The sequence below is a fragment of the Ruegeria sp. YTSC002 genome (assembly GCF_059609845.1).
On record NZ_JBXWML010000002.1, the window covers coordinates 340,863 to 397,351 of the forward strand.

52 protein-coding genes (2 of these 52 cut by a window edge) are annotated in these 56,489 nt (G+C 58.2%); 20 read left to right on the top strand and 32 right to left on the bottom strand.

The genetic code is table 11. The features are described 5' to 3' along the window. The 3 genes in view from AC2FFD_RS06790 to AC2FFD_RS06800 are tightly spaced (at most 6 nt apart) and all read left to right on the top strand, a layout consistent with a single transcriptional unit that may run on beyond the window. Positions 1–383: the final stretch of an ABC transporter substrate-binding protein gene (locus tag AC2FFD_RS06790; protein WP_496872610.1), read on the top strand. The gene continues 583 nt to the left of window position 1, outside the view; 383 of the gene's 966 nt are visible here — the last part of the coding sequence; its start codon lies beyond the left edge, outside the window; it ends in the stop codon at positions 381–383. A gap of 6 nt (positions 384–389) precedes the next feature. Next, entirely contained in the window at positions 390–1,139 is a 750-nt protein-coding gene (locus tag AC2FFD_RS06795; protein ID WP_170346827.1) for an ABC transporter permease, read from the top strand. After that, on the top strand, positions 1,136–1,732 hold the full coding sequence (locus AC2FFD_RS06800; RefSeq protein ID WP_496872613.1) for an ABC transporter ATP-binding protein: 597 nt from the start codon (positions 1,136–1,138) through the stop codon (positions 1,730–1,732). The genes AC2FFD_RS06795 and AC2FFD_RS06800 overlap by 4 nt, the downstream gene beginning before the upstream one ends. Positions 1,733–1,734: 2 nt before the next feature. Here AC2FFD_RS06800 and pqqE read toward each other — a convergent pair whose 3' ends face one another. From pqqE to AC2FFD_RS06850, 10 genes are all read right to left on the bottom strand, one after another. Beyond that, positions 1,735–2,847, bottom strand: coding sequence for a pyrroloquinoline quinone biosynthesis protein PqqE (gene pqqE / locus AC2FFD_RS06805; protein WP_496872615.1), 1,113 nt, complete (start codon positions 2,845–2,847; stop codon positions 1,735–1,737). Continuing rightward, entirely contained in the window at positions 2,847–3,119 is a 273-nt protein-coding gene (gene pqqD / locus AC2FFD_RS06810) for a pyrroloquinoline quinone biosynthesis peptide chaperone PqqD (RefSeq protein WP_170346830.1), read from the bottom strand. Before pqqD ends, pqqE begins: the two co-directional genes overlap by 1 nt. Further along, positions 3,119–3,868: a pyrroloquinoline-quinone synthase PqqC gene (pqqC, locus tag AC2FFD_RS06815; RefSeq protein WP_480685116.1), complete on the bottom strand. Its 750-nt coding sequence runs from the start codon at positions 3,866–3,868 to the stop codon at positions 3,119–3,121. Before pqqC ends, pqqD begins: the two co-directional genes overlap by 1 nt. After that, positions 3,865–4,761: a pyrroloquinoline quinone biosynthesis protein PqqB gene (gene pqqB, locus AC2FFD_RS06820; RefSeq protein ID WP_496872616.1), complete on the bottom strand. Its 897-nt coding sequence runs from the start codon at positions 4,759–4,761 to the stop codon at positions 3,865–3,867. Before pqqB ends, pqqC begins: the two co-directional genes overlap by 4 nt. 23 nt (positions 4,762–4,784) lie before the next feature. After that, positions 4,785–4,886: a pyrroloquinoline quinone precursor peptide PqqA gene (gene pqqA / locus AC2FFD_RS06825; RefSeq protein ID WP_117873022.1), complete on the bottom strand. Its 102-nt coding sequence runs from the start codon at positions 4,884–4,886 to the stop codon at positions 4,785–4,787. Positions 4,887–4,988: 102 nt separating this feature from the next. Beyond that, positions 4,989–5,672 carry a response regulator transcription factor gene (locus tag AC2FFD_RS06830; RefSeq protein ID WP_170346833.1) on the bottom strand — a complete coding sequence of 228 codons (684 nt, stop codon included), beginning with the start codon at positions 5,670–5,672 and terminating at the stop codon, positions 4,989–4,991. 3 nt (positions 5,673–5,675) lie between these two features. Continuing rightward, positions 5,676–7,277: a sensor histidine kinase gene (locus tag AC2FFD_RS06835; RefSeq protein ID WP_496872617.1), complete on the bottom strand. Its 1,602-nt coding sequence runs from the start codon at positions 7,275–7,277 to the stop codon at positions 5,676–5,678. Continuing rightward, the gene (locus tag AC2FFD_RS06840; RefSeq protein WP_425079150.1) at positions 7,274–8,065 is read right to left on the bottom strand and encodes an ABC transporter permease; all 792 of its coding nucleotides are present in this window, start codon (positions 8,063–8,065) and stop codon (positions 7,274–7,276) included. The genes AC2FFD_RS06835 and AC2FFD_RS06840 overlap by 4 nt, the downstream gene beginning before the upstream one ends. After that, complete coding sequence (locus tag AC2FFD_RS06845) at positions 8,062–8,808, bottom strand: ABC transporter ATP-binding protein (RefSeq protein WP_425079149.1); 747 nt, start codon at positions 8,806–8,808, stop codon at positions 8,062–8,064. Before AC2FFD_RS06845 ends, AC2FFD_RS06840 begins: the two co-directional genes overlap by 4 nt. 220 nt (positions 8,809–9,028) lie before the next feature. Then, positions 9,029–9,913, bottom strand: coding sequence for a LysR family transcriptional regulator (locus AC2FFD_RS06850; RefSeq protein ID WP_257601194.1), 885 nt, complete (start codon positions 9,911–9,913; stop codon positions 9,029–9,031). A gap of 108 nt (positions 9,914–10,021) precedes the next feature. On the opposite strand from AC2FFD_RS06850, the gene AC2FFD_RS06855 reads away from it, so the two are divergent. From AC2FFD_RS06855 to AC2FFD_RS06885, 7 genes are all read left to right on the top strand, one after another. Then, entirely contained in the window at positions 10,022–11,287 is a 1,266-nt protein-coding gene (locus AC2FFD_RS06855; RefSeq protein WP_170346838.1) for a 2-methylserine hydroxymethyltransferase, read from the top strand. A gap of 161 nt (positions 11,288–11,448) precedes the next feature. Next, a complete protein-coding gene (locus tag AC2FFD_RS06860) occupies positions 11,449–12,204 on the top strand; it encodes a DeoR/GlpR family DNA-binding transcription regulator (protein WP_496872620.1) in 756 nt (251 codons plus the stop codon). A gap of 123 nt (positions 12,205–12,327) precedes the next feature. Further along, a complete protein-coding gene (locus tag AC2FFD_RS06865; RefSeq protein WP_374041637.1) occupies positions 12,328–12,624 on the top strand; it encodes an FAD-dependent oxidoreductase in 297 nt (98 codons plus the stop codon). Between the two features lie 37 nt (positions 12,625–12,661). Then, positions 12,662–13,501: an EamA family transporter gene (locus AC2FFD_RS06870; RefSeq protein ID WP_496872623.1), complete on the top strand. Its 840-nt coding sequence runs from the start codon at positions 12,662–12,664 to the stop codon at positions 13,499–13,501. A 269-nt stretch (positions 13,502–13,770) separates the two neighbouring features. Continuing rightward, on the top strand, positions 13,771–14,790 hold the full coding sequence (locus tag AC2FFD_RS06875; protein ID WP_425079145.1) for a putative 2-aminoethylphosphonate ABC transporter substrate-binding protein: 1,020 nt from the start codon (positions 13,771–13,773) through the stop codon (positions 14,788–14,790). Between the two features lie 132 nt (positions 14,791–14,922). Next, on the top strand, positions 14,923–16,038 hold the full coding sequence (locus AC2FFD_RS06880) for a putative 2-aminoethylphosphonate ABC transporter ATP-binding protein (protein WP_480685127.1): 1,116 nt from the start codon (positions 14,923–14,925) through the stop codon (positions 16,036–16,038). Continuing rightward, on the top strand, positions 16,035–18,056 hold the full coding sequence (locus AC2FFD_RS06885) for a putative 2-aminoethylphosphonate ABC transporter permease subunit (RefSeq protein WP_480685128.1): 2,022 nt from the start codon (positions 16,035–16,037) through the stop codon (positions 18,054–18,056). Before AC2FFD_RS06880 ends, AC2FFD_RS06885 begins: the two co-directional genes overlap by 4 nt. A gap of 24 nt (positions 18,057–18,080) precedes the next feature. Here AC2FFD_RS06885 and AC2FFD_RS06890 read toward each other — a convergent pair whose 3' ends face one another. Further along, positions 18,081–18,971 carry a LysR substrate-binding domain-containing protein gene (locus AC2FFD_RS06890; RefSeq protein WP_496872627.1) on the bottom strand — a complete coding sequence of 297 codons (891 nt, stop codon included), beginning with the start codon at positions 18,969–18,971 and terminating at the stop codon, positions 18,081–18,083. 120 nt (positions 18,972–19,091) lie between these two features. Between AC2FFD_RS06890 and AC2FFD_RS06895 the strand changes: the two genes are divergently transcribed. The 5 genes from AC2FFD_RS06895 (at position 19,092) to AC2FFD_RS06915 (ending at position 26,373) form a co-directional block, all read left to right on the top strand. Beyond that, positions 19,092–20,279 (top strand): 2-aminoethylphosphonate--pyruvate transaminase, encoded by a 1,188-nt coding sequence (locus AC2FFD_RS06895; protein WP_496872629.1) that lies wholly within the window; start codon positions 19,092–19,094, stop codon positions 20,277–20,279. Between the two features lie 18 nt (positions 20,280–20,297). Continuing rightward, positions 20,298–21,542: a phosphonoacetate hydrolase gene (gene phnA, locus AC2FFD_RS06900; protein WP_496872630.1), complete on the top strand. Its 1,245-nt coding sequence runs from the start codon at positions 20,298–20,300 to the stop codon at positions 21,540–21,542. 18 nt (positions 21,543–21,560) lie between these two features. After that, positions 21,561–23,009 carry a phosphonoacetaldehyde dehydrogenase gene (gene phnY, locus AC2FFD_RS06905; protein ID WP_496872631.1) on the top strand — a complete coding sequence of 483 codons (1,449 nt, stop codon included), beginning with the start codon at positions 21,561–21,563 and terminating at the stop codon, positions 23,007–23,009. Between the two features lie 106 nt (positions 23,010–23,115). Then, entirely contained in the window at positions 23,116–24,468 is a 1,353-nt protein-coding gene (gene pbfA, locus AC2FFD_RS06910; RefSeq protein WP_496872633.1) for a (R)-1-hydroxy-2-aminoethylphosphonate ammonia-lyase, read from the top strand. 240 nt (positions 24,469–24,708) lie between these two features. Beyond that, positions 24,709–26,373 (top strand): Na/Pi cotransporter family protein, encoded by a 1,665-nt coding sequence (locus tag AC2FFD_RS06915; protein ID WP_496872635.1) that lies wholly within the window; start codon positions 24,709–24,711, stop codon positions 26,371–26,373. Between the two features lie 548 nt (positions 26,374–26,921). On the opposite strand, the gene AC2FFD_RS06920 is transcribed toward AC2FFD_RS06915, so the two are convergent. After that, complete coding sequence (locus tag AC2FFD_RS06920) at positions 26,922–27,389, bottom strand: Lrp/AsnC family transcriptional regulator (RefSeq protein WP_425079312.1); 468 nt, start codon at positions 27,387–27,389, stop codon at positions 26,922–26,924. A 127-nt stretch (positions 27,390–27,516) separates the two neighbouring features. On the opposite strand from AC2FFD_RS06920, the gene AC2FFD_RS06925 reads away from it, so the two are divergent. Next, positions 27,517–30,972, top strand: a complete 3,456-nt coding sequence (locus AC2FFD_RS06925) for an indolepyruvate ferredoxin oxidoreductase family protein (RefSeq protein WP_496872636.1) — start codon at positions 27,517–27,519, stop codon at positions 30,970–30,972. Positions 30,973–31,252: 280 nt separating this feature from the next. Here AC2FFD_RS06925 and AC2FFD_RS06930 read toward each other — a convergent pair whose 3' ends face one another. From AC2FFD_RS06930 to AC2FFD_RS07000, 15 genes are all read right to left on the bottom strand, one after another. Next, on the bottom strand, positions 31,253–31,948 hold the full coding sequence (locus tag AC2FFD_RS06930; RefSeq protein WP_496872637.1) for an RraA family protein: 696 nt from the start codon (positions 31,946–31,948) through the stop codon (positions 31,253–31,255). Beyond that, positions 31,945–32,640: an alpha/beta fold hydrolase gene (locus tag AC2FFD_RS06935; RefSeq protein ID WP_496872639.1), complete on the bottom strand. Its 696-nt coding sequence runs from the start codon at positions 32,638–32,640 to the stop codon at positions 31,945–31,947. The genes AC2FFD_RS06930 and AC2FFD_RS06935 overlap by 4 nt, the downstream gene beginning before the upstream one ends. Next, positions 32,637–33,761, bottom strand: a complete 1,125-nt coding sequence (locus AC2FFD_RS06940; protein ID WP_171118384.1) for a cobalamin-independent methionine synthase II family protein — start codon at positions 33,759–33,761, stop codon at positions 32,637–32,639. Before AC2FFD_RS06940 ends, AC2FFD_RS06935 begins: the two co-directional genes overlap by 4 nt. Positions 33,762–33,771: 10 nt before the next feature. Then, positions 33,772–34,374 carry a class I SAM-dependent methyltransferase gene (locus AC2FFD_RS06945; RefSeq protein ID WP_171723896.1) on the bottom strand — a complete coding sequence of 201 codons (603 nt, stop codon included), beginning with the start codon at positions 34,372–34,374 and terminating at the stop codon, positions 33,772–33,774. Continuing rightward, the gene (locus AC2FFD_RS06950; RefSeq protein WP_496872641.1) at positions 34,371–35,336 is read right to left on the bottom strand and encodes a cupin domain-containing protein; all 966 of its coding nucleotides are present in this window, start codon (positions 35,334–35,336) and stop codon (positions 34,371–34,373) included. The genes AC2FFD_RS06945 and AC2FFD_RS06950 overlap by 4 nt, the downstream gene beginning before the upstream one ends. 191 nt (positions 35,337–35,527) lie before the next feature. Next, positions 35,528–36,517 (bottom strand): nuclear transport factor 2 family protein, encoded by a 990-nt coding sequence (locus AC2FFD_RS06955; RefSeq protein ID WP_496872642.1) that lies wholly within the window; start codon positions 36,515–36,517, stop codon positions 35,528–35,530. Beyond that, positions 36,514–37,557 carry a LacI family DNA-binding transcriptional regulator gene (locus tag AC2FFD_RS06960; RefSeq protein WP_216600343.1) on the bottom strand — a complete coding sequence of 348 codons (1,044 nt, stop codon included), beginning with the start codon at positions 37,555–37,557 and terminating at the stop codon, positions 36,514–36,516. Before AC2FFD_RS06960 ends, AC2FFD_RS06955 begins: the two co-directional genes overlap by 4 nt. Next, on the bottom strand, positions 37,557–38,321 hold the full coding sequence (locus AC2FFD_RS06965) for an SDR family NAD(P)-dependent oxidoreductase (protein WP_496872644.1): 765 nt from the start codon (positions 38,319–38,321) through the stop codon (positions 37,557–37,559). Before AC2FFD_RS06965 ends, AC2FFD_RS06960 begins: the two co-directional genes overlap by 1 nt. Then, on the bottom strand, positions 38,321–39,373 hold the full coding sequence (locus AC2FFD_RS06970; protein ID WP_425079132.1) for an ester cyclase: 1,053 nt from the start codon (positions 39,371–39,373) through the stop codon (positions 38,321–38,323). The genes AC2FFD_RS06965 and AC2FFD_RS06970 overlap by 1 nt, the downstream gene beginning before the upstream one ends. After that, complete coding sequence (gene hisD / locus AC2FFD_RS06975; protein ID WP_496872645.1) at positions 39,370–40,701, bottom strand: histidinol dehydrogenase; 1,332 nt, start codon at positions 40,699–40,701, stop codon at positions 39,370–39,372. Before hisD ends, AC2FFD_RS06970 begins: the two co-directional genes overlap by 4 nt. A gap of 11 nt (positions 40,702–40,712) precedes the next feature. Beyond that, a complete protein-coding gene (locus AC2FFD_RS06980; protein WP_496872646.1) occupies positions 40,713–41,243 on the bottom strand; it encodes an ester cyclase in 531 nt (176 codons plus the stop codon). 127 nt (positions 41,244–41,370) lie between these two features. Then, positions 41,371–42,525 (bottom strand): carbohydrate ABC transporter permease, encoded by a 1,155-nt coding sequence (locus tag AC2FFD_RS06985; RefSeq protein ID WP_171170237.1) that lies wholly within the window; start codon positions 42,523–42,525, stop codon positions 41,371–41,373. Position 42,526: 1 nt separating this feature from the next. Further along, positions 42,527–43,549, bottom strand: a complete 1,023-nt coding sequence (locus AC2FFD_RS06990; RefSeq protein ID WP_257601210.1) for a carbohydrate ABC transporter permease — start codon at positions 43,547–43,549, stop codon at positions 42,527–42,529. Between the two features lie 66 nt (positions 43,550–43,615). Further along, positions 43,616–44,827 carry an ABC transporter substrate-binding protein gene (locus tag AC2FFD_RS06995; protein ID WP_425079128.1) on the bottom strand — a complete coding sequence of 404 codons (1,212 nt, stop codon included), beginning with the start codon at positions 44,825–44,827 and terminating at the stop codon, positions 43,616–43,618. A 75-nt stretch (positions 44,828–44,902) separates the two neighbouring features. Next, positions 44,903–45,949 (bottom strand): ABC transporter ATP-binding protein, encoded by a 1,047-nt coding sequence (locus AC2FFD_RS07000; protein WP_170346865.1) that lies wholly within the window; start codon positions 45,947–45,949, stop codon positions 44,903–44,905. A 164-nt stretch (positions 45,950–46,113) separates the two neighbouring features. On the opposite strand from AC2FFD_RS07000, the gene AC2FFD_RS07005 reads away from it, so the two are divergent. Together AC2FFD_RS07005 and AC2FFD_RS07010 are read left to right on the top strand one after the other, a co-directional pair. Further along, on the top strand, positions 46,114–47,115 hold the full coding sequence (locus tag AC2FFD_RS07005; RefSeq protein ID WP_496872749.1) for a nuclear transport factor 2 family protein: 1,002 nt from the start codon (positions 46,114–46,116) through the stop codon (positions 47,113–47,115). Beyond that, positions 47,112–47,984, top strand: a complete 873-nt coding sequence (locus tag AC2FFD_RS07010; RefSeq protein ID WP_496872649.1) for an amidohydrolase family protein — start codon at positions 47,112–47,114, stop codon at positions 47,982–47,984. The genes AC2FFD_RS07005 and AC2FFD_RS07010 overlap by 4 nt, the downstream gene beginning before the upstream one ends. A gap of 97 nt (positions 47,985–48,081) precedes the next feature. On the opposite strand, the gene AC2FFD_RS07015 is transcribed toward AC2FFD_RS07010, so the two are convergent. From AC2FFD_RS07015 to AC2FFD_RS07030, 4 genes are read right to left on the bottom strand one after another with little or no spacing between them, the layout of a single operon-like run. Then, positions 48,082–49,119, bottom strand: coding sequence for an ACP S-malonyltransferase (locus AC2FFD_RS07015; RefSeq protein WP_496872651.1), 1,038 nt, complete (start codon positions 49,117–49,119; stop codon positions 48,082–48,084). Continuing rightward, on the bottom strand, positions 49,116–51,305 hold the full coding sequence (locus AC2FFD_RS07020) for a thiamine pyrophosphate-dependent enzyme (protein ID WP_496872653.1): 2,190 nt from the start codon (positions 51,303–51,305) through the stop codon (positions 49,116–49,118). Before AC2FFD_RS07020 ends, AC2FFD_RS07015 begins: the two co-directional genes overlap by 4 nt. 11 nt (positions 51,306–51,316) lie before the next feature. Further along, on the bottom strand, positions 51,317–52,519 hold the full coding sequence (locus tag AC2FFD_RS07025) for an acyl-CoA dehydrogenase (protein WP_170346870.1): 1,203 nt from the start codon (positions 52,517–52,519) through the stop codon (positions 51,317–51,319). Further along, entirely contained in the window at positions 52,516–53,691 is a 1,176-nt protein-coding gene (locus AC2FFD_RS07030; RefSeq protein WP_496872655.1) for a pyridoxal phosphate-dependent aminotransferase, read from the bottom strand. Before AC2FFD_RS07030 ends, AC2FFD_RS07025 begins: the two co-directional genes overlap by 4 nt. 89 nt (positions 53,692–53,780) lie before the next feature. On the opposite strand from AC2FFD_RS07030, the gene AC2FFD_RS07035 reads away from it, so the two are divergent. Further along, the gene (locus AC2FFD_RS07035) at positions 53,781–54,686 is read left to right on the top strand and encodes a LysR substrate-binding domain-containing protein (RefSeq protein ID WP_496872656.1); all 906 of its coding nucleotides are present in this window, start codon (positions 53,781–53,783) and stop codon (positions 54,684–54,686) included. Between the two features lie 44 nt (positions 54,687–54,730). Here the strand turns inward: AC2FFD_RS07035 and AC2FFD_RS07040 are convergent, their stop codons facing one another. After that, positions 54,731–55,606, bottom strand: coding sequence for a LysR family transcriptional regulator (locus AC2FFD_RS07040; RefSeq protein ID WP_425079121.1), 876 nt, complete (start codon positions 55,604–55,606; stop codon positions 54,731–54,733). 132 nt (positions 55,607–55,738) lie between these two features. Here AC2FFD_RS07040 and AC2FFD_RS07045 point away from each other — a divergent pair, with 132 nt between their 5' ends. Beyond that, positions 55,739–56,489, top strand: partial view of an NAD(P)-dependent oxidoreductase gene (locus AC2FFD_RS07045; RefSeq protein WP_425079120.1) — the 5' portion only. Its footprint extends 215 nt past the window's final position; 751 of the gene's 966 nt are visible here — the first part of the coding sequence; it begins with the start codon at positions 55,739–55,741; its stop codon lies beyond the right edge, outside the window.

Here is a 56,489-nt window from a genome sequence, read left to right on the forward strand (position 1 = left end):
AAGAGCTGATCTCGGTTGAGGAAGCCGGGCAGGCTTTGGGGCTCGACACAAATACACCCCTGCTGGGTTATTACCTTAAAGAGAGTTTTCTGAACGAACACCCCGACCTTGCGCAAAGCCTGTTTGCCGCCAGCCGCGACGCCAAGGACCTGCTGGCCAATTCGCCCGAGGCATGGGAGGCGATCAGACCGCGGATGAGCGTCAAGTCTGATGCACAGTTTGAACAACTCAGGCTCGATTGGATCGCCGGTATTCCCGATCGTCGCCCGGTGGATGCGGTCGCGGCCAACAAGATTCTGGAACTTATGGCCGAATTGGGCGGGGCTGAGCTGGTGGGCGCTGCGACGACAGTGCCACAGGGTCTTTTTGCTGACGTGGAATAGGATCAGATGCAAAACGCGCGCCTCACGCCGCTTTTGTCCATCGCAGGCCTTGTGGCGCTGTGGATTGTTGCGGCGTCGCTGACCGCAGACCCTCAGATTCTGCCGCAACCCTGGGACCTGATCCCCCGGTTTCAGCAAGAACTTGCGTCAGGCGAATTGCTGCGCAGCCTTGGTGCGACACTGTTACGTGTGATCTGGGCCTTCGTGCTGGCGATGACATTGGGAACGATCATTGGCCTGGCCATGGGGCGGTCGGATGCGCTGAACCGCTGGCTTGATCCATGGCTGGTTATCTTCCTGAACCTGCCCGCGTTGGTTCTGATCGTGCTGTGCTATCTCTGGATCGGGCTGACCGAGGCTGCGGCGATCACCGCGGTGACGCTGAACAAAATTCCCAATGTCGCGACGATCCTCCGAGAGGGCGGCCGGGCGCTGAGCCCGGATCTGGATGCGTTGGCACGGGTCTACCGGATGCCGTGGCAAACACGACAGCGCCATGTGATCCTGCCGCAGCTTGCGCCGTTTATCGCTGCTGCTGCACGGTCCGGGCTTTCTTTGATCTGGAAGATCGTGCTCGTGGTCGAGTTTCTTGGGCGCTCATCCGGAGTCGGGTTTCAAATCCACTTGTATTTTCAGCTGTTTGATGTGGCAATGGTGCTGGTCTATGCGTTTTCGTTCATTGCCGTCATGCTGGTTGTCGAATGGCTGGTTCTTCAACCCTTGGAGCGGAACGCTCGACGGTGGAGAACTGCATGATCCGAATTGACATCCGGAAGAAGCGCTTTGAACACCACGCCGTCCTGGGCCCCATTGCATTTGACATCGCCGCCGGGGAAACGGTCGCGCTGACCGGTCCATCGGGCATTGGAAAGACGACGCTGCTGCGATTGGTGGTAGGCATTGACCCGGATTTCGAAGGCCAGATCGTGCGGCCGGATCGACTGGCCATTGTGTTTCAGGAACCCACTTTGCTGCCATGGCGTTCGGCTATCGACAATCTGACCCTGATTCATGGCGACCTGTCGCAGGCTGAGGCCGACGCCGCGCTGACTGACGTGGGTTTGGACGGAAAGGGAAATTTGTTTCCCGGCCAGTTGTCACTGGGTCAGCAGCGCCGGCTTTCTCTGGCGCGCGCCTTTGCCGGGAAGCCCGAGTTTCTGATTATGGACGAGCCCTTTGTATCACTGGATTCCGAAACGGCCGAGACGATGCTGACCCTGACCGAGGACCTCATCGCGCGGCATCGCCCGGCGACCCTGTTCGTGACGCATTCCAAACCCGAAGCACAGCGTCTTTCCGACCGGATCCTGAACCTGGTAGCCGGGCCAGACGGGGCCGTTCTGGGTTAGGGTCATTCCGCAGGCTCTCTCGCGGCACCGGGTGCGGTTCGATATATGAAGGGCGCATCCGCTTTGGCGGCATGTTCGTTTGCCTGGTTTTGCAGGGTCTGATGATGGGGTGATTTGATGCAAACCGGATCGGTGGCGCCTGCGTCTCCGATAACGGCCATGGCCTGACAGCGGCAGCCGCCAAAATCAATGGTTTTGCGTTCGCAGGTTTTGCACGGGTCCGACATCCAATCCGTGCCGCGATAGGCATTGAACGCGCTGCCATGGAACCAGATATCCGCAAGCGGTGTGTCCTGTACCCGGTCAAATGTCAGATGCGGGATGGACTGTGCCGCATGGCAAGGCAGAACCTGACCGTCTGGCGCCACGTTCAGCCCGGTTGTGCCCCAACCGCCCATGCATCGCTTGGGATAGTCATCATGATAGTCCGCCGGGACGTAATCAATGACCAGTTGCCCCTTGAGGTCTTTCCTGGCCTCGGTCACCTGTCGCGTCACCTGTTGCGCCTGTTCCCGCGTCGGCATCAAGGCATCCCTGTTCCGCAAGGCCCAGCCGTGGAACTGTACCGTTGCAACCTCGATCCGTCGTGCTCCCATTTCGCGCGCCAGTTCCAGCGCCCGCGGCAGTTGGTGGGCATTGCGACGGTGCAGCACGAAGTTCAGGGTCAGCGGAAACCCGATCTTCTTGATCCATTCGACCGTTTTCATCTTGCGGTCAAACCCACCCCGATAGCCGCCTACCTTATCCGCCATCGCGGCGTCAGTGCCCTGAAGAGAAAGCTGGATATGGTCCAGGCCGACGTCGTCCAGTTCATGCAGGCGTCGCTCGGATAGGCCGATCGCCGACGTGATCAGGTTGGTATACAACCCGGCCTCACGCGCGGCATTGACCAGCGCAACCAGATCGCGGCGGGATGCGGGCTCTCCACCTGACAGATGCAATTGCAAGACACCAAGCGCCGCCGCCTCCTTGAAAATACGTGCCCATGTTTCAGTATCCATTTCACTGTCGAGTTTGGCCATTTCGACTGGGTTGGAGCAATAAGGGCAGGACAATGGGCATCGATGCGTCAGCTCGGCCAGCATGGCAATTGGGGGAGGGGGTTTTACCTGCATCAGACGACATCCAGAAAACGACGCACCCGAAGGGCATCCAGAAACCCCGAGCTGTCTTCGACAATCTGTTCTTCCGGGGCGTTGTATTTCCTGGACAGGCTTGCGGTGATCTGACCAAAGCTGCGTTGGCCGTCTACTTCGCTCAGAATTGCATGTCCGATCTGATCCAACGTCACCGCCCGTTCAGGTGCCAGCAGTACCCATTGTTCCCGCACGGAATCGTACTGGATGCGGACACCACGTGGAAGCAAGGGGACCTGCTGCGCCAACATCACGATGCCTGCCGCATCCGTAAACCGGTGTCCGGCTTCCACGCCCCCGGCGGAATTCGGGCAGGTTCGACATAGGCGCCCCACAGGGCATCCAGCTGCGACCAGAGGACATCGGTCTTGAATATCAGTGCCTTGGCTGCCGCGTCCTGTTTTTCTGCGGTGTCGGCATGATCCAATACCCATGCCAGACCAAAGGCCACATCCTTGGGGGCTTCTTTCAGGCGGTTGCGGAAATAGGCAAGTGAGCTGTCATCCGCAAAATCGTAATGCCGAAGCAGGCCTTCGATCCTGTTGGCGTGAATCTTGGGAGCAAACAGTTCAGTGAGTGAGGCCGCAACCGCTTCCAGCAACGACTTTTCGCGGACGTATCGCACGTAAGCATCCACCGCAAATCTGGTGGCAGGCAACACGCCGTCACATGAGGCGACATAGTCCGGATCCAGGCCGACCGCTTCGGCCAGCCGCAACCAGCGCCGGATACCACCTTCGTTGTCTTCCGTGCCGTCATGATCTTCGATCCGGGACCGCCAGGCTCGGCGCAGCGCAGGATCTTCTACACGCGACATGAAGGCGGCGTCCTTCATCGGGATGGAATGCTGATAATAGTAGCGGTTGATCACCCAGGCCCGCACTTCGTCAGGCGTGCATTGACCACCGTGCAGGCGATGATGAAACGGATGCAGGTCGTGGTAACGCTCGGCTCCGATCTGACGAAGCCGGGCCTCGAACTCTTCGCGGCTTTGGGTCATAGCGTTATCTCCATGCCATCCTGGCCTATCGTCCAGCCTTTGGCCCGTGCCCGAGCGTTCTCGGCGCTGTCGGGGCGCAGAACCGGATTGGTGTTGTTCATGTGGATGAACACTTTCCGGCCGATTTGCATATCGGCGAAACCTGCGATCGATCCATCGGGGCCGTCCATCGACATATGGCCCATGCGCTTGCCCGTTTTCTGACCCAGCCCGGCCTGCACCATTTCCGTGTCGTGCCAAAGCGTGCCGTCGAAAAACAATAGATCGGCCTCGTCAAGGCGGGCGCGCAACTCGGGCGTCAATGCGGCACAGCCCGGTATGTAATATGCCGTCTTCCCCTGCGCGCTCAGTGCCACCCCGACGGTTTGTTCGCCAACCAATTCGGTTTCGACATGTTCCCCTTCAAGATACAGAGGCACTTTGCCGGGCACCGGGAACAAAGTTGCCTGCAAGCCGGGAACCAGATCGAACGTCTGATTCAACGAGATCGGCGCACGTGTCACGACCGAGGCGTTCAAGGCGTCGAATATCGGGTTCTGCGCAAGAACATCCTGAATGCTTTGGGTTGCAAACAGCGTAAATGGCTGCATCTCGCGCAGCGTCAGCAAGCCAGCCACATGGTCTATGTCGCCATTCGTCACCAGCACCGATTGAATCGGCACCTCTCGTAACCCGGTCGGATACAGGACGTGCGTTTTGCCAAGCTGCGTTCGAATATCCGGGGAAGCGTTCAGGATGGCCCAGTTGTGGCCATCGGGTGACACCGCGAGTGATGATTGCGTCTGCGCCGGAATATGTCCGCTTCGGGCCAGATTGCAGTTTTCACATCCGCAATTCCATTGCGGAAGGCCGCCGCCAGCAGCGGCCCCAAGTATTATTGCGCGCAACGTCATCTTTTGTTGGCGCCTGCGGCTGATCAGATCAGGCCGCCACCGCGCTCATCGTCATGATCGGGGCCGTACATGTTGATTTCCATGCCGCATTCGATTTCGCGAATAACAGGTCTGTTCCAAGCCATATCAGGGTCCTCCTCCTGGGGTGTGCTGATATTCAATGTGGCAGGACTTGCCGGTTGGCGCGACTCTTAATTAATAAGTATGAATTAGACTTTGGTCGGTACTCAGGTGTCATCCGACAACGGGGCGACCCCCTGTATGCAAAACCCCTGGTTGCGTATGGTTTTGATTTCAAACCCAAAATCATCCAATCCCAATTTCTTTCTCAGATATCCGATGTAGACGTCCACCACGTTTTCGTTACTGGACCCGTCCTGTGACCAGAGCGTGTCAAACAGCTCTCCTCGGGATATTGGCGATCCGGCCTTGCTGTTGAGCAGCGTGAGCAGTTCGAATTCACGTTCGGTGAGAGCAATGCTTGTCTCGCGGATTGAAAGTGTTCTGTCCCGCGACGACAGGCGCGCGGGGTCCGGGCGCTGAGAGAGCACGCGTTGTTCCTGTACTTGCAACCGGGCGACAAGCTCATCAAAGCTGAACGGCTTCACGACATAATCATCGGCCCCGGCTTCCAGCCCGGCGGCGCGGTGATCGACATCAGAGAGGGCCGACAACATCAGGATCGGGATTCCGACCCCGGCACGGCGCGCGGCCCGGACCAGTTCGACACCGCTATCCGTTCCCAGCATCACATCTACAATCGCACCTGAGAATGCACCACTTTTCAACCGCTCCAACCCTTGGTCGGCGCGGTTTTCAGCCTCGGCTGAGTAGCCGTGCAGCGAAAGGCCCCGGACAAGGGCCGACGTGATTCTGGGGTCGTCATCTATGATCAGCAGTCTGGAGACCATTTTCTATGCCTCTGCCAGCGGTAATCGAATGCAGACATTTGTACCGGCATTTGACCCCAGGGCGTTTTCTCGTGGAACCGGGCTTGTAACCGAAATGGTTCCTTCATGGGCCTCGACGACCCACCTGGCCAGCGCCAGCCCGACACCGAAACCCTGACTGTTTGCCGTCCCTCCCTGAACAAACCGCTCGAAGATCCGGGTTTGGGCGCCGTGGGGAATTCCGGGGCCGTTATCCGTCAGCTGTATTTGAACGTCACCGTCAACCGATTGACCCGACAGCAGCAACGCCTTCCCGTCCCGCGCATGTCGGATCGCGTTGCGTATCAGACTGAGCAGGACCTGACGTATCCAGTTCAGGTCACAGTGTAACGCACAATCCGGGAAGTCGCCCGTTTCAAGCTGCATGTCGGCGCCGTCGATTTCAGGTTGAATGTCGCTCACAACTGTTTGCATCAGATCGCATAGTGCAACTTTGGTTGGTTCCAGAGCCAGCTCACCGGTTTCGGATCGGGCGACGCGCAGCAAATCATCGATTCTCTGGTTCAGTTTTGCGGCGCTGCTTTCGATCGTTGCCAACGTCTCTGGTGCGGTCTGAATATCCCTCTGGCCTATCTGAGCTTCCATCATGATGACGGTCAGCGGTGTGCGCAGTTCGTGGCTGACATCAGCAAAAAAGCGGCGCCGGTTTTCGTCGATCTTGGACAGGGATTCATTTGCAGCGCTCAGTTCCCGGGTTCGCTGGGCAATGGTCTCGTTCAACCGGGTCCATTCTGCGTCAACCTCGGCCTGGCGTTTTCTCAATGCAGCCGCCATTCGGTTGGTCTCGCCATATAACTGGCCGATCTCGTCATTGCGGGTTTGCGGCAGAGAAACTGCGAATTCGGATTGGCCGACCTGAACCGCCGCATTGCGCAGCCGATCCAGACGAGAGAACTGCGGCCGCACCAGACCAAAGTAGAACCACGCCGTGCTGAGCAAGGCAAACAGTGCCAGTGTCAGTGCCACCCAGGTCAGAACCCAGCGGGTCCTTTCGATCCCGGCCAATACGGAATTTCGAAACAGAACCTCGGTATTCACCGCCTGGCTGAGCAGAGGATCAAACGCCGACGCAAACGAGTCGACATAGGCGCGCAGCTGGGCCTGATCGGCTTCTGCGTCGGCTAGCCCTTCCAGCGTGCTGGCCAGCAGCGCCTCCATTCTGGCCAGACCCAGGGATTGGGTTCCGTAACGCGATTGTTCGTCCAGCCCCAGGGACTGAACCGCGGCCACGGCATCTTCCACATCAGAGCGAAGCTGTAGAAACGTTGTCGCAATCTGGTCTCGGATCGGGGACAGGCGATCAAGTCGAGATTCGACTGTTTGGCCGGTCTGTATCGACTCGGTTGCGATCACAAGGAATGTGGCGGCCTGGGTCGACAGAGCGGCATAGCGTGCCATACGGGTTTCAGACGCCAGCGCGGTTTCCAGACGGCTGGCGACGTTCTGCATCCCGAAATACAGGGTCGCGGCCGCCAGCAGCGTGCCGGATCCAAGCACCACGGCGCCAAGGCCCAACCGGGTTTTCAGAAGCAGACTGCGCTTTGCGCTTTGAGGCGCGGCCGTCATGATTTCCGCCTCATCAGGCCCCGGGCCGGATCATACCCCCAAACGGCGATCGCACTCAGTATCGCGGTTGACGCCAGAACCCACAGCAGGGCCCACCAGTTGATCTGCAAGTAAAGCAGAAACCGGATCAACTCGACCACATGCGTGAAAGGATTGAGCGCACAGATATCACGCAGCAACGGCGAGCTTTCTGCCATTTTCCACAGCGGATAGAGGGCGGAGGACAGGAAGAACATCGGGAAGATGACAAAGTTCATCACCCCGGCGAAATTCTCCAGCTGCCTGATGAAACTGGACAGCACCAACCCCAGCGCGCCCAGCATCAGACCGCCCAGAACCAATCCCGGAAGAACAGCGACATATCCGGGCAACGGCAGGACTATGCCGAACAAAGCGGCCAGTGCGAGAAACGTATAGACTTGCAGGATGGATATCGCGGTTGATCCCAGCAGACGGCAGAACAACAGCCACCAGCGTGGGAACGAGCTGGTCAGCAGCAGGCGCATCGAGCCCATCTCGCGGTCATAGACAAGGCTGAGCGAGCTTTGCATCCCATTGAACAACAGAACCATCGCGCACAGGCCGGGGACGATATAGGTCTCGTAAGTGATATAGGTCTGATAGGGTGGAATGATCGACAGGCCGAGGGCCGCACGAAACCCTGCTGCGAAGATCAAAAGCCAGACCATTGGCCGGACCAGAGCTGCGAGAAATCGTTCGCGTTGATGGATGAAACGCAGAAACTCGCGTCCGATGATGGCGCGGGCGACTCCCAGGAAACCGTTCATGTCGGGACCTCGGTTCGGGACAGGAACCAATCGGACAATTTTTGATCCCCCCGCAGGCGGCCCACCTGCCCACTGGCAAGAATCTGACCGCGATGAAGAACCAGCAGCTGGTCGTCGTCGCGCATTTCATCTGTCAGATGCGTGGCCCACAAGATGCACAGCCCCTGTTCCGCCAGGTCGTGCACATGGTCGGTTATCGCGTGCCGTGCCGCGGCATCAAGCCCAACGGTCGGCTCGTCCAACAGCAACACCGAAGGGTCGTGCAGCAGGGCACGCGCCAGCTCCATCCGGCGGCGATGACCGCCATTGAGATCGCGTACACGTTCCCCGGCACGTTCCCGCATGTTCAGCCGATCCAGCGCCGCGTCGATACGGCCAGGGACTTCGGATCGTGGTAGCCCATGCAGAGCTGCGAAATAGGTCATGTTCTGGCGCACCGTCAAACCCAGATCCAGTGTCGGTTGCTGAAAGACCACGCCAAGCTTTGCCAGCGCCTTGCGCGGGGATTGGCGCAGATCATGGCCTGCGACCGTGATTTCACCGTCCGGCGCCACAAGCAATCGCGTGAGCAACGACACCAGTGTCGATTTCCCGGCCCCATTCGGACCGAGCAGACCGCAGAACGTCCCCGCCGACACGTCAAAAGAGACAGCATCCAAAGCCGTCTTGGCGCCATAATGAAAGCTCAGGTCGCGTACGGCGAGACCAGGATCGGTTTCCGCCGAGGGGCGCGCGTCTGACATTCTTCCTCCGTCCCGAACCATGGTTCTTGACAGCAGCTTGCATCGTCGGGCCGCGTTTCTCAACCTTCCAGTCCGAGGCTGGACCACGACTTAAGTATGTGAAGGTTCACGGATTTGATGGGATTGCCCGAAGGATCCGTCGCCAAATTTGGCCAGCCGAGACTGTCAGGGGAAGGCGGGCCTGATTGGCGGGAACAACCCGTTTTGCGGGCACCGCTCTTCAGTTTGCGTTCAGCAAAAACGATCTGAACTCTTTGAAGGCGGGGGATCTGCTGAATGAGGGTGTGAATTTGGCTACCATTGCGCGGGGCAGCTTCAACGAGGCCGAAAACGGGCGAACCAGGTCGCCATTGTCCAGCAAGTTCTGAACCAGAACTTCGTGCGCCATCAACACGCCGCCGCCATGACGCGCCTCCTCCAGCGCGACGGAATACAACGAGTGCACGGTTCCCGTCTTCGGTACACGTGGGCCATCTGGTTGGCTGTTCAGCCAATTGTCCCAATCATCTGCCCATGCCCCGTCATGGAGAAGCGTTTCCTTCGAAAGATCCGAGACAGAATTCAATCTGTTCGCGACCGAAGGGGCGCAAACCGGGAAAATCACATCTTCGGCAATTTTGATTTCGTTGATGCCGATCGGTTCACCGGAAAAAAACAAAGTCATGTCAAATGGTTCGCGCGCAAGGTTTGGCGGCGTTTCAAGGGCCACGACAGACACGGACAAATCCGGGGCAATTCGCCTAAGCGTTCCAAGCCGCGGGGCCAGCCACAACTGCGCGATCGATGGCAACGCAGCAACTTTGACCTTCCGAGGCAAGGCCTTGCTTCGAAGTTCCTGCACGGCCATTCCCAATTGATCAAACGCCTGGGTGAACCCGGGCAAAAGCTCTTCGGCAAGCGCCGTCATCTCAACCCCTCGGGCATTTCGAACAAAAAGTTGGGTGCCGGCCCAGGCTTCCAGGGTCTTGACGTGCTGAGTTATCGCGCCCGGAGTAACGGATAGCTCGTCTGCCGCCGCAGCAAAACTGCCCAGCCGAGCCGCTGCTTCAAATGCTCGGAGGGCATTGAGATGTGGACCTTTCGGGCGACGAGGAGAAAGTGACATCACTTGAGCCTTAGTTTTTCTGCGGCAAATAAATAGCAATACTGATTTGCTTCGGCCAGTGGAACTCTGGAATTCTGGAGAAAACGTAATCGCATCGGAGGAGCCCGGATGTCGCGGCACTTTGAAAACTCAGTCGGGATGACCGACCCCGTGGTCGCAGAAGCTCTTGCAAACGAGAAAAAGCGTCAGCAGCATCAAATTGAGCTGATCGCGTCCGAAAACATCGTCAGCCGCGCGGTGTTGGATGCCCTCGGACATGAGATGACCAACAAGACGCTTGAGGGATACCCGGGAAACCGGTTCCACGGGGGTGGTCAGTTCGTCGACGTCGTCGAGCAGGCGGCAATCGACCGCGCCAAGGAACTGTTCGGGTGCGACTATGCCAACGTTCAGCCCCATTCCGGCAGCCAGGCGAACCTTGCTGTTTTCTTTCTGCTGCTCAAGCCGGGCGACAGGGTCTTGTCGCTGGATCTGGCCGCCGGCGGTCACCTGAGTCACGGTCTGAAGGCCAACCTGTCGGGGCGCTGGTTCGAACCGCATCATTATGGTGTCGATGCCGAATCCGAGGTCATTGACTGCGATGCGCTGGAAAAACTGGCCGAGGAAATCCAGCCAAAGCTGCTGATTGCGGGTGGGTCTGCCTATCCGCGCGAAATCGAGTTCGAGCGCATGGGACAAATTGCCAGGAAGGTCGGCGCGCATTTTCACGTGGATATGGCTCATATTGCCGGGCTGGTCGCCGCGGGCGTGCATCCTTCGCCTTTTCCGCATGCGGACATTGTGACTTGCACCACGACAAAAACACTGCGTGGTCCTCGTGGCGGGCTGATCCTCACCAACAACAAGGACTGGTTCAAGACGCTGCAATCTGCGGTTTTCCCCGGCGTTCAGGGCTCGATCCATAGCCAGGTTCTGGCGGCCAAGGCGGTTTGCCTCGCCGAAGCGCTTACGGATGAATTCAAGGACTACGGAGCGCAGGTCAAAGCCAACGCCGCCAAACTTGCAGAAACCTTGCAGTCCCGGGGGTTGCGTATCGTGTCCGGAGGTACTGACACGCATCTGGTGCTCGTGGACCTCAGCCCCAAGGGTATCACAGGCAAACGCGCCGAGGTCGTTCTGGAAAAGGCCAATATTACGACCAACAAAAACGCGATCCCCAATGACAGCACGCGACCGCCAGAATGGGTTGGATTGCGCCTGGGCGTGAGCGCGGCAACGACCCGCGGAATGAAAGAGGCCGAGTTCGACCAGTTGGCAAACGTCATTGCGGATTTGATCGAAGCTGAGGCCGGGGATGATACCGGCGCGACCATTCTGCGCTGCAAAGCTTCGGTCGCCGCGTTGTGCAAATCGTTCCCCATCTACCCGGCGTAGTCACTGCGTGCCCGGTGGCAGGGTCCATTGACCGCTCTGGGCCATTGGTGTGAGGACGTCACCGCTGCGCCATGGCAACGCGTGCCTGATCGGGTGTTTGGGCTGTACCCTGTTTGCAAATTTTGGCATATTCGTGCAGTCCGAAACCAAAGGGCCGGCCAATGCTCGCACCCGAACGCCACGCCATCATACTGGAAGAAGTCTCGCGCCAGCCTGCGGTCTCGATCCGCTCGCTGACTGAACGGCTTGGTGTATCCCGGGAAACCGTGCGCAAGGATATTGAACAGTTGGCGCTGGAGAACAAGCTTCATCAGGTGCGGGGCGGCGCGACCAGTATTCGCAGGCGGGAACCTCCGATGGCCGACCGGGCTCAAACCAATCCGCAAGGCAAAGAGCGGATCGGAGCCTATGTGGCAAGCGTGATCCCGGACGGGGCCAGCGTGATAATCGACAGTGGGTCAACGACAGTGGCGGCGGCGCAGGCTCTGGCGGCTGTGCGGCAAAACCTTACCATATATACCAATGATTTGACGATTGCATCCGTGTTGGCGTCGGCGGCCGCCGAAGTCACGCTGCTGGGCGGGCGGCTGGATTTTTCAGTGAATGCCGCATTGGGTTTGGACACGCTCGACCACCTGTCGCGATACAATGCGGAATATGCGTTGATCGGGGTCGGCGGTGTGAGCTCTCGGGCATTGTTTACGGACTTCTCGCTGGAAGGCGCCAACCTGCGTCATATGATGATGCAGCGGGCGCAGCGGCCGCTGATCCTGGCTGATGGCAGCAAGTTCGACGTGGTTGGTCCGATCGTGATGAAACCGCTGCCGGTGAAAGCGACATTGGTGGTGGATGAGGAGTTGCCAGACAGCATAGCTGGCGCGCTGCAAAGCCAACCCGTGGATATTGTGAAGGCATAACGCAAAAACAGGAAAGCAATTGCCAATATTTGCAAAGTGCAAATAGGGTGAAGGGAAATCCGAATCCCTGAGTACGGAGCGAGCCGATGGCTGATACCAGACTTCCACGCTGCGCGACATGTCATTGTCGGAGGCGGCATCATTGGCTGCGCGGTTGCGTATCATCAGACCGGAAAGGGGCATCGCGACGTGCTGCTTTTTGAGCATGGGCAACTGAGCCGTGGCATCACATGGTGTGCGGCTGGTCTGGTTGGCCAGTTGTGCAGCCAGCCCGCGATGACCAACCTGATCCGCCGCTCGCCGGGGTTGCATTGCCCAGCGGGTTTGAGCCCCCTAAACCGTTGCCGCCGCAATACAGGTCAAGCTTTGGTCGAGCCGCTGCATGCGCGCGCAAAAAGCGCTCTGAAAGCCGAATTGTGACGCAAGACAAGTTTTCAGCTCAATTCGTCGGGCCACAATGACAATACAGGCAGTTCTCATCGTATTGACCGCAGCCGTGTTGCACGCGCTCTGGAATGCGGTTGTCAAAGGCGCGCCCGACAAAGCGGTTGTTTTGGGGTTGGTGGCGCTTGGCCATGCCGTGCCTGCGCTGATTGCGTTGCCTTTTATCGGCTTGCCGGTTTGGGCGGCGTTCCCCTTCATCATCGGCTCGACCCTGATCCACTGGGGGTACTATTGGTTTCTCAACACCGCGTACAAGCATGGGGATCTGTCGGTGGTGTACCCGATCTCACGCGGGATGACGCCAATCCTGGTCACGGTGGGTGCCATTCTTTTCGCGGGTGAGTTTCTGCCGCCGATCGCGTGGGTCGGCATTGTCTGCATCTCGGCTGGGATTGGGTGCCTGTCCCTGGCCGGGCTGGGCCGAAACACAAGCTGGGTTGCCGTGGCGGCGGCGTTTGGCACGGGCCTGATGATAGCGTCCTATTCGATTGTGGATGGTATTGGTATCCGGCTGTCCGGGAACGTACTGGGATACATTGCGGCATTGTTCGTTGCCGAAATACTTGTTGCCGGGTTTATCTTCGCGACCAGATGGCAGCGTTTCGTCGCACTGCCCAGGCGTTATGTCTGGGCGGGCCTGACAGGCGGCGTCATCTCTGGCCTGGCGTATGGGCTGGTGCTGTATGCCAAGACCATTGCGCCCTTGGGCGTGGTATCCGCGCTTAGGGAAAGTTCGGTTATCTTTGCGTCGCTTATTGGTGTGATGTGGTTCGGCGAGGGGCCAAAGTCCAACAGGCTTCTTGCAGCGATCATTGTCGCGATCGGGATAGGACTGCTTGCGATGACACGTTGAGCGTTTTGCGCCACCGCAGGAAAGTCTGAAGAATTCAGCGCCTTTTACATGCCCTGATGTTCTGTTGATCGTTCTGATCCAGTTCCGCAATGATCTACCGGGACGGGCGGTTTCCATCTATAAGTAATGCTTATGACATCGAAGATATAATCGATTTTTATTGGCGTTTTTATCTGTCAAACTGCTGTCAAACAATCGGTGCACAATAATCGAGTTCGAACGCCGCGCAAGAATGGCGAAAACAACATAATTACCAACAGAGGATCACAATGAAACACAAAGCATCATTTCTCGCAGCTCTGACTATAGGTGCGCTAACGGCAACGGTTGCGGCATCGGAAACGGAATTGACAGTTTATACCGCAGTCGAGGCGGAAGACTTGGCGCGGTACGCCGAAACGTTCAATCAAAGCCACCCTGATATCAAGATCAATTGGGTTCGCGACTCGACCGGGATCATTACGGCGAAATTGTTGGCAGAGCGTGATAATCCTCAGGCAGACGTTGTTTGGGGCCTGGCCGCCACGTCGCTGCTGCTGCTGAAGTCAGAAGGTATGTTGGAACCTTATGCGCCGGCCGGTGTGGAAAAGCTGGACAAAAAATTTGTTGATGGCGACAACCCCCCTGCCTGGGTCGGCATGGACGCCTGGGTTGCTGCCGTCTGCTACAATACAGTCGAGGCAGAGAAAGCCGGGCTGACCCCGCCGACATCCTGGAAGGATCTCACCGACCCGATGTACAAAGATCAGGTGATCATGCCCAATCCGAATTCATCGGGCACCGGGTTCCTTGACGTGTCAAGCTGGTTGCAGATGTTCGGTGAAGAAGGTGGTTGGGAATACATGGATGCGCTGCACGAGAACATCGCGCGGTACACCCATTCAGGTTCAAAACCCTGCAAACTGGCCGCGGCAGGCGAAATCCCGATTGGCATCTCTTTCGCGTTCCGCGGAGCAAAATCCAAAGCCGACGGCGCGCCGCTTGAGATCATCGTGCCTTCTGAGGGCGTGGGCTGGGACATGGAAGCCACCGCAATTGTCGCCGGTACCGCAAATCTGGAGGCTGCGCAGAAGCTGGTGGACTTCACCGTCACCAAAGAGGCCAACGAGATGTACAACACCGGCTATGCCGTCGTGGCCTATCCGGGCGTTGCGAAACCGGTTGAGCACTTCCCAGACGGTCTTCTGGATGCAATGATCGAAAATGATTTTGAGTTTGCCGCCAACAATCGCGCGGCAATCCTGAAGGAATGGCAGTCTCGCTATGACGGAAAGTCGGAAGCGAAGTAACCCCTTTGGCAGGAGAGGCTTTCGTGCCTCTCCTGCGCACCAGTCTCTTGTTCCCCGACAAACAACTTACTCACCCGGATTCAACCGGCCAGGATCGGCCGTGCCCGAGGTGCAGATGTGAGGACCTCTCCCGTGCTTCAGAAAACACCACCCGGTGAACTGTATCTCAGCATCCAGAATTTGTGGAAAGCGTTCGGAAGCTTTCTGGCGCTCAAGGACATCTCTTTGGAAATCAATGAAGGGGAATTTGTCTGTTTTCTCGGCCCATCCGGGTGCGGCAAGACCACTCTTTTGCGGGCGATTGCCGGATTGGATTTGCAGACAAAGGGTACGGTCATGCAGGATGGCAAAGACGTATCCAATCTGCCCCCGTCCGAGCGGGATTTCGGGATCGTGTTTCAGTCCTACGCTCTGTTCCCGAACCTGACGATTGAAAAGAACATCGCCTTTGGCCTTGAAAACACCGGCCGCAGCAAATCGGATATCGCTGTTCGGGTAAACGAACTCTTGAACCTGGTTGGTCTGCCGGATCAGGGCAAGAAATATCCGGCGCAATTGTCAGGTGGTCAGCAGCAACGGATTGCACTGGCGCGTGCCATAGCAACCAACCCCGGACTTTTGCTGCTGGACGAACCCCTGTCGGCGCTGGACGCCAAAGTGCGCGTTCATCTGCGGCATGAGATCAAGGAGTTGCAGCGCAAGCTGGGTGTGACCACCGTGATGGTGACCCACGATCAGGAAGAAGCGCTGGCCATGGCAGACCGGATCGTGGTCATGAATCACGGGGTAATCGAACAGGTGGGGCCTCCTACCGAAATCTACCGGGAACCGGCCAACCTGTTCGTTGCCGATTTTATCGGTGAAATGAACCAGATCCGGTCGCAGGTTACCAAAGGCGGACGATTGAGCGTCGGGGAAAAGACCTTTGCCTGCCTCAGTCACAAGTTCAACGATGGAACCCCGATCATCGCGGCCATTCGACCCGAAGACATCATCCCTCATGAAGCTGGTTACCTCGACACGGGCGGCAATCGGAACTGCATAGAGGTGACGCTTGATGAGATGGAGTTCCTGGGTTCGTTCTGGCGCTGCCGATTGCACAACGAGAGGTTCGGATCATCGGAACTGATCGCGGATTTCTCGATCAACGCCGTGCGTCGCCTGGAACTGGAAGAAGGGCGCTGCATGGTGATTGAGCTCCCCGAGAACCGCCTTATGGCGTTTGACGTGCCGGAGGCCAAGGCATGAGCTCGGTTTCTACCAATCAGGACAGCCTGCCTGTCGGGCCGGACATCAAGCCCAAGCTCAGCCGTGATGATATCCTGATGCGCGGCAGCATGATGGTAATCGCGCTGTATCTGGTCGTGACACTGGCGTTGCCGCTTTACACGATGCTGTCCAAGTCGTTTTCGACCTATCGGATAGAGCTGTCCCAGTACGAGTTTCAGGTAAGTGACGACGCAGGCGTCTTTGATGGAACGATCCTGTCGGCTGACGAGTTGAACAGGCAATTGGGGGTCTTTTCCGACTCTGATCTGGTGACGGGTTCCGACGGGCGTTTGCCTGTGACCGGACTCTTCCCCGATTTCAGCTTTCGCAGCCCGGTCATGTACAAGATCCGCAACACGACGGATACCGGGCGCTTTCTTGTCGGGTCGACTTTGAATGAAGGCACCGATTGGGTCGAGCTTGATTCCAACACGTTTCGCCGGGTGCAATTGCGGCCGGTCCAGTCACGAGGGCTGGACAATTTCATCAACTACTTCTCGACACCGGCACTGTTCAATTCGATCAAGAACTCGCTTTGGATCTCGGTTGTCAGCACCATTGTGACGGTGACACTGGCGTTTTGGTTCGCCTATGCGCTGAACCGAAGCTGCATGCGGTTCAAGGGCGTTTTTCGCCTCATTGCGATGGCACCGATCCTGGTTCCGTCGCTCTTGCCGGGCATCGCGTTGGTCTACCTGTTCGGCAACCAGGGGATGATCAAGGAGTTGCTGTTTGGTGCCAGTATATACGGCCCCATCGGCATCGTGATCGGATCGGTTTTCTTTACCTTTCCGCACGCATTCCTGATCATATCGACCGCCCTCGCGATATCTGACGCGCGCCTGTATGAAGCCGCTGCCAGCCTGCGGTCGACGCCATGGCGGACCTTCTGGACCGTGACCATCCCCGGCGCGCGCTATGGCCTGATCTCGGCGGCCTTTGTCGTGTTCAACCTGGTGATCACTGATTTCGGACTGCCAAAGGTCATTGGCGGTCAATTCAACGTGCTTGCCGTGGATATCTACAAACAGGTGATCGGCCAGCAGAACTTTGAAATGGGCGCCGTGGTATCCGTGGTTCTGGTCATCCCGGCCATTCTGGCTTTTGCCATCGACCGGATGGTTCAGTCCAAGCAGGTGGCGCTGCTTTCGGCCCGTTCCGTGCCATATCAGGCGACGCCAAACCCGAAAGCTGACCGCATATTCCTGATCTATTGCAGCCTGATCGGCCTGTTCATCGTTGGTCTTCTGGCTGTGTGTCAGTTTGCGGCGCTGATCAAGTTCTGGCCTTACGACCTGAGCCTGAGCCTCAAGAACTATCAGTTCAACAGAATGGACGGCGGCGGCTGGGGGTCGTATTTCAACTCGATCAGACTGGCGTTGCTGACGGCAGTCATCGGCACGACGGTTGTGTTCTTCGGGGCCTATCTGGTGGAAAAATCAAACGGGTTCAGAACCGGCCGGTCGATTTTCCAGATGTTCGCGATGCTGCCCATGGCGATCCCGGGCATGGTATTGGGGCTGTCCTACATCTTCTTCTTCAACAACCCGTCCAATCCGCTGAACGGGATTTACGGCACGATGGCGATTTTGGTGATTTGCACTGTGACGCATTTCTACACCGTATCGCACCTGACGGCCGTCACCGCGCTCAAGCAAATGGACAGGGAATTTGAGTCGGTGTCTGCCTCGCTCAAACAACCGACGATGAAGCTGTTTGCACGGGTAACGGTTCCGGTTTGTCTGCCGGCGGTGTTGGACATCTCGATCTATCTGTTCGTCAACGCGATGACGACCGTGTCGGCAGTGGTGTTTCTTTATTCTCCCAAAACGACGCTGGCCTCTATCGCGGTGCTGAACATGGATGATGCCGGGGATATAGCACCGGCGGCAGCAATGGGTATGATGATCTTTTACACCAACGCTGCTGCCCGGATCGTTCACCTGATTGCTTCAAAAGGCATTCTGAAGCGCACTCAGGCTTGGCGAAGCCGGTAGTCAAAGGAACCCTGCCCCCGCCGGTCAGGTATCGGCGGGGGGGCTTTTTTCTTCCAGCGCGCGCTGGGCGAAGTCCATGAAGGCTCGGATGATCTTTACGTTGCGCCGTTGCGAAAGCGAAATCATGCTTTCACCCATTTGCAACGTCACGCCTTTCAGCTTGATTTGCCGCAACCGATCATCGTGCCCATACTCTGCTTCAGAGACAAATCCGATGCCTGCGCCCGAGGCCACAAGCTCGCGAACGGCCTCGCGCCCTTCCGCAACGATTGCAGGATTCAACGTGATACCGCGCCTTTCGGCTTCTTCTTCCAGTTTCTGACGTGTTTTTGACCCGTGCTCTCTGAAAACCAGCGGTTGATCGGCCAGTTCTTCCAAAGAAAGCGAAGGTTTGGATGCCAAAAGCATGCCTTGCGCAGCGAAGGCCACGATTTCAGTGGACCCCAGATTCAACACATCCATATCCTTGCCAGGGGACAGGCTGCCGACAACGCCGATCTCTGCATTGTACGACCGAAGTTCTTCCAGAATTTCTTCGGTGTTTCCGGATCGAACGGTGATCGTGATTTTTGGGTATTTCTTTTGAAACGACCCCAGGAAAGACGTCATGTGATGCGCTGAATCGGCGATGATCCGCAATTCTCCGTCGATCACAGCCTTGGTTTCCGAGAGGTAGTCCTCGATCTGATCTTCGATCTCGAAATACTGTTTTGTGAACCGGTAAAGCTGTTCCCCTTCAGGGGTGAGGTTCACGCGTTTTCGTTCGCGCTGAAACAACAGCAGGTCGTGTTCCTGTTCCAGCTTTCGAACCTGTTCGGAAATCGCCGGCTGCGTCAGAAAAAGTGCCTCGGCCGCGCGGGAAAACCCGCCATGTTTGGCCACGTAATGAAAGGCTTTGAGCTGGCTGTGCCGCATCACCGGTCCCCAATGATTTGTGCATAGGCTGCACTTATAATTAGATTGATATTTGCAATTTCACATATAGCAACCGTTGCTGCAATGGTGTTTGTGAAAACGCTGTTCTGGAGCCCGGTAATGACGCCTTCCCATCCAAAAATCGAGCAACCGCGCCTCGGCGAACCATACCTTTTGACACCCGGCCCTTTGACAACGTCCTACGCCGTGAAAGAGGCCATGCTGAAGGACTGGGGAAGCTGGGACGACGACTTTCGCGCCATGACAAGAGAGCTGCGGTCAAGCCTGCTGGACCTGCTTGGTGACGGCGCCGACGCGTTCGATTGCGTGCCAATGCAAGGCAGCGGATCGTTCTCGGTCGAAGCAATGCTGGCATCCTTCATCCCACCGGAAGGAAAGGCGCTGGTACTGGCCAACGGCGCCTATGGGCAGCGTTCTGCGCAGACGCTACAGTATCTGGGGCGGGACCATATCGTGCTGGACAAGGGCGATTACCTGCCGCCACGGGGCGACGAGGTTGCGCGCATTCTCGCGGATGACCCGGCCATCACGCATGTTGTTGCCATTCACTGCGAAACCAGCTCGGGTATCTTGAACCCTGTCGAGGAAATATCCCAAGCCACATATGCAGCCGGACGCAAGCTGTTGATCGACTCGATGTCTGCCTTTGGCGCGATCGAACTCAGGCCCTCGGATATTCGATATGAAGCCATGGTGTCTTCGGCCAACAAGTGCATCGAGGGCGTTCCCGGCTTTGGCTTCATTGTGGCGCGCAAGAGCGAGCTGGAAGCCGCAAAGGGCAACAGTCATTCCCTGTCTCTGGATGTGCACGCGCAGTGGGCGCACATGAACAAGACCGGTCAGTGGCGCTTTACCCCGCCGACGCACGTGGTCGCGGCCTTCATCGAAGCGCTTCGGGCGCATGCCGCTGAAGGCGGTGTTGCCGGCCGCGGCGCACGGTACACCCGCAACCGGGACGTCATGGTTTCGGGCATGCGCGAACTGGGTTTCGAAACGCTGCTGGGCAATCGTTGGCTCAGCCCGATCATCGTCACGTTCTTCTGCCCCGCCGATGAGAGGTTCGTATTCGATCAGTTCTACAATCTGATGAAGGACAAAGGGTTCATCATCTACCCGGGCAAGCTGACCGTCGTCGACAGTTTCCGCGTCGGATGTATCGGTCAGATGGATGAAGACGTCATGCGTAAGGTTGTGAACGCAGCAAAGGAGTCCCTGGAAGAAATGGGCGTGACAAGCGCCGCTCCTCCTCTTCGGGCACTGGAAGAACGCGCCAAGCTGGCCGCTTAAACATCAAGGAAAATACAGATGACCATTCAAACCCCTGTCGAAGCAAATGAGCGCGTCTATCCGACGCCGAAGGTGCCCGCCATAGCCATCTGCCTTGATGGATGCGAGCCGGAATACCTCGATGTCGCGATTGCGAAAGGGCTGATGCCCAACCTCAAGCGGATCCGGGAAGAGGGCACGGACCGGCTGGCACATTCCGTTATCCCCTCGTTCACCAACCCCAACAATCTTTCGATTGCCACCGGGCGTCCGCCAATCGTGCATGGAATCTGCGGCAACTACCTCATCGACCCGGACAGTGGCGAAGAGGTGATGATGAATGACGTCCGCTTCCTGCGTGCGCCGACCATTTTTTCCCAGTTCTACGACGCGGGTTTCCGTGTGGCGATGGTGACCGCCAAGGACAAGCTGCGCGCGCTGCTGGGTGCCGGGCTGAAATTTGACGAAGGCAGGGCGGTTGCCTTTTCTTCCGAACGGTCGGGCGAAACGACGCTGGCGGAACATGGCATCGACAACGCCAGCAAATGGCTGGGCATGGACGTCCCCGAGGTCTACTCGGCTGAGCTTTCCGAATTTGTCTTTGCCGCTGGCGTCAAGCTGCTGAAAGAGTTCAAGCCCGACGTGATGTATTTGTCGACCACCGACTATATTCAGCACAAGTTTGCACCCGATCAAAAAGGCGCGCTGGATTTCTATGCCATGTTTGACCGGTATCTGGGCGAACTGGATGAACTGGGTGCGGCCATCGTGGTGACCGCGGATCACGGCATGAAGCCCAAGCATCTGGCGGATGGATCCCCCTCGGTGGTGTACGTGCAGGACCTGATGGACGAATGGCTGGGCAAGGATGCGGCGCGGGTCATTCTTCCGATTACCGACCCATACGTCGTGCATCATGGCGCGTTGGGATCTTTTGCAACCGCCTATTTGCCTGACGGAGCAGACCGGAACGACATCATCGGCAAGCTCAAGGCGACCAACGGCATTACGCATGTGCTGACCAAGGCCGAAGCGATCGAGCAATTCGAATTGCCAGGCGACCGCATTGGCGACATCGTGATGGTTTCCGGCGAAAACATCTGCATCGGCACGTCCGCGCATCGCCATGATCTGGCAGCGCTCAAAGAACCGTTGCGCAGCCATGGCGGTTTGACCGAGCAGGAAGTTCCCTTCATCGTGAACCGTGTCATCGACCTGCCAAACCAACCGGTGCTGCGCAATTTCGATGCCTTCTTCTACGCAACAACAGCAGCGGCACAGTAAGCTATGAAAGATCAGACCATGTCGAAAATCGAAGTACGCAACGAGGGAATGCGGATCGGTGGTGAGATTGTCTTTACCGACGAAACCGTTCCCGTTCTCTACCCGTACACAAACGAGGTTGTGGGCCACGTACCAGCCGGTACAGCCGAACATGCGCGCCGGGCGTTCGAGATTGCGGCGAATTACAAACCCAAGCTGACCCGATACGAGCGCAGCCAGATCCTGCAACGGGCAGGCGAGTTGATCGGCGAAAAGCGCGACTATCTTGCGAAATGGCTGACGCTGGAGTTGGGGATCTGTCACCAGCATGCGATCTACGAAACCAAGCGCGCGCAAGACGTGTATCAATTCGCGGCGGCCGAGGCACTGAAGGATGATGGTGAGATCTTTTCCTGCGACCTGACCCATAACGGCAAGGCCCGCAAGATTTTCACCACCCGAGAGCCGGTGAAAGCTATCAGTGCGATCACGCCGTTCAATCACCCGCTGAACATGGTCAGCCACAAGATCGCGCCGTCGATTGCCACCAACAATTGCATGGTTTGCAAGCCGACTGAACTGACGCCGTTGACCGCATTGACACTGGCTGACATTCTTTATGAGGCAGGCTTGCCGCCCGAGATGTTCCAGGTCGTGACCGGTTGGCCCGGTGACATTGGCGACGAGATGATCACCAATGAACACATCGATATCATTACCTTTACCGGTGGTGTGCCCGTGGGCAAGATGATTGCCGAAAAAGGCGTCTACAAGCGTCAGGCGCTGGAACTTGGCGGCAACGACCCTCTGATCGTTCTGAATGACCTCAATGAGGCCGATCTGGACAAGGCGGCAGCCATTGCGGTGGCGGGGGCTACCGGAAACTCCGGTCAGCGTTGCACGGCGGTCAAGCGCATACTCGTGCAGGAAAGTGTGGCCGACAAGTTTGTGCCGCTGGTTCTTGAGAAGGCGAAGAAGATCATGTTCGGCGATCCCCAGGACCCGGAAACCGAACTGGGATGCGTGATCCATGACAAGGCCGCCGAGATTTTTGAAAACCGCGTTCTTCAGGCTGAAAAAGAGGGTGCTGAAATTCTGTACCACCCCGGTCGTCAGGGGGCGCTGCTGCCGCCTATCGTGGTCGACAAGGTGCCCCATGATAGCGAACTGGTGATGGAGGAAACCTTTGGCCCCATCGTGCCGATCGTTCGCGTACCGGACAACGACGAAGAGGTGATGACAATTTCAAACGGTACCGAGTTCGGCCTGTCTTCGGGTGTCTGCACAAACGATCTGAACCGGGCGATTGCTTTCATCAACGGGTTGAACGTCGGCACCTGCAACATCTGGGAACAGCCGGGCTACCGCATTGAAATGTCGCCCTTTGGCGGCATCAAGGACAGTGGAAACGGGGTGAAGGAAGGCGTCATCGAAGCGATGAAGTTTTTCACCAACGTCAAAACCTATTCGCTGCCGTGGCCTAACTGAGTCTGGTGCCCTTACCCCTTTTGCGGAAAGGGCAACACAGTTCCTCCCTGGTACTGGCGGGCCTTGCGGGGTCCGCATCTTTTGATGACGGCAATGAGGAGCGGACATGCCACAGATTGTCCATACTGAAGGGGAATCAAACACGTCCGAGGCGCGCAAGGCGTGGCTGCGAAAGTCCATGGGACCGAAGTCAACGCCATTGCTCAAACGCGATGCGAACGTGTTCCTGCATCAATCTTTGTCCTCACCCTGCGTCAGCACCATTGCAAAGGCCGAGGGGATCTGGATCGAGGACATCGAGGGTCGCCGGTACATGGATTTCCATGGCAATTCGGTGCACCATATCGGGTATGGCCATCCCCGTTTGGTTGCCGCCATTAAGGCACAGCTTGACGATCTGCCCTTTGCGCCCCGCCGCTTTACCAATGAACCGGCGGTGGAACTGGCCGAGAAACTGGCACAGATCGTGCCCGGCGATCTGGGGAAAATGCTCTTTACCACCGGCGGATCCGACGCCAACGAGGTCGCCCTCAAGATTGCGCGCGCCGCTACCGGCCGGTTCAAAACGATCAGCTTTTGGGATGCTTTCCATGGCGCGGGGTTCGGTGCTGCAAGCGTCGGCGGAGAGGCGACCTTTCGCAGTCATATCGCGGGGCCCCTTTTGTCCGGCACCGAACATGTCGCCCCCTTTGCCTGCTATCGATGCCCGTACAATCATGCGGGCCCCGAAACCTGCGGACTGGCCTGTGCAAAAATGGTCGAATATGTTCTGGAGCGTGAAGGAGACGTGGCGGCAGTCATAGCGGAACCGATGCGCGCCGTGCCCTATGTCCCGCCGCCGGGGTTCTGGAAGACGGTGCGCGAGGCATGCAACCGTCACGGGGCACTGTTGATCATGGATGAAATTCCGACGGGCCTTGGCAAGACTGGCAGGATGTTCGCCTTTGAGCATGACGAGATCATCCCGGACATCGTGACACTTGGGAAAGCGCTTGGCGGCGGCATCCTGCCCATCGCGGCCTGTGTCGCCCGCAAACAGCTGGATGTCTGCGGAGATTTTGCCATCGGGCATTACACGCACGAAAAGAACCCGGTCACCGCGCGGGCCGCTTTGACGACGATCCAGATCATCGAAGACGAAGGCCTGGTTCGCCGGTCAGCGGAACTGGGTGAACATGCCATTGGTCGCTTGATGGATGAGCTTCAAAACGTTTCGATTGTCGGAGACATCCGGGGGAGGGGCCTTATGTTCGGGATTGAAATCGTGGATGATCGCGCCGACAAAACGCCGGGCAACGCGAGCGCCGAACGGATCTACTATGCCTGCCTCGAGGCCGGTCTGAGCTATAAGATCAGCCAGGGGTGCGTTCTGACATTGTCACCGCCGCTGACCATCTCGCGTTTGGAGTTGGACCGCGCAATCGACATCGTAATTGCCGCAATCAAGGCCGAGAGTTGACGCCCCTTACCGATCTCGTGTCACAATGGGATCAGGGGCCGCGCCTTTCCGTGGCCCTTTGGCCAGGTTCATGGGTGACGGATGTTCCGTCAAAGCGCGGACAAGTGGTTGCGGTTAAGCACACAGGAGTTTACGCCTTGTAGGCCAAAATGGGATATATCCCTTCCCAATCGCGGTCGGTAACATGAACAATACAACGCGCTGCGACAAGCTGGGCCAAAAAGAATAACGGGGTAGAGTATGGCAATTGTCAGCTTCCTTATCAGCCTTGCCGGGGCCACGATGCTGCTGCTTTACGCGGTTCGTATGGTGCGAACCGGGATCGAGCGCAGCTATGGCGCGTCGTTCCAGCGGGTAATGACCCAACAGCGCAGTTACCTTCAGGCCTCGGTGGTCGGGTTGACGATGGCGGTCGTGCTGCAAAGCTCGGCGGCTGTTGCTCTGTTGACCTCGGGATTTGCGGCCAGTGGAATGCTCAGTTTTCCTGCCGGCCTTGCGATTGTACTTGGTGGCGATCTGGGTTCGGCACTTATCATCCAGATCCTTTCGTTCCGGCTGGACTGGCTTGTTCCTATGCTGTTGGCGGTTGGGGGGTATCTGTTCGTAAAGACCGAAGCCAAGAAGACGCGGCAGCTGGGGCGCATCCTGATGGGTGTGGCCTTTATCCTGATCTCGCTTCGGTTCCTTCGCGAGGCGATGGATCCCATTCGGGACAGCGCGTTTCTGCCCGCGGTGGCGGATTATCTGGCGCGCGATTACATCACCGCGTTTTTGGTCGGGGGCGCCTTGGCTTTCATCATGCATTCCTCGGTGGCGGCCACCCTCATGTGTGTGACCCTTGTTCAGATCGGAGCGATCCCGTTTGCCGCCGGGATGTCTTTGGTATTTGGCGCGAATTTCGGCTCTGCCTTCATTCCGGTCTGGCTCACCCGTGCCATGCCAGTCCAGGCCCGGCGCATTCCCTATGCCAACCTGGCATTGCGTGGCAGTTGGGCCTTGCTGAGTTTGTTTGCGGCCAACATGGCTCTGCGGACCGGGTTGTTAGGAGACCCGCAAGGCGGGCAGATGCTGGTCAATGTGCATGTTTTGTTCAACCTGTCACTGCTGCTTCTGGCCTTGCCATTTTGCGGGAAGTTGAAAGATCTGTTCGAAAGGTTCTTGCCGGATCAGAAGCAAGAACTGGTTCCGCAACCGGCACGACCGGCCAGCGCATTGGACATAGGCAATGTGGCCAATCCCAGCCAGGCCCTGCCAAGCCTCAAGCGAGAGCTGCTGCGGATGAGCGACCTTGTCGAAACCATGTTCCGGCCTTGTCTGGAATTGTATCGCAGTGGCGACAAACAACAGATTCGAGCGGTGCAAGCCATCGACGAGGACGTGAACAATTGCCTGTCCGGGATCAGGGCATTCGTTTCGGCGATTCCACCGGATGTATACGAAAAAAAGGATGAAAAATCCGCGCGCGACCTTATGGAATTCGCTATCCGGCTGGAGACGGCCGGTGATGTCGTGGCCAAACGCTTGACCGTGTTGGCGGGTGAAATGCGGGCCAAAGGCTCGAGCTTTTCGCAGGAAGGCTGGTCGGAACTTGTTCAGATGCACGAGGGCATTCTGGCCAACATGAAGCTGGCATCAAACGTGCTTATCTCGGACGATCTGGAAAGCGCGCGCCTGCTGAGCCTTGAGAAGACCGAAATCAAACGGGTGGAACGTGAAAGCCGTAAACGACATCTGCGCCGATTGCAGCACGGGTCACGCGAGAGTTTCGAAACCAGTGATATTCATCTTGAGACCTTGCGGGCGTTCCGGGAGTTCAACAGCCATATCGCATCTATTGCGTACCCGGTGCTGTACCAGAATGGCCAGCTTCTCGAGACGCGGCTGATCGACGAAATTGCGAAATAGCCGGAAGGTTCTCTGACAAAAATCTGAAAAAGAAAAGGAACGATGCTACACTCGGGATGACGGCAGCGAACAGGAGCCGGACCCGATGCAAGCACGGGAAAAGAAAACAGGAAAAACGAAGTTCGAAGCAAAAAAGTGGCCTCAGTTTCGAAACTCGGTTTTGAGGCTGTTCGGCGTCGAGGAAAGCGTCCGTCCAAGGCGCGGGGCAGGAGATCACCTCGATTCCGGTGAACCGGTTCGTTCCACAGTCGAGGCCAGTTCTTCGGGGGCCCGATCGAACAGACCAGAGCGCGGCGCAGAAGGCGGAATCCAAAACGTTGCGGTCGAAACGGCAACCACGTTTTACCTGCCTTGATGATGAAGCTGGCGACGGTTTTTTGGGGCGTTCCCAAACCTGATCCGGGAAAAATCCAATGAACGGCGACGCCGTGGGGTTTCGCGGGCCTCATCGTCGCTTCGGAACCTGTTCGAATGGATCTTTCGCTTGGTGCGTTCAGAGTTTTGCAACAAAGCCGATACCAGACGGCAAGTACCCCCGGGAACCGATATCAAAAGGAAGGTATGGGCAGGGCGTTGCTGCGTTTGATTTCGCGCAGAACAACATTTGTTTGCGCGCTTTCCACCGCCGGCAGGCGAAACAGGAATTCTTCCAGGAAAACGTTGTAAGCCCCGATATCCTTGCAGATCACCCGCATGTGGTAGTCCGCCTGCCCGGTCGTTGCGTAGCACTCCATGACTTCCGGGCGCTTCTCGATCGCTGCGATGAACTGCTCCAGATGTTCCGGATTGTGCCGGGTCAGATGAACATGCACCAGGGCCTGAAACGAAAGCCCGGCATGTTCAGGCGACAATTCGGCCCGGTACTGCGAAATCAGGCCGGCCTCTTCAAACGCGCGGACTCGACGCCAGCAGGCAGAAGATGACATGCCCACCCGTTCAGCAAGGTCAGCGTTTGAGATGCGGCAATCATTCTGAAGCAGCGCGAGAAGTTGGCAGTCACGTGAGTCGAGAAGCATCCGAGAAAAATACCCCAGATTGCAACAAAAGAAGAGAGAATTTTTCAAGACAATTCAGAATTTGCGGGAAGGTAGAACAGATTCCTCAGAAAATTCCGGTAAAATACCCAGAGAAGGCGAGGCATCCATGACTGACCAGTCCCTGAAATTCGATACTTACGGCCTGTCGGACCGATACAAAGCCTCGGAGGGTCGTGTTTTCCTGACGGGAACGCAAGCTCTGGTGCGCATCATGTTGGACCAGGCCCGCAGGGACGCAGCAGCAGGAAACAACACGGCTGGGTTCATTTCCGGATATCGGGGGTCCCCCCTTGGTGGTCTGGATCTGGAGCTGTGGCGAGCGAAAGAGGAAGCCGAGGCGGCCAGGATCACATTCATGCCGGCCGTAAACGAAGACCTCGGTGCCACAGCGGTTCTTGGTGCCCAGCAGGCCTCGCTTGATCCCGATTGTGAGGTCGAGGGCGTGTTTTCGATGTGGTACGGGAAGGGCCCCGGAGTCGACCGTTCAGGGGACGCGCTGCGCCATGGCAATGCCTATGGCTCGTCTCCGAAGGGCGGGGTTCTGGTTGTCGCGGGTGACGATCATGGCTGCGTGTCTTCTTCAATGCCGCATCAGTCCGACGTCGCCTTCATGACCTGGTTCATGCCAACGCTGAACCCGGCCAATGTGGCTGAATACCTGGAATTCGGTGAATACGGGATCGCGCTGAGCCGGTATTCAGGCACCTGGGTCGGGTTCAAGGCGATTTCGGAAACCGTGGAAAGCGGGCAATCCGTGCAGTTGAGACCGGACCGTGCATTTACCATGCCGGAAATAGATCTGCCGTCGGGCGGCTTGCACGTGCGCAGCGCCGATTTGCCAAGCCCGGCCATCGAGACGCGGATCGAACACAAGTTGCGGGCGGTCGAGGCTTTTGTCGAAGCCAACCCGATCGACCGGCGCATCTATGACATCAAGGATGCCCCATTCGGGATTGTTACAACGGGCAAAAGCCATCTGGACCTGATGGAAGCGCTGCGTCTTCTGGGGCTGGACGAAAGCGGATGCCGCCGTTTGGGCATCGACATCTACAAGGTCGGGATGGTTTGGCCTTTGGCGCGGCGGGATGCGCTGTCTTTTGTCCGTGGCAAAAAAGAGGTGCTGGTCGTCGAGGAAAAACGCGGGATCATCGAAAGCCAGTTCAAGGAATATTTCTATGACTGGCCGGGGGACAAACCCGAAAAGATGGTCGGAAAACACCGCGCAGCAGGCGATCCGTTGATTCCCTGGACCGGAGAGTTGAGTCCGTTGAACCTGATTCCGGTTGTTGCAGAGCGACTCGACCGTTTTTTTCCGGAAGAGGGATTCCTGGAAAAGGCGAAGGCGCTGACGGACGAACCGCCATCCGTGCTGAATGTTCCAGGTGCGGTCAGGGCTCCGTATTTTTGCTCGGGTTGTCCCCACAACACATCCACCAAAGTCCCGGATGGAAGCACGGCTGCGTCAGGCATCGGCTGTCACGTGATGGCAAGTTGGATGAATCGCAACACCGTCGGTTATGCGCAGATGGGCGGCGAGGGTGTGCCGCATGTTGTTGCCTCGAAATTCAATGGCAACAAACATATCTTTCAAAACCTTGGCGAGGGTACCTGGTATCATTCCGGGTCGCTTGCCATTCGCCAGGCCGTGGCGGCGGGTACGAACATCACCTACAAAATCCTTTACAATGACGCAGTGGCAATGACGGGGGGGCAGCCTGTTGATGGCCCTATCAGCGTTTCCGGGATCGCCCAGACCTGTCGCGCAGAAGGTGTGGACCGGATCGCCTTGGTTTCAGACGATATAACAAAGTTCGATTCCGGCGATTTTCCGGCACGAACCAGCTTTCACCCCCGGGAAGAGATGGATGCCGTGCAGCGCGAGCTGCGTGACATCCAAGGTGTGACGGTTTTGATCTACGAGCAGACCTGCGCCACCGAGAAACGCCGTCGCCGCAAGCGTGGCAAAACAGAAGACCCCAAGCGGTTTGCGTTCATCAACCCCGCGGTGTGCGAAGGCTGTGGCGATTGCTCTGTCGAAAGCAACTGTCTGAGTATTGAACCATTGGAAACCCCATTGGGCCGCAAGCGAAAGGTCAACCTGAACTCGTGCAACAAGGACTATTCCTGCCTGAACGGGTTTTGCCCCAGTTTCATTACGGTGGAAGGGGCGATGCGGCGAAAAGAACCCAAGCAGAAACTGGATATCCCGTCGCTTCTTGCCAAGGTTCCCGACCCGCAGCTTCCTGACCTGCACGCGCCGTACGATCTTCTGGTCGGTGGGGTCGGTGGTACCGGTGTCGTAACGGTGGGCGCCGTTCTGACGATGGCGGCGCATTTGGAAGGCAAAGGCGCCAGCGTGCTGGATTTCACCGGGTTCGCCCAGAAATTCGGTACGGTTGTCGGCTATGTTCGCATTGCCCGCACGCCCGACGAAATCAATCAGGTCCGAATTGAGGCCAAAAGCGCCGATGCCGTCATTGGGTGTGACGTGGTCGTGTCTTCGGCGCCCAAAGCCTCGGTTCACTATCGCAAGGGCACAAAAGTCGTGCTGAACCGTGCGGAAATGCCAACAGGCGACCTTGTTTTGCACCGCGATGCCCAGCTCAAGGTCGATGAACGAGAAGCGTTGATACGCCGGACCGTCGGCGAAGAAAACGTTTTCGGTTTGGATGCAAACCAATTGGCCGTGGATTTGCTGGGGGATTCGGTCTTTGCCAATACCTTGCTGTTTGGTGTCGCATGGCAGTTGGGGAACATTCCGATCAGTGAAGTTGCGATCAAACAGGCGATCAAGCTCAATGGAACCGCGGTCGAGGCCAACATAAGGGCCTTTGATCTCGGGCGGGTGATCGCAGCAAACCCACAGATGCTGAATGCGAAGGAAAAGAGCTTCTCGCAAGAATCGGCGCAGCAGATAATCGATTACCGGTCCGACGAATTGGCGACCTATCACGATGACGCTTATGCGCAACAGTACCGGGATCGCCTGGCCCGTCTGTCCGCAGCACTGCCTGACCAGATCCGCGAGGAAGCGCTTTCGCTTGCGGCAAAATCCCTGTTTCGCCTCATGGCAATCAAGGACGAATACGAGGTTGCCCGGTTGCTGACATCGCGACAATTCGAGAAACAACTGCGGTCCGAGTTCGAGGGGGATTTTCGGATCAAATACCACCTCGCCCCTCCGGTTTTAGGTGGTCAGAAGGATGCACGCGGACGGCCGCGCAAGCGAAGCTATGGTGGTTGGATGACCCCCGTTCTGAGGCTCCTTTCGCGTGCACGCAGGCTTCGCGGCGGCTGGCTTGATCCGTTCCGGTTTTCAAGGGACCGCAAGCTTGAAAACGAAACCCTGGCCTGGTTTCTGGGTGTCCTGGATCGCGTCGAAGACACGGACCTCGAGACGGAAACCTGCCTCAAAATCCTGTCAGCCCCGCTGGATATCCGCGGCTTTGGCCCGGTGCGCGAAGCGGCAACACAAACCGTACGCGCGGATGTAGATGCCATGCTGAACGTGATCGGAGAACAGCGAAGGGATGCGCAGGGCGCCGCTTCTCACAAGGCTTGAATGTTCTTTCCGGAACCTGTCTGGATGCGCGGATTGTACGCGGGGCTGAACGGATCTGAAGCCCCGTACACTCCGTTGTAATGGACTGCTGTCTGAAACGGTCCGGTTTACGTTCGGACGCCACCGGCAGCGGCGCGACGCCGCCGCCAGATAGACGGATGTGGGTAACCCTTCGTCATGGGCAATGCGTTGGCAGAGGCTGTCTTGCTCTGGGTTGACGAGTAAGGGACCTGTGGGTGCTTTTCACCCAGCCGGCTTTCGTTGTCTCCGACCCCTGCGATCAGACCCTTGCTTTTTCAAAGGCGGCCCAGGCGGTTTCGAATGCTTCGAAATCAAACGTGGGCTCGCGGGCTGCGTCCAGAACAATACGTTCTGTCGCCAAAAGCTTTTGGATGGCACCTTCCAATTGATCGACGACATCATTCGGTATGACCAATGCGCCATGACGATCGGCGTGAACCAGATCACCGGGGTCAACTGTCAGACCAAAAACCGAAACTTGAGTGTCAATCTCGCGGATGTGGACGAAACCGTGGCTCGGTCCGATGGAACCAGCGACAACCGGGAACCCTTGGGGCAAATCCCCCAGATCCCGCATGACACCATTGGTCAGAGCACCCGACATGCCGAAACCCTTGTGAACCGTCGTATTGATCTCACCCCAATAAGCGCCGATGCATTCGGGATAATCCAGATCCTCGACAACGGCGATTGAAGGGCCCGGTGCCTCGGCCATGTACTTGTAATAGGCCATACGTCGGGCTTTGATGACTTCGGGCGGCTCGGTCGGGGGATTGACTGCAGCGATCTTGGCAGTGCGCGCATAGCCGACGATGGCAGGCCCTTCGGGGGCCGAGCTTAGCATGGTGCCACGCGTGAACCTGTTGAACCCACGCCTGCCCTGTGCCACCTCGATGGCATTGCAGACAGTTGGCGTATCGACCTTGCGAAGCAAAGACAAAAGGGACGGTGTCATGTGTCCTCCAGCCAGCGGGACAGCGCCGCTGTTGTTTTTTCAGGTTGTTCCAATGTCGGGAGATGGCCCGCGTCGCCGATGATCTCAAGCGCGCTTCGTGGCAGCAGGTCATGCATAAGTCGGTGGCGTTCAACAGGGCAAAGCCGATCTTCACGCCCGCACAAAACCAGAGCCCTTCCGGTGTAAGCCGTCAGAGTCTTGCTTTGGTCCGGTCGGTTCATAAGTGCCTTGGACTGACGTATGAAAACGTCAGGGCCCAGGTCGGTGGCCATTGCCATGCACAGATCCAGGATCGCCCCCCGGTTCGGTCCGTCAGCCAGATAACCGGGCTTCATCTCGTCACGCATCACGGTCCTCAGCTGGCCGTTGCGCACGGCGGACATCTGCGGCGTTCGACGCGCTTTTACCTCTGGCGTTTCAGCCAGTGGATTGGTGTCAAGCAAAGCCAGATGCGAAACACGTTCGGGGGCTTGGCGCGTGACTTCCATCGCCACGATACCCCCCATGGACAGTCCGGCCAGCGTGAAAACCGGCGGTGCATTTCCAAGGATATCCCGGGCCATGGCCTCTATGCTGTCGTGGTGAGACAACGGAAAGGTCATCACCGGCATTCTGCCCGACAGAGCATTGATCTGGGGGCCAAAAAGCCGGGCATCACACATCATGCCCGGCAACAAAATCAGAGGTTTCATGCCGAGGCCAGCTTTGCCCCTTCGGACAACGCCGCCAGCTTGGCATAGGCGATCTGGGGATCGACGGCGCCGAATCCCGCAAAAGTGCCAAAGCCGCAATCGCTGCCCGCGATCACCCGGTCCGGTCCCACGATTTCCGTGAACCGGTCAATCCGTTGGGCCACAAGTTCGGGATGTTCGACGAAATTGGTCGTGGTATCGACCACGCCGGGCACCAGAACCTTGTCATCGGGAATCTCGGCCTTGCGGTCCCGGAAGACAGTCCATTCATGGGCATGCCGCGGATTGGACGTTTCGAACAGGACATAGCGCGACTTGGTTGCCATCAGGGTGCTGAAGACCTTGTCCATGGCGATGTCGCAGCAATGCGGGCCTTCGTAGTTGCCCCAGCAAATATGTACCCGTACCCGATCCTGCGGGACGTTCTGAAGCGCGTGGTTCAGGGCCTCGACATGCATGTCGGCAATCTTGATGAACGCCTCATCCGACAGGTCGGTGAACAGCATGTGGCGTGACAGGGCAAGATCGGGGCAATCCAGTTGCAGGTCCAACCCGGCGGCGACGATGGTTTCGTATTCGTCCTTCATCGCGTCGGCCAACGCTGCCAGATAAGCCTCACGCGTAGGGTAGAAATCATTCTGCAAAAACAACGAGATCACTCCGGGAGACGCGGCATTCATGAAGCCGCGCTCGGCCCCGTGTCGAGCCATGGCCGCCTTGAGATTGGCGATGTCCTTTTGCAACTCGCCTTGCCCTTTTGATCGCACCTCACCCGTGCACATCGGCCTTGCGTATTGTGGCGTACCGCCGTCATCGGCCAGTCTTTGCAGAAAGCCGGGGAACATCTTCAAGTCTGCCGGCGCGTTACGAGGGCTGTCGCCCGAAAACCCGGTGTAGCGATCTTTGACATAGGTCGCATAGGAGATTTTCGAAGTTTCGCCGTCGCTGACGATATCAACACCGGCTTCGACCTGTTTGCGCACCGTTTCGGCCACGGCGTTGGCCATGCAGGTATCAAAGGCGCCTGTGTCATAAGGTTCGCCGTTTTCGCGGGCAAAAATAAAATCCACGACGTCCTGCGTTCGGGGCAGAGAGCCAACATGTGTTGTTTTTACGGTCATGGGGACCTCCTTAAATTTTTCGTGCCATCAGGATCGTGTGGCTTTGGGCTTCTGGGTCTTCGGCCAGGTATCCGGTCATTTGCAGCCCGTTTTTCTCAAGACACCCGGCGTAACCGGCCGGGGACAGCGACGCGTGGTAGACAAGCTCTGATCCCACTGTGCCGCTGACCTCTCCGGCACGAGGTCCGACGGTCAGCATGAGCATTCCCTTGGGTCGCAAATGGCGCGCCATCCGGGCGATACAGTCTTTCTGCTCGTCCGCCGTAAGGTGGAAAAAGCTGTTCCAGGCAATGATGCCGTCGAACTGCTGATCCAGTTCAAAATTCCGCATATCCGCGTTGCGCCAGTCGCCATCGGGCCAACGGTCGCGGGCTATGGCAAGCATGGCGTCGGAAAAATCGATACCCGTGACGTCAAACCCTTCGGCCATGAACCAACGGGCAATCGGGTCGCCCGAGCCACAGCCCAGGTCCAATACGCGGTCACCCGGCTTCAGGCTGGCCGTGAAGCGCGCCAACCAGCGCGCTTCGAACAGGGCCTTGGAACGGCGCCTGTCATACTCGGTTGCCTGCCGTTCATAAACGGCGTGGGTGTCATTCGGGTCCGCGTTCATCCTGTCCAGGTCGCTCCTGCCGGGTCATCGGTTGCGGTGATGCGGTACAGGCCCGCCTGTCCGGTCATGGATGGCTGAATACCATAGGTTTCGCCGGGAAGAACCAAGGCCGTGTCGCCCACCGAGATCGTGGTCTCGTACCCGTCAATCGAAACACGCCAGTGACCGCTGGCCGGCATCAGAACCACTGGTTTCTCGGCAGCGATCGGTTGGGTCACTGCGGATCCGCGCCCCAGAAAATCGACCTCGAATCCGGGTTTGTCCTTGATCAACGCGTTTTCGCCAATCACCTTTGCGGGCTTATTGGCCGACAACGCCATCAGATCCCAATACCGCGCAACGTATTTGCCGACCACATCCTCGACAGGAACTTCGGGATAGCTTTTCAGCTGTTCTTCGGTCAGCACAGGCATCGGGCGGACATTGTGGGGCAGTTCCTGGCCCAGTTTGGAGTCGTACAGAACGCCATTGTCGCCCAGCATCAGACCGTGTGCCTGCGCATCTTCGATCACCTGAGGCGCCCATGTGACGCCGCCGCCCGCATCGTCTCCGCCCAGGATCGACATGATCATTCCGTAATCCTGTCCGACATTCTCAAAGCCCCGGAAAATCCCGGTTGGAATGTTGAAGATGTCTCCTTCCTCGGCGATGAATTCCCCGGCCGTGCCATAGCGGCCCCAGAAAAACCGCCAACGACCCTTGGCAACGAAAAAGACCTCGGCCGTGGTGTGGCTGTGCAGTGAGTTGCGGCATTTCGGCGGCTGCCCGGCCGCTCCGATGTTGAAGCCGATCTTGTCGGTGATGTGGACATGCTGGTCCGGAGATTCCGAGACGCCGCCGCCGATTATCGTGAAATTCTCTTTCTGATCGCTGCCGGGAGTATGGGCATCGATGAAAGCGGTTTTACAGGGTTGAAGCTCGCCATAGCGGACGATGCGGGAAGGGATGGGTGATTTTGTCATGACGTAGGATCCGATATTACGTTTTTGGAAAGAAAGCTCGTGTGCCCAAACAGGACACGCCCTTGCTTTCCGGGCGGGCGCAGGTTCAGTCGCCGCGCCCTCAGGCTTTGACGGTACATATGGAAACGCCGAATGGCCCGCGGCTCGGACAGACCGCCCGACAGGATGCGATATGAGACCGGGCGGCCCACTCAGACCTCGCCGTTCTGCAACAGGATCTGCTTCCAGACCGAGGTTTCATCGAACAGGGCGTATTCACGGCGCAACTGCGGCTGCCCCGTTATAAGCGCGCCGAATTCAGCGTGGCTGATCCCGAGGACATAAACCTGTGCACCAGTCGGCGCCCCGAACACACCCCAGCCGTCATGCTTGCCCCAAAGGCTCCAGCGAATGGCCGCGCGCGGAGGCATATCAGGGTCATCTCGCCCGATCTGATGCTCGATCTTGAATTCTGCATTCGGAAAACTCGCCCGCAGACCCATCCAGAAACGGTCGACGGCATCCCGGCCATGCCCTGTTACGCCACCCACATATTCTGACTGAACAGCGCGGTCATATTCTGAGCCGATCACGCCCATATCTGCGTTCATGATCCGCGTCAGAATGTCGGCGTAGCGCTGCCCCCATTCATTCTCGTTGCCGCGACCTTTGTAGGGACCAGGCTGATCGATTTCGGGGGTCAGGGGTTTGACGCAGTTTTCCTTGCCGCCTTCCCGGGCAATCAGATCGGCGGCGTATTCCTTGGGATCCCAGCCCATCTGGCGCACAATCGCGCCCTGATCGCGGATCAGCCATTCATCGTTGATCTGATTGTCGATGGCGTGGCAATCCGCAAGAATCCGGTAACGCAGCTTGGTGCCGGTGGGCTTGCCATAGACGCCCTCGGCCAAATGCGTGGCCGTTGAAATGATGCGGTGAGAGCTCAGCATGCCTTCTTCCGGTGTGCCGGACCAGATCACGTCTTCGCCCAGCAACTGCCGGTCCGGAAACTCGGCCAGCGTTGCCATGGTTGCGCCGATCACACTCTGATTGCCCAACACCACCGAACCGGGTGAACGGACCACGATGTCATCGCTGTAATACTCATGCAGCGTGGCGATCCCCCGGTCTTCCCAGATCTCCTTGGTGATGCCGATGATGTAATCCGGAAAATCACGGAATTTCGGATCGAAGCCTTTCATGTCTCTGTCCTTTGTGGGGCCCATCCCTTGGGCAATCGAGCCGATGTGCGCACGATCAGCGGCCCATCAATGGCGACTTTGCGCGGTTCGGCTTTCGCCGGGGTGTCGATATGTTCGAAAAGGGCGGCAACGGTTTCGGCCACCATAAGGTTGGCCCGCTGCCGGATCGTCGTCAAATTGTAAGCTGGCCAACCGGCCGGCGGCACGTCGTCATAGCCCACGACCGAGACATCCTCGGGGACGCGGAGGCCAAGTTCAAAACGGATCACATCCATCGCCGCCAATGCCATGTGATCATTGGCCACAAATACGGCATCCGGCCGTCGTTCAGGGGCGACATCGAACATCCGACGGGCTGCTGTACGGGCGTTTTCCGTGTGAAACTCCCCTACTTCGTGGGCAAACAGTTCCTGCCCGGCCTCGGCCAGTGCGGCGCGATACCCGGCTTCGCGGTCCCGCTGCGTCGAGGCCCCTTGCCAACCTGCGATATAGGCAATCCGTTGGTGCCCACCGGCTAGCAGAAATTCCGCGACTTTGCGGCCCCCGGCATAGTTGTCGGACGTGACCGTGGTGATGCCCTCGATGTCCTGGCTGCGGTTGAACAGCACCACTGGCACCCCGGCCTGTTGGCAGCGCATGGCGATATCCGACGACATGGGCACCGAGGCCAGGATGACGCCATCCACCTGGTAATCGAGAATCTCTTCCATCACATCGTCGATGTTCCCGGCCGATCGTGAGGCCATGAAGATCAGCACGTGATAGCCTTGCTCCTGAAGGGCGTTTGACAGCTTCTCGAGCGCTTCCGGATAAAAATAGTTATCAAGGTAGCCCACCACCAAACCGATAATCCGGCTTTTCCCGGACACCATGGCGCGGGCCAGAACGTTTGGACGATAGCCCAGTTCAGCGGCGGCTTTGCGCACTTTCTCCTCGGTCTTTTTGCTGACCGAGGCGCCGGGCGTGAATACGCGGCTGACGGCGGACTGGCTGACACCAGCCAGTTGGGCGACCTGAAGGGATGTAACTTTTTCCGCCATCAATCTGCCGTCCAACCCCCGTCAATCAACATCGAAGTACCGGTGACCAGAGCAGAGGCGTCTGACGCGAGATACCGCACCGCGCCCATGATGTCTTCGACCTCTCCGACCCGGTTCAGCTTGATCTTTTCCATGATCCACGCGGCACGTTCAGGATTGTCGAATGTGGATTGGGTCAGCGGCGTTCTGATGAAAGTCGGGCAGACAGTGTTGATCCGAATGCCTTGTTTGCCCCATTCGATGGCCATGGATTTGATCATGCCTTCCAGCCCATGTTTGGTCGCACAGTAAAGCGCCCGGTCGACCCCGCCGACATGCCCCATCTGGCTGGAGATGTGGATGATCGATCCCGGCTTTGCTGCCTTGATCAAAGCGCGGGCGGCGTAGGCGGACAGGAAATAGGCGGAACGCAAATTGACATTGGTGACAACATCGAAGTCATCGGGCGTGGTTTCGATGGCCGGGCTGTGGCGCGCGATCCCCGCTGAATTCACCACGATATCAAAGCAGCGCGATGCAAAAAGCTGTTCCAATGCGCGCAGATCACCCTGATCCATCACAAGCGCTTCGGCAGACCATCCCTTCTCTTTCAGAGCGGATACTGTCTCATTCAACCGATCCGCCCCTCTGGCCGCGCAAACAACATGTGCACCCGCCTCGGCCAAAGCCACTGCACAGCCCTGACCGATGCCAGACGAGGCTCCGGTAACGAGGGCGGATTTCCCGTTCAGGGAAAACGAAGGGGTGCGTGGCAATTCCGTCATCAGCTCATTCCATCCGGTATTTCAATGCGGCCCATATTCCGGGCCTTGTTGAATTCCCGCAGGCGGGCAAAAACGTCAACGCCAAGCTGCCGGTAGGCATCCAGCAAATCAACCAGCACCCAGTTTTCCCGGATCCTGCCGTTTTCCAAACGCCAGAAATCGAGGCTGCGCATGGTGATCTTCTTGCCTGACGGAGCGATGCCCATCCAGCCATCATCGGTGACGGTCTGGATCATGTTGGGCCAGCCCGTCACGGCCGCGTAATCGCCATCCCCGAAAAAGTGATAGGTGATGTCGTCCACAAACTGCCCGCGATCCGGCATTCCGTTCAGGAACGGGATCTGGTGCCAGTTGCGGAACCCTGCATACCCGCGCCCGGTGCCGATGCCCGAAGGGCCGTACCAGTTCATGCGCGGGTGCCAGAACCGCTCCATCTCCATCACTTCGGGGCCACCTTGGGACGGGTGTTTCTTGAGATGCTCCAGCATGTCGATGATGTGCTGGCAGGTCAGTTTGCCCTTGGCTTCATCATAAGGGCCAGGCACAAACCCGTCCTGGGTGGCAGGGCCGGGGACGTGCCATTCTCGGCCCAGACTTGGCGCCATCGGCCAGGCATTTGCCTGCATCATGACTTCGGGGATGTCCCACAGGGCCTGCATCTCGACGATCTTGCCGTTTTCGAAGCGGTAGAATTCATGAAACCGCATCGTAACCTGATGACCCGTCGGTGGGATGTCCAGCCAGGGGCCGGTGAAAACACCGGTGTAATAGCCACCACATCCGATCCAATCTGCGCCGAACTCATCCGGGCCGGCCATGACGATATAATCCCGCCGTTCAAGATCGGGCCAGGCCGCCAGCAAGTCTTTGTAGCCAGTGTCATAGAAAGCATCACTGCCGATGCTGTCCCCAAAGGGATGACACAGACGGAACACGGCATCCGGTGACGTGATATCCGCGAAAGCCCGACGTACGCCCGCCTCCTCGAAATCGTACATCGCAGCCCTGAGCGGTTCGATCAGGGCCTTGTGATGCGTGTGTTTGTCACTCATTCAGCAGCGTCCCGGTAAGGCGCCGGCGCACCGTAGGGAACATTGATTCCGCCATATCGGCGCACACGAAGGTTGCACTGTTCAGCGTGACCAACGAACCCTTCGAGCATGCACAGGCGCGAACCATACTCGCCGATCAGCGTTGCGGCCTCATCGGTCAGAACCTTTTGATAGCTGTGCGTCTTCAGGTATTTACCAACCCAAAGACCACCCGTGTATCGCCCGGCCTTCTTGGTCGGCAGCGTGTGGTTGGTGCCAATCACCTTGTCCCCGTTCGAAACATTGGTGCGCGGCCCAAGGAACAACGCCCCATAGCAGGTCATGTTTTCAAGGAACCAGTCGTCTCGGTCGGTCATCACCTGCACATGTTCCGAGGCGATGTCATCGGCCACTTGCAGCATCTCATCATAAGTGTCGCAAACGATCACCTCACCATATTCGTCCCACGACACCTTTGCGGTATCCGCGGTTGGCAGGATGCCCAGCAGCCGGTCGACCTCGGTCATGGTGTCATTGGCCAGATTGCGTGAGTTGGTCAGCAGAACGCAGGGGCTGTTGTATCCATGCTCGGCCTGCCCCAGAAGATCGGTTGCGCACAGTTCAGCATCTGCGGCGGTTTCGTCGGCAATGACCATCGTTTCGGTCGGCCCTGCAAAAAGATCGATCCCGACACGACCGAACAACTGACGTTTGGCTTCCGCGACAAAGGCGTTGCCGGGACCAACAAGCATGTGAACGGGATCGATCGTCTCGGTGCCCAATGCCATGGCTCCGATGGCCTGAATGCCACCCATGACATAGATCTCATGCGCGCCACCCAAGTGCATGGCAGCAATCACCGCCGCGTTGGGTTTGCCCTGAAACGGAGGCGTGCATGCGATGATGCGCGGCACCCCTGCCACCGAGGCGGTCGCCACCGACATATGCGCCGAGGCGACCATCGGAAATTTACCGCCCGGAACGTAGCATCCAACCGATTGCACCGGGATGTTCTTATGCCCCAGAATGACGCCGGGCAGGGTTTCGACCTCGATGTCCAGCATTGAATCCCGCTGCGCCTGCGCAAAGTTGCGCACCTGTTCCTGCGCGAACTTGATATCGGCCAGCTCACGATCGGACAATTGCCCGATCAGGTCATCAATTTCCCACTGGCTCAGGCGAAACGAGGCTGGCGAGTAGTTGTCGAACTTCTCACTCAACGCACGCACCGCGGCATCCCCACGGGTTTCGATGTCTTTCAGTGTCGCCTCAACCACGGCACGGGTCTTGGCATCATCCTCTGCCCGATCCGCATCGGATTTGCCGCGTTTAAGATACTCGATTGCCATCTTTCCAATCCTCAGTTTTCCGGCCGGGGGGGTGTCTTCTCGCCCCGGTCAAATGCTTCCCAGCCTTCGCCGTTGAACAGGTCCACGCCCAGCTGAGCCGCAACGTGGGCAAAGTCGACATTCACCCAGTTGTCGACGATCTTGCCGTCGACCACTTTCCAGAAGTCCATGTACCTGATCTCGACACGCTTGCCCGTGGGGGCGATGCCCAGAAACTCGCCGGAATGCGTGGCTTCCTGGCGGCCAAACGCGGCGGCCCATTCACCCATGTAAAGGCGCGCTTCGTCAACGCAGACCTTATCCGAAAACGCGGCTTGAAACGGGCGCTGCCAGTTGTCCTGAAACTCTTGCAGGCCGGTCTTGGTGCCGCAGCCCTGATTGCCCATCCAGCGAAAACCTTCGGCGAAGAATTCACCGATGTCATCAATGCGGTGATCATTCAGACCATCCACCATTGTTTCGATCACGCGGCGCGTGTCGTCGGTTTTGCTCATGTCCGTGTTGCGGGTCAGAACCGCTTGTTCGGGACGGGAACCTTTCATCTTTCTATCCTTTCAGGTTGCCGAGGGAAGGGATTGGGACGTGCGGCCCCAATGCTCAGAAAGTCCCTTGGCATCCTGTTCAGCGCCGGGTGGCGCGACATGGCGTTATGTCGGGCGTTCTTGCTCATCAGCCTTTCACCGCCCCGGCTGTCAGACCGCTGACAATCTGGCGCTGGAAGATCAGGACAAGGAAGATCAGTGGCGCGGTGATCGACACGGCAGCGGCAACCGCAACGACCTGATCGGTTGTCGTGGTCTCGCGGTTGAACATGCCGACGATGGCGGGAACCATGGTCTGGTTCTGCGCATCAAGCAGCAGCGCGGTGACCAGAAAATCGTTGTACGCCAGCAGGAAGCTGAACAGCCCTGTGGTTATGACACCCGGCCACATCACCGGCATGATGACACGGCGGAAGGCCTGAAAGTGGCTGCACCCATCCACGCGGGCGGCCTCGTCCAATTCGGCCGGGATGTTCTGGAAGAACGAGCGTAGCATCCAGATCGTGAAGGGCTGATTGATCGCGACCAGCACCGCGATCACAGCGAAGGGTTTGCCGTACAGGGTTGGTGCGTTTTCCCCCAGGATCGGGCTGAGCCATTCGGCCGAATTGATGAAAACCGGCAGATAGCCCGCCACCAGAACCGAATGTGGCAGGGCTCGGAACACCAGTGCAACGATCAGGATCCAGAAGGCCAAAGTCGACCCTGACCGGGCCAGACCGTAGCCTGCCAACGTGCCCACGGTCAGCGACACGGTCACCACGCCCGTTGTGACAATCAGCGAATTCTTGAAGTTGTTCGAAAAGCCCCGGTCGATCCAGACGGTTTTGTAATGCTCGGTCGTCAGACCAAGCACATCCCGTCCCAGCGGGCCAAACAGCGGGTTCAACACGTTCAGGAGTGCAGGTAGGACGACGAAGAACACCAGCAGGAAACCCACCAGCACGGCCAGAACACCGATCAGCCAGCCGAACCATTCCTGTCCGGGTTTGCTGTAGGACCTGACCATTGAAGGTAACGTTCTGGTCGCCACGAGGATCGTGCCCCAGATGACCGCGATGCCCAGAATGATATCCAGCAGTGACAAGCCCTTTCCGACGCTCAGCGTGGCCGGCCCGAAGATCACGTTCAGCGCGTTGCCGTCGAACGCATCGACGGGTGATTTGAAGCTCATCACCACGATCCAGAAGATCGGGAAGGCCGCGATCAGGCACCAGAGCGCAAGGAAGATGTTCGAGGTCAACCGCAGGCTGAAGGGCTGGCGAAGCGCACGCGAGGACATGTCAGTGACCTCCTTTATGGTCGCGCCACGTACGGCGCAGCGGCAGGATAAGCAGGATGACGACACCGATCATGGTCAGCATCGAGTTGGCGGACGCCCGGCTGATCGACCGGTTGCCGGCCTGATCCGGCGTCAGATAGTCGAAGGTCAGCCATTGCAGCGAGATGACGTAGCCCTGGCTTGAAAAACCGACGATCTCTTCGAACACGCGGTAGCTGTCCATCAGGTGGATCATCGACACGAAGATGATCAGCGGCATCAGGTGTGGAATGACGATGTATTTCAGGCGCTGCCATCGGGTCGCACCGTCAATCACGGCACTTTCCAGGCTGTCCTGATTGACCGTTTGCAGCCCGGCATAGAAGACAATGGCGGCAAAGGGTGCCACGTGCCAGACGCGGTAGAGCATCATCAGTAACTCGATGGTCCACGCTTGGGCGAACAAGGCGATGTCCCGGTTCAGCCACCATTCCATCATAGCGGTCAGGATACCGTCGCCCCGAAACAGCCAGTTGATCGACAGCACACCGATCACGGGTGTGATGATGAAGGGCAGCAGGGACACAAAGATCACAGGCCCGCGGATGGACCGCGCGGCATTGTTTATCAGGATTGCTATTCCAAGCCCGCACCCGACCACCAGCGGCAGAGTGATCAAGGTGAAGGTCAGGGTGAACCGAAGCGCCTTCCAGAAGTTGATCGTAGACAGCACATGCCAACTGCCGTCGCTTATGGCGCGCCATGCGCGTTCAGGCTCCAACACGTTGCGATAGCTTTGCAAGCCGACATATTGGGTTTGGGTAATGACCTCGCCATGTTCGTCGAGCTTTGGCTGCGAAACCATCTCGGTCACGCAGGTCTGCGTCAGGAAACCGGGCGTGCAGGTTTCCTTTTCGACAGTCTCATAGATCGGCTGGGTGACATAGAAACTCTGCTTGAACACGCTGATCAACGGGAACGCGATGAAGAGAAGCATCATAAAGACAGAGGGGCCGACAAACGCGGCAAATGTCCGGTAATTCATGGCTCTGCCTTTCTCATGACTCTCGAGGGGAAGGGGCGGGAGGGCCGTAGCCCTCCCACGGGAGGATCAGTTGCTGATCAGACCTGCTTCTTTCGCGGCAGTGATGTAATCCGCCTCGATATCGGCCAGCGTTGTCTGAGCATCCTTTGCGCCAGTCAGGTAGTCGGCCAGACCGTTGCCCAGGGCAGTGTGCATGATGCCCATCGGGCCAGATGCCGGGTACGCCTTTGCACCCGCTTCAGCCGAAGCTGCTGCTCCTGCCGCCAAAGCACCCGCTGAATAGGCAGGGCTCAGCCAAACAGCGACGTCGTTGTTTGCGCTGACCATCTCGCTGTCCATGCCCTCAAGCGCGACGCGGAAAGCGGCATCTGCTTCTTCGTCGCTCATGTTCGACGCCAGAACGATGCCATCCCACCAGATGGTGGTTGCCGGCGCTGCCGAACCCATAGGAGCGGCTGCCATGGTGACTTTGCCAACGACCTGGCTTTCGGCCTCGTCATTCATCGCGGCTGCACGGCTGGCCCAAAGGTTCGCCATGGCGATCTTGCCCTGCTGGAACTGTTGCTGAACATAGGTCGAGTCAGAAACCAGATATTCCGGATCCATGTACTCGGTCATGGCTTTCAATGTCTCAAGTGCCGCAACGCCCTGTTCGTTGTTGATCGCGGGCATGTTGCCATCGCCAAAGAACGAGCCGCCTTCGCCAAGGTACATGTTGACGAATTCCTGGCCGAGGTTCCAACCGGTCTTGAACGTCCCACCAATGGGATAGTCCATGACACCGGCTTCCTTGATCTTGGCAGCCGCGGCCAGGACGTCATCATAGGTTTTTGGTTCTTCGATGCCCAGCTCAGCCAGAACATCATCGCGATACATCAGGTGCTGCGCATTCACCATCATCGCAATGGCCATGGTCTTGCCATCGACCTTGATCAACTGGTTGGGCAGCAAATCCTGGCCGTATTTTTCAACCAGATCATCCAGCGGGCGGATCGTGCCTGCGTTCAGCAACGGCACCAGGGTCGCGTTCGATACACCGCCAATCTGATAAAGTGCGGGATCCGCAGCAAATGCTTCGGGTTGCTTTTCGCGGAATTCCTGATCCAGCGATGCGCTGAAATTGCCGCATTCTGCCATCGCATCGGTGACCGCCTTCCAGGCTTCAAAACCGGCGGACAGTGATTTTAGCGGCACATCGTTTTCAAAGGCGCAATCTGCCCACGCGCCGGTGGCGGCGATGGACATGGCACCGGCCATGAGGATCGTCTTGAGTTTCATAGGTTTCTCCCTGTCAGGATCGGTCCGTCGTCGACGTCCGGACCGGCGTTATGCCCTTGCGGGCCGTTTGTGGGGTCAGCCCCCGATCCGCGCACCGCTTCCAGCTTCGAAGAGGTGACAGATTTCCGTCGGCACCGAGAACGAGACCGTTTCGCCAATCTCGGCGCGGAATGCTTTGTCTGCTTTCACCGAAACCAGAGCTCCGCCGACCCGAACCGAGATCATGGTCGCGTCGCCCAGCAATTCCAGCGTATAGATCGGAGCGGTGATCTGACCTTTGCCATCGGCAAGGCTGGCATCTTCGGCCCTGAAGCCCAGTGTCATTGGGCCATCCGGTGCGTCCACAGCAATTTCGACATGCTCGGCGCGGAAAATTCCGCCGGCAACTTCGCCATCCATCAAATTCATTGCAGGTGAACCGATGAAGCTGGCGACGAACGTATTCGCGGGACGGTCATAGATTTCGGTCGGGCTTCCGACCTGCTGAACCACGCCCTGTTTCATCACGACGACGCGGTCGGCAAGGGTCATGGCCTCGATCTGGTCGTGGGTGACGTAAATGGTGGTGACGGCCAGCTCATGGCTCAGGTTCTTGATCTGGGCCCGGGTGGAAACCCGCAGCTTGGCGTCCAGATTGGACAACGGCTCGTCCATCAGGAACACGTTGGGTTCGCGAACGATGGCACGTGCAAGTGCCACACGCTGTCTCTGACCACCCGACAACTCGGCTGGCTTGCGATGCAGAAAATCGTCCAGTTCAACCATCGCGCTGGCGCGGCGCACTTTTTCGTCGTGGGTTGCCGGGTCGATACCACGCACTTTCAGCGGAAAGCGGATATTCTCGTAAACGTTCATGTTGGGATACAGAGCGTAGCTTTGGAACACCATCGCCACGTCGCGGTCCTTGGGCTCCAGATCATTGATCACGTTGCCGTCGACAAGGATTTCGCCCTCCGTCACGTCTTCAAGGCCGGCGATCATGCGCATGGTGGTTGTCTTGCCGCAGCCGGATGGGCCGAGCAGCACCAGAAACTCGCGATCTGCAATCGTCAGGTCAAAATTGTGAACCCCAACGAATGAGCCCCATCGCTTGCCGACGTTCCGCAATTGAATTTCCGCCATGGTGCCCCCTGCAAGGAATCGTTTTGCATACGTTTGCAAAACTGTAATTCGCATGTATTAAATCAGGCAAGACTTTTTTGCATACGTATGCAAAAATGGCAGGGGAAATCCGACTCAATCTGGCCTCACGCCGCTCGCAAAACTATGACTACAATGGTAAAACCGTGAACTTTCAGACAGAAAAAAAACTGGTCTCTGCGTTTCACACCGCACTGGACTGCGCCACAGTGACGGAAACTCCTAAGGTGATGAGCCAATTCTGCGCTTCGGATTTGAGGTGGCGCGGCTTTCACCCGTTCAACGAAATCAACGGCGCCGAACAGGTTGCCCGGCAATTCTGGCAGCCGCTGAAGGGCAGCCTTGCTCACGTGCAGAACCGAGTGGATATTCTGTTTGCGGGGCAAAACGCGTTGCGCAAGGAAACCGACGTTTGGGTTGTTGCCATGGGCCATCTGATGGGGCTGTTCGACCGACCGTGGCTGGGTATTCGCCCGACCGGCAAGATGGCATTCCTGCGCTATTGCGCGTTCTACAAGGTGGCCGGCGGCAGAATTGTCGAAACGGCGATGTATTTCGACATCCCGCACCTGATGGTCCAGGCTGGCCAGAACCCGTTCCCCCCCCAGACCGCGGCACATCTGGTGCAGCCCGGACCGAGGTCCCATGATGGTTTGCTGCTTGATGAGCAACCCGCAGACGAAGGCGAAAAGACGCTGGCGGTCATCAACGCGATGATTGCGGATCTGGGTCGTTGGGACAGCGGACTGTCGCTGGAAGAAGAATTGGCGCGAACGTGGCATCAGGACATGATCTGGTGGGGCCCCGAAGGAATTGGCGCGACCTACACGATAGAACGCTATGCCAGGCAACACTCTGGCCCGTTTCGCGCCGCCTTCACGGACCGGTCAAAGACCAATCACGTCTGCCGTCTGGCCGAAGGGCATTACGGTGGCTTCTTTGGATGGCCCAACTTCACTGCCACGCCCACAGGGGGTTTCATGGGGATGCCAGCCACCGGCAAACCCGGCGAATTCAGGGTGATCGATATCTATCGCCGCGTCGAAGACAAGCTGGCCGAAAACTGGATCTTCATCGACTTGCTGCATTTCTGGAAAGGGCAGGGTGTGGATATTCTGGCGCGTACCACCGGGATCGAAGCATCATGAAGATAGATGCGCATCACCACCTGTGGGACCTTTCCGCCGTGCACTACCCCTGGCTTACAGAGAAAGGTATCGTTCGGTTTTTCGGCGATCCGTCTTCCATCCAGCGGGACTATTTGCTGCCGGAGTTTCGCGCGGACGCCGAAGCCATGGGGTTCGGCGCTTCGGTTCACATTCAGGTCGGCGCCGCTGACCCCTGGGCCGAGGCGCAGTGGGTACAATCCGTTGCCGACCAGTTCCCGGACTGGCCGTTGGTGCAGGTGGCATTCTGCGATCTGACATCGGATGATCTGGATGCACAGCTCGACCGTCTTCAAACCCTGCCTTCAGTGCGTGGCGTTCGTCAGATTATTGGCCGGGCTCCGGGTGAAGACGCGCTTTCAGGGACCAACGTCCTGCTGCAAGACCCAAAATTCTTGGAAGGTCTTGTGAATCTGGGTGCGCGCGGTCTTTCCTTTGATCTTCAACTGCTGCCTGAGCTGATGGGTCAAGCCGCGAATGTCCTTGCACAGGTTCCGGAGACCCGGATCGTTCTTTGCCACGCAGGTTCGCCCTACGACCGGACTCCGCAAGGGTTGCGACGGTGGGCAGATGAATTGACGGCCTTGTCAAACTTGCGACATGTCTTTTGCAAGCTCTCCGGCCTGGGAATGTTCGACCACAACTGGAACGCTGAAAGTGTCTCGCCGATCGTTTCAACTTGCCTGTCCCAGTTTGGCGCCGATCGCTGCATGTTCGGATCGAATTTCCCGGTCGACAGCCTTACTTCGACCTACACGGAAGCCGTTTCCCGGCATGAGAAACTCATCCCGGGGTCGATGCTGGACGACGTCTTTCGCGGCACATCAAAACGTTTCTATCGCATTGAATAGCGACGGTCGTGACAACCGGACCCCCTGCACCGGTTTTCTGAGACGGCTTGGCAATCCCGGCGCGCCGGCTCAGAGGCTGACCGGCGGGCCCGCAGGTTCATGTCACCTGTTTCCTTTGATCATCCATTCCCATCGAACACAGAATCGGGCTGTTTCTCTGGCGAGACTGGAATGTCGACTTGTCCGACAGTCCGGACCAATTGGTCAGGATCAGGCTTTGTGCGACGGCTCCGCCCAGCGTGGTGCCGGGACCGGTCACAATGAACAGATCCGGTGCGAACTCATGCGCGGCTTGCGCTATGGCATGGGTGAAATCATAAGTTTCGGTCACTTGGTGGCCCAATGTGTAATCCCAAAGCGCATTCGGGTCGCACGCTCCGGGCCACCATATCCGGCCACGACCGTCGATCAGGGGCAGGTCCGGTTGCCGAAACAGGCCAGCGCCCAGTTGCGTGCGGCCCTGCGCCGAGACCGGAGCCTGAAGATGCGAATGGAACCCGGCATGGTTGGCCAATCGCATTGGAAAACGTTCCTGAACCACCGGTACGGCCTTTTCGAACGCGGCCAAACCGGCGTCATCGCCTGCAAGCACCAACATGCCGCCCAGATCAATCGACAGCGTCAGCGTTGCATCGGTTCGGTCAATGTCATCCACCAAGGCAAGCAGCTCTGCCTTGCGGACCCGGTCAGGATGCCAGTCGGAATCCATGAAAGGATAGATCAATTGGCCGCCGATCATGTTTTCCTGCATCAGAGTGCCCATGGTGTTGACCACCTCGAACCCTCCTTCGGCTGACAGCGCACCGCCGCAGGCCAGCGCCGAATACCAGCCCATCGAATTTCCCGTAACCGCAACCACTTCGATTTTGTCAGGGTTGATGGCGCGGAAATCGCCCAGAGTAGCGGCATAGATCAAAGCAGATGCATTGTCGCCGCGCGTGTGCTTGGCAATGGAATATCGGGCGGCACCGTCCAGTTCGCTGAGGGTATCTTGTCCCTGGGCGCGCCGCATGTCATCAAAGCGCCGCAGCAGGGCCTTGTCGCTGAATTGCCGGCTCAAGATACCCAGTTCGGGTTTGTTGTAAGTACCCCGGCCAGGGCAGATGACGACGGCAGTCTGTTTGGCGGAACTCATGTGCCGGCCTCCATCAAGGATCGCGCGGCGGCCTCGATACTGTCTTTCGATGGCATGGTTGCAGCATAGGCCGGGCCTGTTGCGATAAAGCTGTCTTCGGCGGTAATACGAGCCAGCTGCACATCGGTGGTTTCGTGGAAATGCGCCATCAAAGCTTCGGCCACGCCGCCATGGTGGCGGGTTTCGTCGACGATCAGGATGCGTTTGGCCCCGGTTACGGCCCGTGTCAGTGCCGCTTTGGGCAAAGGGGACAACCAGCGCATATCGATGATCCGTGTCTTGATCCCGTCGGCCTGCAAGGCCGTGCGCGCCTGATGGCTGAGATAGACGCCATTTCCAAAGGTGACGATGGCCAGATCGTCACCGTCACCGTCCACGCCCACCTCGCCGAATCCGATCTTTTCAGAAGGGTCGGGATAGGTTTGCATCCAGCCGCCGTCTCCGGCCTCGTGCAGGTCCCGCATCGGGTAGAGCGCGATGGGTTCGAGGAAGACGACCAGCCGCTGTTCTTCACGCGCGAGGCGCACGCATTCACGCAGCATCCGCGCGGCGTCGGCACCGTTCGACGGGCAGGCCAGGATCAGGCCCGGAATGTCTCGCAATACAGCGACCGAGTTGTCGTTGTGGAAATGTCCCCCAAACCCTTTTTGATACCCCAGCCCGGCAATGCGCACGACCACCGGATTGGTATATTGACCATTCGAGAAAAAGGGCAGGGTGGCGGCCTCACCACGCAGCTGATCCTCGGCATTGTGAAGATACGCCAGAAACTGGATTTCAGGCATTGGCGTGAACCCGTTCTGCGCCATGCCGATCGCCAGGCCCAGGATCGACTGTTCGTCCAGCAACGTGTCGATCATCCGGTCAGGGCCAAACCGTGTTTGCAGCTTTTGGGTCACGCCGTAAACGCCGCCCTTGCGCCCGACATCTTCGCCCATCATAACGATCTCGCCATGTTCCAGCATCAGATCGGTCAGGGCCCAGTTGATCAATCGCGACATGATCTGCGGTTCGGAATGGGCCTTGAGATCGCCGCCGAACACCTCGGCCCGACGCTCGGGGGTTGGGCCGTTGGTCGGCGCGCAGGGGCGTGCGGGCGGGATCAGGCTGGCCATCACCTCTTTTGCGTTTTGCAGGCGCGGGCGTGTAACAGCCTGTTCGGCCACGCGGGCGACCCGGGCGCAGGTATCACTATAGACGCCTAGCGCCTGGTCCGGGCTCATCGCGCCGCACTGATCCAGCAGGCGCACGGAATGCAGCAGCGGGTCGTTGGCCTCTTCGGCCTCAACCTCGGCCTTTGGCATATAGGTGGTTGGCATATCGGCCCCGGCGTGACCGTACAAACGAACAGTCCGAACATGCAGGAAGGCGGGTTTCTTTCGGCTGCGCACATAGTCGGCCGCCTGTTGCGCGACGCGGTAGGTGTCGAACAAATCCAACCCGTCGCACGAGAAATACTTCAGGCCCGGACGGTTGGCGAAAGTGGCCGCGATCCAGCCTTTCGGCGTTTTGGTCGAGATGCCGATCCCGTTGTCTTCGCAGCAGAACATCAGGGGCAGAGGCACAGATTGAAAGGACGTCCACTGCGCCGTGTTGAACGCGCCCTGTGCGGTGGAGTGGTTGGCCGAGGCATCCCCGAAGGAACAAAATACGATGGCATCCTCGGGCATGTCTGCATGCTCAGGGCGATGACGCCGTGCAGCGGCGACGGCATATGCCGCGCCGACCGCTTTGGGAAGATGGCTGGCGATGGTCGAGGTCTGCGGCGGAATGCACAGCGCTTTCGATCCCAGAACCTTGTGACGCCCGCCACTGATCGGGTCCTCGGAAGACGAGGCAAAGGACAGCAGAATATCCCATGTCGGGCTTTGGCCCGGCACCTGATCCGAGCGGGTAATCTGAAAGGCCGCATCGCGGTAGTGCAGAAAGGCCGGATCGGTCGGGCGCAGGGCTGCGGCAACGGCCGCCATGCCCTCATGTCCGGACGACCCGATCGTATAGAACCCCTGACCGGCCGTCTGCATCGCGCGGCTTTGCCGGTCCAGCGCCCGGCTCAGGCATTGCGCCCTGTAAAGCGCGACGGCTTCATGACCGCTCAGCGGCCCGGTCGGTGCGGACCCTTCGGGAAAGTCCCGCGCCGCAACACGGCGCAGGAAATTGTCATGCACGATTGCGGCGCGATCCATGTCAGATGTCCTTAGGCGAAGGCTTGCAGACCTGTCTGCGCACGGCCCAGGATCAGGGCGTGCACATCATGGGTGCCTTCATAGGTGTTGACGGTTTCAAGGTTCACCATGTGACGGATCACGTGAAAGTCCTGACTGATCCCGTTGCCACCATGCATGTCGCGGGCATGACGGGCGATCTCAAGCGCCTTGCCGCAATTGTTCCGTTTGATCAGGCTGACCATCTCGGGCGCGGCGCGGGCCTCGTCCATCAGGCGACCCACGCGCAGCGCGGCTTGCAGGCCCAGCGTGATCTCGGTCTGCATGTTGGCAAGCTTCAGCTGGAACAGTTGAGTCTGCGCCAGCGGACGGCCGAACTGTTTGCGGTCCAGCCCGTATTGCCGGGCCGCGTGCCAGCACGCCTCGGCGGCGCCCATCGACCCCCAGGCAATGCCGTACCTCGCACGGTTCAGACAGCCGAACGGGCCCTTCAGACCTTCGACATTGGGCAGCAGAGCGTCTTCGCCGACCTCGACATTGTTCATCACGATCTCACCGGTGATCGAGGCGCGCAGAGACAGCTTGCCTTCGATCTTGGGCGCCGACAGTCCCGCCGTTCCCTTATCCAGAACAAAGCCCTTGATCTTGCCGCCATGCGCCTCGGACTTGGCCCAAACGACGAACACATCGGCGATCGGGGCGTTCGAGATCCACATTTTGGACCCGTTCAGCACATAGCCGCCCTCGGTTTTCCTTGCGACGGTCTTCATCGAACCGGGGTCGGAACCGGCATCGGGTTCCGTCAGCCCGAAGCAGCCGATAAATTCGCCGGTTGCCAGTTTGGGCAGGTACTTCTGGCGCTGCTCTTCGGTGCCGTATGCGTAAATCGGATACATCACCAAACTGGACTGCACCGACATCATCGAACGATAGCCGCTGTCCACACGCTCGACCTCGCGCGCGACCAGGCCATAGGTCACATAGCTGGACCCAATGCCGCCATATTCCTCGGGGATGGTTGTCCCCAGCAAACCCATCTCACCCATCTCGCGAAAGATGGCCGGGTCGGTTTCTTCATTGGCAAACGCGGCAGTTACCCGAGGCAGCAGCTTGTCCTGCGCGTAGGCATGTGCTGCGTCACGAACCATGCGTTCGTCTTCGGCCAACTGGTCTTCCATCAGGAACGGGTCGTCCCAGGTGAAGGGACCGAGATGCGGGGCGGATTGAGGTTTCATGCAAGTTTCCTTTCCACAGCGGTTTTCAGACGTGCAAGGCCCGCTGCAATAGTATCTTCGGCATAAGCGAACGACAGGCGAAAATGGCCCGGCATCCCAAAGGCGCGGCCGGGCACCAGGGCAACGCCGGCATCTTCCAGCAACCACGTGCAGAATTCCGCGTCGCTGTCAAATGGCCCGCCTTGTTCCTTCAGCAGGCCAGCGCAGGACGGAAAGGCATAAAACGCCCCGTCCGGGGTGGAACAGCGCAGCCCGGGCACGGCATTCAACCCGTCGACGACCAGATCGCGGCGCGCGACAAACAGGGCGCGACGCTCCTCCAGCAACTCGGGTTCGCAAGTGATCGCGGCCAGCGAGGCCCATTGCGAGATCGAGCATGCCCCTGATGTGACCTGACCCTGAACAGCGATCATGGCGCTTATCAGATCGGTCGGTCCGACCCCCCAGCCGATGCGCCATCCAGTCATCGACCACGCTTTGGCCACACCGTTGACGATCAGCATGCGATGGGTCAGCGCCGGGGCGGCCTCGGCCGCGGACGTGAAAGGTGCAAAGCTGAGATGGCGATAAATCTCATCGGCCAGAACCCAGACCTGCGCGTGGTGCTTCAGCACTTCTGCCAGCCCCGCAAGTTCTGCCTTCGAATAAATCGCGCCCGACGGGTTCGAGGGCGAGTTCAGCATCAGCCAGCGGGTGCGCGGCGTAATGGCGGCCTGCAATTGTTCAGGCAGCAGTTTGAAGCCCTGCTCCATCGGGCAGGGCAAAACCACCGGCACCCCACCTGCCATCCGGACAATATCGGAATAACTCGTCCAATAAGGTGCAGGCATGATCACTTCGTCGCCGGGGTTAAGGCTGGCCAGCATGGCATTCGCGATCACCTGTTTCGCGCCTGTTGAAACGATGACCTGAGCCATCTCGGCCCCCGCTTGTCGGGCGATTTCCGTGCGCAGCGCAGGCACACCCGCAGTGGGCGGGTACTTGGTTTTGCCCTCCAGTGCCGCTGAATGCGCAGCTTCGACCACATGGGGCGGCGTCGGCAGGTCCGGTTCGCCGGTAGACAGCGCAAGAATATCACGCCCTTGGGCGCGCAGGCGGGCGGCGGTCTCTGAGATCTGGACGATTTCCGACAATTCGATACCGTTCAACCGGTCAGCGCGCTGGAACACCATGAACCTTCCTCTGCAAACAGGTTCGGTTCTAGCCAGAAAGTCACTTGAGAAAAATACGCCAGTAAGTATCCTTTCAGTGACTAAAACTCATGAATGTCATGCCCCGGATCAATTCACTTCCATCTCTTGCGCTCATGCGCAGTTTCGAAGCCGCCGCGCGCCATGAAAGCTATACCATGGCGGCCGAGGAGCTTGGCGTGACCCAAAGCGCGATCAGCCGTCAGGTCCGAGAGCTTGAGGCCGCGATTGGCGTTACGCTGTTTCGGCGGGTCGGACGCGCAGTGCGCCTTTCCAAGGCGGGGCGGGCCTTGCGGGACGAGCTGGCAGGTGATCTTGAGCGTCTCAGTGGTACGATCAACCGTGCAATTGCAGCCGGAGACGGTGCGTCGCTGTTGACCCTGGCCGTCCTGCCCACCTTTGCGACACGGTGGCTGGTGCCGCGCCTGCCGGATTTCAAAACGCGCCATCCCGGGATCGAACTGGATCTGCATTCCTACACGACTCCTTTCAGCCTTGAAGAACGACGCATGGATCTGGCCATCCATTTCGGGCAGGAGGATTGGCCGGGTGCGCAACTGCGCAGGTTGTTCCCCGAGCATCTGATGGTCACGGCAGCACCCGCGCTGCTGAGACGTCACAGGCTGGACACCCGCGCGCAAACCTTTGATCTGCCGCTTTTGCATCTGACCTCGCGCCCCGAACTGTGGTCCACCTATCACTCTCAACTCGGGCTGGATCCGGGGGCGGTTTTTCCGGGGATGCGGTTTGACCAGTTCTCGATGCTGATCGAGGCCGCCGTCGTCGGTTTGGGTGCCGCCATTCTGCCCTCTTACCTGATAGAAGAAGAGCTGGCGTCCGGCGTTCTGACCGAAATCGGCCAGATCACCAACACGTCGAACAGCGCCTATTACATTGCGACGCCAACTGGTCAGAAGAACGACGCGGTTCAGGCTTTTGCAAACTGGATCAGCAAGCAGACGCGGGCACGCGCGTAACTGGGCAAATACAGAAGATTGAACTCATTGCCCGCAGGCACGTCTCAGGCAAAAACCTGTTTGAGCCAGGTTTCAAACATCTGTTTTGCCGCAGAGTTCGCGTTCGATCTCTGGCCATCGACAAGGAAATGGCTCTGTTCGATTGGAATGGCGTCCCCGACAATCGCGATGGATCTTCCGGCCTCGATTGCCGTTCTGGCAAAGCGCTCAAGGATTACAGCGTATCCTCCACCTTCCGCCACGATGTCCACGGCGGCAATTGTCGTGTCCACGGTGAAGGCAGACGCCGCAGGAGAATACTCTGTGCCGAAAGCGGAAAAATACCGGTGCCACATGTCCTGAAATCCCAAAATCTGTATCTGGGGCTTGACCAGCAGTTCTTTCGTCGAAGGCCATTTCCGTTCTCGTGATCTGGCAGCAACCGGAACGATGCGCTCATCCGAGATCTTGCTGAACGGCCCGTCGTTCCATTCCCCGTTCCCCAAACGCAGTTCGACATCGACGTTTTCCCTGCCTGCGGATTCTGCCCAGATGTTTGAAACCAACCTGATCGACACACCCGGGTGTGTGCGTGAAAACTCGGGCAATCTGCCGGCAAGGAACAAGCTGGCCGTGGAAATCGGCACACGCACGACCAGCTCGTGCTTTTGACTGGAGCCAAACAGGCTTGCGGTTGACAGGTCGATATCGCCCAAGGCACGCCGAACTGAAAACGCATAGGCCTGCCCGACCTCTGTCAGGCTGAGGTTGCGCGCGGCGCGAAAGAACAAAGGACAGCCCAGCTGAGCTTCCAATGAGCGGACGTGCAGGCTCAAGGCCGTCTGTGTGATGCCAAGTTCTTCTGCCGCAGCAGTAAAGCTCATATGCCGTGCGGCACAGTCAAAAGACCGCAGCCAGACCAGATTGGGCGATTTAGACATTTCCAGCACCAAAAAATTTTATGGATGCTGGCGATGTTTATTCGTTTTACACGCTGCATTCAACGCCCGTAGATTTCATCAGGGAACAACAGTGCTGGTCCTCTGATTGGCCACCGGAAAGGGAACGCAGGTATGAAAGTTGGATTCATCGGCCTTGGAAATGTCGGCGGGAAACTCAGTGGCAGTTTGCTGCGCAATGGCGTTGATCTGACCGTACATGATCTGAGTTCTGACCTGGTGTCAGGTTTCGTCGACCGCGGGGCAAAGGCTGCCGAGAATCCGGCACAACTGATGCGGGATTGTGATGCGGTCATCACCTGCCTGCCTTCTCCGGCGGCTTCGGACGCCGTGATGCAGGAAATGCTGCCCGAAGTGACCGAGGGCAAAATCTGGATGGAAATGTCCACGACGGATGAAGCAGAGGTCAAGCGTCTGGGTGCGATGGTGAAGGAACGCGGTGGCGCTGCCGTCGATTGTCCGGTTTCGGGCGGGTGTCATCGGGCGGATACCGGCAACATTTCGATTTTTGCCGGATGTGATCGCGCCACGTTCGAACGTATTCTGCCCTTTCTGACCACGATGGGGCGTCGCATCCTTCATACCGGTGAGCTGGGATCTGCTTCGGTGCTGAAAGTGCTGACCAACTATATGGCCACCGCAAACCTGATCACCTGTTCAGAGGCGCTTGTCGTCGCCAAGGCCGCCGGAATGGATTTGAACACGGCGTATGAAGCAATGAAGATCAGTTCGGGGACATCCTTCGTGCATGAAACCGAAAGCCAGGTTATCCTAAACGGATCTCGCGATATCTCGTTCACGATGGACCTGGTGTTGAAGGATATCGGCCTGTTTCAGGAGGTCGCGGATCGCGCCGGGGTGCCGC

What these genes read in the sequence shown, in the direction of transcription:
- AC2FFD_RS06795 (WP_170346827.1), top strand. Translation starts at nt 390, where the DNA reads ATGCAAAACGCGCGCCTCACGCCGCTTTTGTCCATCGCAGGCCTTGTG.
- AC2FFD_RS06800 (WP_496872613.1), top strand. Translation starts at nt 1,136, where the DNA reads ATGATCCGAATTGACATCCGGAAGAAGCGCTTTGAACACCACGCCGTC.
- pqqE (WP_496872615.1), bottom strand. Translation starts at nt 2,847, where the DNA reads ATGCAGGTAAAACCCCCTCCCCCAATTGCCATGCTGGCCGAGCTGACG.
- pqqD (WP_170346830.1), bottom strand. Translation starts at nt 3,119, where the DNA reads ATGTTGGCGCAGCAGGTCCCCTTGCTTCCACGTGGTGTCCGCATCCAG.
- pqqC (WP_480685116.1), bottom strand. Translation starts at nt 3,868, where the DNA reads ATGACCCAAAGCCGCGAAGAGTTCGAGGCCCGGCTTCGTCAGATCGGA.
- pqqB (WP_496872616.1), bottom strand. Translation starts at nt 4,761, where the DNA reads ATGACGTTGCGCGCAATAATACTTGGGGCCGCTGCTGGCGGCGGCCTT.
- pqqA (WP_117873022.1), bottom strand. Translation starts at nt 4,886, where the DNA reads ATGGCTTGGAACAGACCTGTTATTCGCGAAATCGAATGCGGCATGGAA.
- AC2FFD_RS06830 (WP_170346833.1), bottom strand. Translation starts at nt 5,672, where the DNA reads ATGGTCTCCAGACTGCTGATCATAGATGACGACCCCAGAATCACGTCG.
- AC2FFD_RS06835 (WP_496872617.1), bottom strand. Translation starts at nt 7,277, where the DNA reads ATGACGGCCGCGCCTCAAAGCGCAAAGCGCAGTCTGCTTCTGAAAACC.
- AC2FFD_RS06840 (WP_425079150.1), bottom strand. Translation starts at nt 8,065, where the DNA reads ATGAACGGTTTCCTGGGAGTCGCCCGCGCCATCATCGGACGCGAGTTT.
- AC2FFD_RS06845 (WP_425079149.1), bottom strand. Translation starts at nt 8,808, where the DNA reads ATGTCAGACGCGCGCCCCTCGGCGGAAACCGATCCTGGTCTCGCCGTA.
- AC2FFD_RS06850 (WP_257601194.1), bottom strand. Translation starts at nt 9,913, where the DNA reads ATGTCACTTTCTCCTCGTCGCCCGAAAGGTCCACATCTCAATGCCCTC.
- AC2FFD_RS06855 (WP_170346838.1), top strand. Translation starts at nt 10,022, where the DNA reads ATGTCGCGGCACTTTGAAAACTCAGTCGGGATGACCGACCCCGTGGTC.
- AC2FFD_RS06860 (WP_496872620.1), top strand. Translation starts at nt 11,449, where the DNA reads ATGCTCGCACCCGAACGCCACGCCATCATACTGGAAGAAGTCTCGCGC.
- AC2FFD_RS06870 (WP_496872623.1), top strand. Translation starts at nt 12,662, where the DNA reads ATGACAATACAGGCAGTTCTCATCGTATTGACCGCAGCCGTGTTGCAC.
- AC2FFD_RS06875 (WP_425079145.1), top strand. Translation starts at nt 13,771, where the DNA reads ATGAAACACAAAGCATCATTTCTCGCAGCTCTGACTATAGGTGCGCTA.
- AC2FFD_RS06885 (WP_480685128.1), top strand. Translation starts at nt 16,035, where the DNA reads ATGAGCTCGGTTTCTACCAATCAGGACAGCCTGCCTGTCGGGCCGGAC.
- AC2FFD_RS06890 (WP_496872627.1), bottom strand. Translation starts at nt 18,971, where the DNA reads ATGCGGCACAGCCAGCTCAAAGCCTTTCATTACGTGGCCAAACATGGC.
- AC2FFD_RS06895 (WP_496872629.1), top strand. Translation starts at nt 19,092, where the DNA reads ATGACGCCTTCCCATCCAAAAATCGAGCAACCGCGCCTCGGCGAACCA.
- phnA (WP_496872630.1), top strand. Translation starts at nt 20,298, where the DNA reads ATGACCATTCAAACCCCTGTCGAAGCAAATGAGCGCGTCTATCCGACG.
- phnY (WP_496872631.1), top strand. Translation starts at nt 21,561, where the DNA reads ATGTCGAAAATCGAAGTACGCAACGAGGGAATGCGGATCGGTGGTGAG.
- pbfA (WP_496872633.1), top strand. Translation starts at nt 23,116, where the DNA reads ATGCCACAGATTGTCCATACTGAAGGGGAATCAAACACGTCCGAGGCG.
- AC2FFD_RS06915 (WP_496872635.1), top strand. Translation starts at nt 24,709, where the DNA reads ATGGCAATTGTCAGCTTCCTTATCAGCCTTGCCGGGGCCACGATGCTG.
- AC2FFD_RS06920 (WP_425079312.1), bottom strand. Translation starts at nt 27,389, where the DNA reads ATGCTTCTCGACTCACGTGACTGCCAACTTCTCGCGCTGCTTCAGAAT.
- AC2FFD_RS06925 (WP_496872636.1), top strand. Translation starts at nt 27,517, where the DNA reads ATGACTGACCAGTCCCTGAAATTCGATACTTACGGCCTGTCGGACCGA.
- AC2FFD_RS06930 (WP_496872637.1), bottom strand. Translation starts at nt 31,948, where the DNA reads ATGACACCGTCCCTTTTGTCTTTGCTTCGCAAGGTCGATACGCCAACT.
- AC2FFD_RS06935 (WP_496872639.1), bottom strand. Translation starts at nt 32,640, where the DNA reads ATGAAACCTCTGATTTTGTTGCCGGGCATGATGTGTGATGCCCGGCTT.
- AC2FFD_RS06940 (WP_171118384.1), bottom strand. Translation starts at nt 33,761, where the DNA reads ATGACCGTAAAAACAACACATGTTGGCTCTCTGCCCCGAACGCAGGAC.
- AC2FFD_RS06945 (WP_171723896.1), bottom strand. Translation starts at nt 34,374, where the DNA reads ATGAACGCGGACCCGAATGACACCCACGCCGTTTATGAACGGCAGGCA.
- AC2FFD_RS06950 (WP_496872641.1), bottom strand. Translation starts at nt 35,336, where the DNA reads ATGACAAAATCACCCATCCCTTCCCGCATCGTCCGCTATGGCGAGCTT.
- AC2FFD_RS06955 (WP_496872642.1), bottom strand. Translation starts at nt 36,517, where the DNA reads ATGAAAGGCTTCGATCCGAAATTCCGTGATTTTCCGGATTACATCATC.
- AC2FFD_RS06960 (WP_216600343.1), bottom strand. Translation starts at nt 37,557, where the DNA reads ATGGCGGAAAAAGTTACATCCCTTCAGGTCGCCCAACTGGCTGGTGTC.
- AC2FFD_RS06965 (WP_496872644.1), bottom strand. Translation starts at nt 38,321, where the DNA reads ATGACGGAATTGCCACGCACCCCTTCGTTTTCCCTGAACGGGAAATCC.
- AC2FFD_RS06970 (WP_425079132.1), bottom strand. Translation starts at nt 39,373, where the DNA reads ATGAGTGACAAACACACGCATCACAAGGCCCTGATCGAACCGCTCAGG.
- hisD (WP_496872645.1), bottom strand. Translation starts at nt 40,701, where the DNA reads ATGGCAATCGAGTATCTTAAACGCGGCAAATCCGATGCGGATCGGGCA.
- AC2FFD_RS06980 (WP_496872646.1), bottom strand. Translation starts at nt 41,243, where the DNA reads ATGAAAGGTTCCCGTCCCGAACAAGCGGTTCTGACCCGCAACACGGAC.
- AC2FFD_RS06985 (WP_171170237.1), bottom strand. Translation starts at nt 42,525, where the DNA reads ATGTCCTCGCGTGCGCTTCGCCAGCCCTTCAGCCTGCGGTTGACCTCG.
- AC2FFD_RS06990 (WP_257601210.1), bottom strand. Translation starts at nt 43,549, where the DNA reads ATGAATTACCGGACATTTGCCGCGTTTGTCGGCCCCTCTGTCTTTATG.
- AC2FFD_RS06995 (WP_425079128.1), bottom strand. Translation starts at nt 44,827, where the DNA reads ATGAAACTCAAGACGATCCTCATGGCCGGTGCCATGTCCATCGCCGCC.
- AC2FFD_RS07000 (WP_170346865.1), bottom strand. Translation starts at nt 45,949, where the DNA reads ATGGCGGAAATTCAATTGCGGAACGTCGGCAAGCGATGGGGCTCATTC.
- AC2FFD_RS07010 (WP_496872649.1), top strand. Translation starts at nt 47,112, where the DNA reads ATGAAGATAGATGCGCATCACCACCTGTGGGACCTTTCCGCCGTGCAC.
- AC2FFD_RS07015 (WP_496872651.1), bottom strand. Translation starts at nt 49,119, where the DNA reads ATGAGTTCCGCCAAACAGACTGCCGTCGTCATCTGCCCTGGCCGGGGT.
- AC2FFD_RS07020 (WP_496872653.1), bottom strand. Translation starts at nt 51,305, where the DNA reads ATGGATCGCGCCGCAATCGTGCATGACAATTTCCTGCGCCGTGTTGCG.
- AC2FFD_RS07025 (WP_170346870.1), bottom strand. Translation starts at nt 52,519, where the DNA reads ATGAAACCTCAATCCGCCCCGCATCTCGGTCCCTTCACCTGGGACGAC.
- AC2FFD_RS07030 (WP_496872655.1), bottom strand. Translation starts at nt 53,691, where the DNA reads ATGGTGTTCCAGCGCGCTGACCGGTTGAACGGTATCGAATTGTCGGAA.
- AC2FFD_RS07035 (WP_496872656.1), top strand. Translation starts at nt 53,781, where the DNA reads ATGAATGTCATGCCCCGGATCAATTCACTTCCATCTCTTGCGCTCATG.
- AC2FFD_RS07040 (WP_425079121.1), bottom strand. Translation starts at nt 55,606, where the DNA reads ATGTCTAAATCGCCCAATCTGGTCTGGCTGCGGTCTTTTGACTGTGCC.